Here is a 55,682-nt window from a genome sequence, read left to right as displayed (position 1 = left end):
CGCACCGAGGCCCGGCACACCATAGTGGCCACCATCGCGGACCCGGCGGCCCTCGCGGGGCTGCAGAGCCGGCTGGACCAGGGGTTTTCGGCCGAAACCGCCGCGCGGTTCGGCGTCGACGCCCAGGGCAAGGCCCCCAAGGGGCTGACCTTCGTCAGCCGGACCATTCCCATCGGAACCAAGAGCGACGGCTACAGCGCGGAGAGCGTGAAGGTCCAGGTCTGGTGCAACGGTCTCTTCGGGTTGGCCGGCGAGAGGTCGACCAAACCGGTCTCCCAGGACTGGTTCACCCTCACACTCAATCTGCGCTGGACCGGGAGCGACTGGAAGTTGACGGAGTTCAGCCGCGCCTCGGGCCCGGCGCCCGTTCCCGCGGACCAGCAGGCGGCGACCGCCGAGGAGATCACCGGTGCCGTCCAGCAGTTCGGAGGCTTTCGCTATGCCCGCTGACGGTGCCCGCAGGTCCGCGCGGCTCAGGCTCGGTGCGGTGGTCAGCGCCTTCGCACTTGCTCAGATCTTGGCCATGAGGGTGGCACAGCGGGCATTCGCGGAGCCGTCCCCCTCGCCGACCCCGGGGGCGACGAACACGAGCTGCCCCGGAATCCCGTTGCCGGGTGACAACGTCTACTGCTCGCCCGGCGGCGGCGCCAGCCTCCCCGGCAGCGGCACCGTGGGCAGCGTCACCGACCCACTCGGCTCGCTCGCCAAGGGCTGCGCGCAGGCCGCGGCCTGGGTGGTGCGCAAGCTGTCGAGCGCGATCGACGGGACGACGCAGGTGGACTTCACCAACGCGTCGTTCCTGCAGCAGTACGCGGTGGTCTTCGCCGGCTCGACGATCATCACGCTCGTCCTCTGGCTGCTGGCGGTCACCAAGCGGGCCGTCCGGGGGGCCCCGCTGGCGACGGCGATCGGCGAGGCGATCGGGTTCCTCTGGCTGACGGTGGTGGCCTCCGCGTTCACGCCGCTGATCCTGTTCACCGTGGTCAGCGCGACGGACGGGCTCACCAAGGCGATCGCGGTCGGCACCAAGTCGGACACCGGCACCTATCTCGGCGGCTTCGCGGACACCCTGGAGAAGGGTGACATGGGCGGCGGCCCGCTGATCCTGATCATCGTGTCGCTGGTGGCCGTGCTGGCCGCGGCGGTGCTCTGGATCGAGCTGCTGATCCGCGCGGCGATGCTGTACGTGGGGGCGCTGCTCGGGACGGCGGTGTACGCCGGGCTGGTCGACAAGCAGTTGTGGAAGCACGTCCGCCGCTGGGCCGGCCTGATGGTGGCGGTCGACCTGGCGAAGCCGATCATCGTGATCATCCTGGGCCTGGCCGGGGCGGTGGCCAGCGGGGCGGGGGCGACGGACGACTTCGCGCGGGTGCTGTCGGGGCTGGCGATCCTGTTCCTGTCGATCTTCGCGAGCGCCGCGGTCTACCGCTTCGTGCCGGGCTTCGGCGACGAGATGGTGAACATGCGCAGCGCCCGGGCCGGCGCCGTCTCGGCCGGCTCGGCGATGATCAACGGTCCGGCCAACCTGGTGAAGCAGGGCATCAGCGCCCACGGTTCCCGGGGCGGTCCGCAGGCGTCCAACGGCTCGGCCGCCGCCGGTGGCGGGTCGGTGGCACCGGGCATCGCCGCGCACGGTTCCCGTACCGCGGCGCCGCCGCAGCAGGCGGGGCCGCCGGCTCCGAGTCGCGACAGCAATCCAGCGAAGGGAGGGTGACGGGTAAGTGAGCAGCGACCAGCTCGGCCAGTACGGTGGTCAGTACGGCCAGGCGTACGTGCACCAGCGCCGCACCTATCTGATCGGCAAGGCCCGCCCGAACGCGCCGATCGGCCGCAACCGGGAGTCCGGCGAGATCGTCCTGATCATCTTCGGGGCCTTCCTCGGGATGCTCTGGGGCCTGCTGATGCCGATCCTCCCGTTGCGGATCGCGGGGCTGGTCGGGCTGCCCCTGCTGGCGATCATGGCGGTCTACGTGCCGTACCGGCGCCGGACGTTCTACAAGTGGGTGGAGATCAACCGCACCTACCGGCGGACGGCGCGCAGCGGGCGCGGGCTCTGGCGGTCGGACGTGATCGACGCGGGCACCCGGCTGGACGGCCGGGAGGTCGAGGTCGGCCCGCCGCCGGGGGTGGGGCGCCTGCGCTGGCTGTCGGCGCCGTTCGGGCCGGACGAGGTCGGGGTGCTGATGCACCTGGAGCGGCGGACGGTGACGGCCGCGATCGAGATCGAGGGCCCCGGGGTCGGGCTGCGGGACTCGGAGGACCAGGAGACGCTGGTCGACCGCTTCGGCACGCTGCTGAAGCACGTCGCCAACGGGGACGGCTTCGTGACCCGGCTGCAGATCCTGGCCCGGACCCTGCCGGCCGACCCGGACGCGCACGCCAAGGACGTCGAGCGGCGTGGTGACCACGACGCACCGCGCTGGCTGCAGGACTCGTACGACCAGTTGCAGTCGATGGTGTCGACCTCCTCGGAGCAGCACCGCGCGTACCTGGTGGCCTGCATGCACTACACCCGGGACCTGGCGGCCGAGGCGCACGCGATGGGCCGGACGGCGACCGGCAAGCGGGCCCGGGACGACGAGGGCCTGGCCGCGGTGATGGCGCGCGAGCTGACCGACATCTGCGCCCGGCTGGCGGAGGCCGACATCCGGGTCCGGCAGCCGCTGGGCCAGGCCCGGCTCTCCTCGCTGCTGCACTCGATGTACGACCCGGACCACCCGATCGACCACATCCAGGCGATGTCGCGCCGCAACGCGTGGCCGGCCGAGCTGGACGCCACGCATCCGCAGTACCTGACCGCGAAGACCCGGGAGTCGGTGACCCGGGAGCCGTGGTGCCACGCGACGGCCTGGATCAAGGAGTGGCCGCTGACGCCGGTGGGGGTCAACTTCCTGGCGCCGCTGCTGGTCCACACGCCGGACGTGATCCGTACGGTGGCGGTGACGATGGACCTGGAGCCGACCGACGTGGCGATCGAGCGGATGCTCACCGAGAAGACCAACGACGAGGCGGAGGCGAGCCGCGCCGCCAAGATGAACCGGACGGTCGACCCGCGGGACCTGGCCCACACCGGCCGGGTCGACCAGCGCGGTGACGACCTGGCGTCGGGCGCGGCAGGGGTGAACCTGGTGGGGTACATCACGGTGTCCTCGCGCAGTCCGGAGGCGCTGGCCCGGGACAAGCGGACCATCCGGGCGTCGGCGGGCAAGAGCTACCTCAAGCTGGAGTGGTGCGACCGCGAGCACCACCGGGCGTTCGTCAACACCCTCCCGTTCGCCACGGGCATCCGCCGCTGATCCACGTACCGACCCACCGGAGGCAGGCCCGCCATGGCAATCGGCAATCTCACCGACTCGTTCACCAGTCTGATGTTCGGCAAGGTGGAGACCACCCGGCTGCCCGTGCGGACCTCCACCGGGCAGGCGCAGGCGGTCTACCTGCCGACCGCCGCGCCGGGGCTGGGCGACTCCGGCGTGATCATCGGCCGGGAGGTGTACAGCGGCAAGGGGTACGTCTACGACCCGTTCCAGCTGTACGGGCAGCAACTGCCGGCGCCGCACTGGCTGGTGCTGGGGGAGTCCGGCAACGGCAAGTCGGCGCTGGAGAAGACGTACGTGCTGCGCCAGTTGAGGTTCCGGGACCGCCAGGTCGTGGTGCTCGACGCGCAGGGCGAGGACGGCGTCGGCGAGTGGAACCTGATCGCGAACGCGCTGGGCATAAAGTCGATCCGGCTGGACCCGATGGCGGCCCGCGACGGCGGCGTGAAGCTCAACCCCTTGGATCCGGCGATCACCACGACCGGGCAGTTGTCGCTGCTGCGCACCATCATCGAGGTGGCGATGGGCCGCGGGCTGGACGAGCGGGCCGGCTTCGCGCTGAAGGCCGCGCACGCGCACGTGCTGGCGACGGTGACCGGCCGCCAGCCCGTGCTGGACGACATCATCAACACCCTGCGCAGCCCCGACCTCTCCTCGGTGGAGTCGCTGGGCGTCGCGGTGGACGAGGTGCAGGCCTGGGGCCTGGACGTGGCGCTGGTGCTGGACCGACTGGTCGACGGTGACCTGCGCGGGATGTTCGACGGGTCGACCACGGACGGCATCGACCTGGACGCCCCGCTGATCGTCTTCGACCTGTCGCACATCGACCGGAACTCGATCGCGATGCCGATCCTGATGGCGATCGTCGGCGTCTGGCTGGAGCACACCTGGATCCGCCCGGACCGGAAGAAGCGGATCTTCCTGGTCGAGGAGGCCTGGCATATCATCAACAGCCCGTTCGTGGCCCAGCTGTTCCAGCGGCTGCTGAAGTTCGGCCGGCGGCTCGGGCTGTCCTTCGTGGCGGTGGTGCACCACCTGTCGGACGTGGTGGACGGCGCGGCGGCGAAGGAGGCCTCGGCGATCCTGAAGATGGCCTCGACCCGGACGGTCTACATGCAGAAGGCCGACGAGGCGAGAGCCACCGGCCGGGTGCTGGGCCTGCCGCGCTGGGCGGTGGAGATCATCCCGACGCTGTCGCCGGGCATCGCGGTCTGGGACGTCAACGGCAACGTCCAGGTGGTGAAGCACATCATCACCGAGGCGGAGCGCCCGCTGGTGTACACCGACCGCGCGATGACGGAGGACGCGGTCGCGGAGCGGGTCAGGGCCGAGCGGCAGCTGGCCGCCGAGCCGGGGGTCTGAGGCCCCGCTCCCGGGGCGGGTTCAGCGGGCGGCGGGCGTCCGGCGCGAGGGCCGGGCGGTGGCGGCGGCGATCGCGCCGAGCAGTCCGGCGGCGACCAGGAGGCCCTGGATCCAGCCGTGGTAGGGCCACCAGTTGGTCCAGCCGGCGGCCCCGACGGCGCCGACCACGCTGGCCAGGCCGACGGCGAACACCATGGCTTCGGAGCCGGGCCGGCCGCGCCGCAGCCGGACCCGGGCCACCGCGCACAGCGTGGCGAGGACCAGGGCGGGGACGGCCACCGCCGCGGTGAAGAGCGTGACCAGGATCAGCGAGACCTGGCCCTCGGCGCCGAACTCCCCGTTCCCGTCCGTGCTGCCGAGGAACTGGGCCAGGGTGTGGACGGAGTACCCCAGCAGGCCGAGGCCGGGCAGCCCCCAGAGGACGGCCAGGGCGCCGGGCAGCCACGGGCCGGTGCGGGTGGGCGTGGCGGTCGTTGCCGGGGCCGGTCCGGTGGGGTTCATGGCGGCTGCCCATCTCTCGTCGTCGGTCCGCGCTCTGGGGCACCACGGTAACGCCCCTGTCGAGGGCCGCACCTGAGTGCGTGTACTCAGGTTCCACGGGTGCCGAAGCTGTGAAGGCACCTCCCGGTCGGCAACAGGAAACCCTCTCGTTACGTCCAGGGTCCTGACAGCTACGCGCGTTGACTCTAGGCTGCACAGGTCACGAGCAACATTGCCGCCAGCCCGGCCCCGCCCACCGCGGGGCCCTCCAGGTGCAGGGGAACCCTCATGCCCAATGCCGGTCGCACCGGTAGTGACCTGCCGAACAGCGGGTCCAGGAACGTCAGATACCGCCGCGCGACGCTGGCCGTCGTCGCGGCCGCCGGCCTGTTCGGCACCTTGATGGTGCCGAGCGCCGCCCAGGCGGCGGACCGTCACAAGCTGGCCAACCTCCAGCTGCTGGCCATCAACGACTTCCACGGCAACCTGGAGGCCCCGGCGGGCTCCTCCGGGACGGTCAAGGAGATCGACCCGGCCACCGGCAAGGAGGTCGCCACCCCCGCGGGTGGCATCGAGTACCTGGCCACCGCGCTGCGCCAGGCCCGGATCCCCGCCGACGACTCGATCACGGTCGCGGCCGGTGACATCGTCGGCGCCAGCCCGCTGACCTCGGCCCTGTTCCACGACGAGCCGACCATCGAGGCGATGGACAAGCTCGGCCTGGACGTCACCGCGGTCGGCAACCACGAGTTCGACGAGGGTGCCAAGGAGCTGCTGCGCCTTCAGAACGGCGGCTGCCACCCGGTCGACGGCTGCTACGAGGCGGGGCGCAAGTTCAAGGGCGCCAACTTCAACTACCTCGCGGCCAACGTCACCAACGAGAAGACCGGCAAGCCGCTCCTGGCCCCGTACTGGGTGACCAAGTCCCAGGGCGTCAAGATCGGTTTCATCGGCGCCACCCTGGAGGGCACGCCGAACATCGTCACCGCCGAGGGCGTCAAGGGCCTCAAGTTCGGTGACGAGGTCGAGACGATCAACAAGTACGCCGCCGAGCTCAAGAAGCAGGGCGTCAACTCGATCGTCGCGCTGATCCACGAGGGCGGCTTCCCGGCCAGCTCGGTCTACAACTACGACTGCGGCGCGGCCGGCCAGGGCATCTCCGGGCCGATCGTCGACATCGCCAAGCAGCTCGACCCGGCCATCGGCGCGATCGTCACCGGCCACACCCACAACGCGTACGCCTGCACCATCCCGGACCCGCAGGGCGTGCCGCGTTCGGTGACCAGCGCGGCCTCCTTCGGCCGCCTGTACACCGAGATCGACCTGCAGCTCGACAAGACCACCGGCACCATCGTGCGCCCGTCGGTCAAGGCCGAGAATCACGTGGTGCGGCGCACGCTGGAGAAGGCGCCGGACATGACGGCCCTGATCGCGCACTACTCGGCGCTGGCCGCCCCGATCGCCGGCCGTCCGCTCGGCTACATCGCGGCGGACGTCAACGGCCGTGGCAGCAGCGCGCTGGAGAAGCCGCTCGGTGACGTGATCGCCGACGCCCAGCTGGCCGGCCTCTCGCCCGCCGACAAGGGCGGCGCGCAGATCGCCTTCATGAACCCCGGCGGCATCCGCTCGGACCTGGTCTACAAGGCCTCGGGGACCGAGGGCGACGGGGTGGTGACCTACGGCGAGGCGTTCACCGTCCAGCCGTTCACCAACATGATGCAGGTCAAGACGCTGACCGGGGCGCAGGTCGTCCAGCTGCTCCAGCAGCAGGTGAGCGGGCTCAACGAGGCCGCGCCGAAGATCCTGCAGAGCTCCAAGGGCCTCACCTACACCCTGGACATGCGCAAGGCCGGCGCCGCCCGCCTCGTGGTGGACAGCGTCAAGCTGAACGGCGCCCCGATCGACCAGGCCGCGGCCTACCGCGTCGCGGCGAACGAGTTCCTGGCCGGCGGCGGCGACGGCTTCCCGGCCTTCGCGGCCGGCACGGACAAGCTGGTCGGCGCCTCGGACCTGGACCTCTTCGCGGCGTACCTCGGGGCCAACAGCTCCGCGGCCGCCCCGCTGGCGGTCCCGGCCCAGGACCGGATCACGATCATCGGCCCGGGCACCGACATCGACTGACCCACCGGTGGTACGCGACGGGCGGGGTGCCTCCGGGCGCCCCGCCCGTTCGTCGTTGCCGGCCCGCTGGGTCGCCGGGACCCGCTCGCCGGTCCCGGGTCAGGGGGCCACCGGTTCGCCCGGCAGCCGGACGGTGGCCTGCGCGCCGGGTCCGCCGTCCCTGGCCGGCCCGAGCGAGACCTCGCCGCCGGCGTCCCGGACGGACTGCGCCACGATCGACAGCCCCAGCCCGGATCCCGGCAGCTGCCGGGAGGACGGCGAGCGCCAGAAGCGGTCGAAGACGTACTGGAGCTCGTCCTGCGGGATGCCCGGCCCGTGGTCCCGGACGGTCAGCAGGCCCTCGTGCAGCCGTACCTCGACGACGCCGCCGGGCGGGCTGTACTTCACCGCGTTGTCCAGCAGGTTGATCACCGCGCGCTCCAGCGCCGCGCCGTCCCCGTGGACGTACCAGGGGGCGATGTCCAGCTCGAAGACCAGGCCGGGGCCGCGCAGCCGGGCCCGGTCGACGGCGCGGCCGGCGATCTCGTGCAGGGCGACCACGGCCACGTTCTGGCCCGGCTTGGGGGAGTCCGGGCGGGAGAGCTGGAGCAGGTCGCCGATCAGCAGGGTGAGTTCCTGCATCTGCGCCTTCATGTTCCCGAGCAACTTGGTGCGGGTCGCCTCCGGCAGCGGCCGGCCGGTGTCGTTGCTGCGGATCAGCAGGTCGACGTTGGTCCGCAGCGAGGTGAGCGGCGTGCGCAGTTCGTGCCCGGCGTCGGCGATCAACCGGGTCTGCCGGTCACGGGAGTTGGCCAGCGCGGTGCTCATCGAGTTGAACGAGGTGGACAGCCGGGCGATCTCGTCGTTCCCGCTCACCGGGATGGTGGTGCCGACCTCCTCGGTCCGGGCGATGTGCTCGACCACGTCGGTGAGGTCGTCGACGGGCTTGAGCGCGGAGCGGGCGATCAGGCGGCCGGTGAGGCCGGCGCCGACCACGCCCAGGGCGGCCACCAGGCCGAGGATGAGGGCGAGTTGCTGCAGGGACTCCTCGACCGGCTTCGTGGGGGCGGCGGTCAGTGCGATCCCGCTGGGGCGCCCGTTCCGGTCGTACAGCCAGGAGATCCGGACCAGGGCCGGGTCGCCGTTGGTGTAAGTGCCGGACCGCTCCGCGGTCTTGCCCGGTTGGAGGGTGAGATCGGCCGGGTCGACGACGATCGCCCGGGTCGCGTCGGAGGGTACGCAGACGGTCCGGCCGTCCGCGGAGACCAGTTGGATGTCCTGGAGCTTCCCGCCGCCGAAGGGCTGGCTGGCACCGGTCGCCGACTGCGCCTTGGTGGCGTTGGCGAGGGCCTCCTGGGGCGTGCTCGCGCACCCGTCGCCGTTGATGGCGCCCGGCGGGATGTGCGTGACCCCGTTGCCGAGGTCCTTGCGCACCAGGTCGTACATCCGCTGCTCCACGATGAACCAGCAGGTCAGCGCCGACAGTGCGATCGCCACCGCCACCGCGAGCGCGGTCAGCGCGGCGAGCCTGGTGCGTAGCGGGCGCCCGCGGTACCACTGCGCCAGCCGCCGCCGCAGCGTCCGCCGGGGCGGGTGGACCAGTGGCGGCGGCAGCGCCGGTGCCGGGGGGCTCACGGGCTCGCTCACGCAGCGACGCCGGCGGCCGGCCGCAGGGCGTAGCCGACGCCGCGGACGGTCTGGATGAGCCGCGGCATGCCGCCCTGCTCGGTCTTGCGGCGGAGGTACATCACGTACACGTCGAGCGAGTTGGAGGACGGTTCGAAGTCGAAGCCCCAGACGGCCTTGAGGATCTGCTCGCGGGTGAGGACCTGCCGGGGGTGGGAGAGGAACATCTCCAGCAGCATGAACTCGGTGCGGGTCAGCTCGACCGGCCGCCCGTCGCGGGTGACCTCGCGGGTGGCGGTGTTCATCCGCAGGTCGGCGAAGGCCATCACCTCGCTGTCGTCCTCGGCGACCACGGCGCGGGCGGCGGCCTCGGTGGCGAGGGCGTTGCGCCGGAGCAGGGCGCGGACCCGGGCGAGCAGTTCGTCGAGCTCGAAGGGCTTGGCGAGGTAGTCGTCGGCGCCGACGTCGAGGCCGGTGACGCGGTCGCCGACGGCGTCGCGGGCGGTGAGCATCAGGACGGGGGCGGTGTCGCCGCGGGAGCGCATCCGGCGGACGGCGGTGAGGCCGTCCATCCGCGGCATCATGATGTCCAGCAGGACGAGGTCGGGCTTGTCGCGTTCCACGGCGTCGAGGGCCTCGTAGCCGTCGGTGGCGGTGGAGACCTCGTAGCCCTCGAAGGCGAGGCTGCTCTCCAGCGCGTCTCGCAGGGCCGGCTCGTCGTCGACCACGAGGAGGCGGGCGGGGGAGGACCTGGCCTCGGCGGCGGTGCGGTCGTCGGCGGGGGGAGTCATGGGCGCTGGCCCTTTCTCGTCGTGGTGGGGCTCGTGGGGCTGCGGTGGTTGCTGGCTCGGTGCTGGAGAGGCCGGTGGGCCGTGCCGGGCCCCGTAGGGCCAATTGTCCGTCTAGACGTTCTGCCCTGCCTCCAGCTTGGGCAGCACCTGCTTGATGTCGTTGATCGGGATGGCGAAGCCGAGGCCCACGCTGCCGGCGCTGCTGGAGTCGGCGGTGGAGTTGGAGCCGCCGGCCGAGTACATCGCGGAGTTGATGCCGATCACCTGGCCGCTCGCGTTGATCAGCGGTCCGCCGGAGTTGCCGGGGTTGAGGGCGGCGTCGGTCTGGAAGGCCTTGTACGTGGTGCTGTCCCCGCCGGAGTTGCCGGAGCCGTTCGAGCCCTGGCCGCCGCGGGTGCCGGGCAGGTTGGGGAACCCGAAGCCGCCGTTGCCGCTGGTGGATCCCTCGTCGAGCTGGACGGTGACCTCGCGGTTCTCGGCGCTGATGATGCCGGAGGTGACGGTGCCGGTGAGGCCCTCGGGGTTCCCGATGGCGACGACGGAGTCGCCGACCTCGACCTGGCCGGAGTCGCCGAGGGTGGCGGGGGTGAGGTTCTTGGCGCCGGAGGCGGTGATCACGGCGACGTCGAGGGACTTGTCGGTGCCGGTGACGGTCGCGGTCGCGGTGCTGCCGTCCTTGAAGGTGACGGTGGCAGTGCCGCCCCCGGCGGCGCCCGAGATCACGTGGTAGTTGGTGAGGATCCGGCCGGTGGTGTCGAGGACGACGCCGGTGCCGGTGGCGGTGCCCGCGGAGGTCTTCACGCTGATCTGGACGACGCTCGGCGAGACGGCGGAGGCGATCGCGGCGACGTCGGCGCTGCCGTCGGAGCGGGCCGAGACGGGGCTGGCGACGGTCGCCGCGGCGGAGGAGGAGCTGCCGCGCTCCCCGGCGGCTATCGCGCCGCCGGTGACTCCGCCGAGGACGGCGGCGACGGCCGCCACGGCGGTGACCAGCGCGAGCCGCCCGCGCAGCAGGCCGCGCCGGGCGTGGCCGCCGGAGGGCGGGGGCGTACCGGGTCCGGGGGTGCTGTCCCAGGGGGTGCCGGGCGGCGGCGCCGGCGGCCCGTCGAAGCTGCCGCCGGTGCGGTCCTCGCCGTTGCCGTGGCTGACGACGGTGCCCTCGACGACCTGCGGCCGGCTCTCGGGCCCTCCGCCGCCGGGGTACGTGCCGCCGGAGGGGTACCCGCCGTCCGAGGGATACGTGCCGGCGGCGTACCCGCCGCCGTCCGGGGCGGGCGTGGTCGGCGGGTGGCCGGGCATCGGCGGGTTCCAGCCCGCGTAGCCGTACGAGGGGGTGCCGCCGGTCTCGGTGCTGCGCTGCTGGTCGCTCATGCCACCAACGTCCGCCTGCCGGATGAAGGTTTGATGAGAGGCGGCTCAGAACGGCCAGAGAAGCCCGTTGACTTCTCATAAAGGCTGGTCAGACCACGAAGTTACGCCTGCGGGGGTGTCCCGCAGCCGCACGAGCGGCGGACGACCAGGCGGGACGGGAACTTGCGGACGCGCTCGGTGTCGGAGCCGGGCACCATCAGCGAGTCGTCCAGCACCAGCTCCACGGCGGCCCGGGCCATCGCGTCACGGTCGGAGGCGACGGTGGTCAGCGGCGGGTCCGCGAGGGCGGCCTCCGGGACGTCGTCGAAGCCGGCCACGGCGAGGTCCTCGGGGACGCGCAGGCCGACCTCGCGGGCGGCCCGCAGGACGCCGATCGCCTGGTCGTCGGTGGAGCAGAAGATGGCGGGCGGCCGGCCGGGGGAGCGCAGCAGCTCCACGGCAACCTCGTACGCGCCGTAGCGGTGGAAGGGCGCGTCGATCAGGTACTGCTCGGTGGGCAGGCCGTGCGCGTCCATCGCCCGCTGCCAGCCCTCGACGTGGTCGATGACCGGGTCGCCGGGGGCGGGGGACTCCACCGGGCCGCCGAAGCAGGCCACGTACGGGGCCTTGTGCACCTCCAGCAGGTGGCGGACGGCCAGCTCGGCGCCGCCGACGTCGTCGGTGACCACCGCGACGTCGTCGATCGCCTCGGGGCGGCGGTGCAGCAGGACGACCTTCGCCCCCTCCATGGCGGCGAACTCCTCGGCGGCCCGCTGCGAAGGGCCCTGGCTGACCAGGATCAGGCCGGAGACCCGCATGCCGAGGAAGGCCCGCACGTAGTGGACCTCGCGGTCGTCCACGTAGTCGGAGTTGCCGATCAGCACGAGCTTGCCGCGGTCGGAGGCGGCCCGCTCGACCGCGTGCGCCATCTCGGCGAAGAACGGCTGGCGGGCGTCGGGGACGACCATGCCGATCAGGTTGGTGCGGCGGGAGGCCATCGCCTGGGCGACGCTGTTCGGCCGGTAGCCGAGCTGCTCGATCGCCGCGAGCACCTTCTCCTTGGTCGCGGGCGCGACAGGGCGCGGCCCGTTGTTGATGACGTAGCTGACGACCGCGGTCGAGGTCCCAGCCAGTCGGGCTACATCGTCGCGCGTCACTTTGGCCACGTGCGGAGTCTACGCGGGTGGCGCCCCCCGGGCACGGGGGGTGCGGGCTACCGGCGGGTACCGTCGCGCCGTCCCCGGCGGTATCCGGACAAGCCGGGCGGGGAGGCCCGCCCGGCTCGTGGTCAGGCCTCCAGTACGGCGGTGGAGCGCTGCTCCAGACCGGGGCGTTCGCCCTTGTCCGGCTTCTCCGGCACCACGAAGCGGTAGCCGACGTTGCGGACGGTGCCGATCAGCTGCTCGTGCTCCACGCCGAGCTTGGCGCGCAGGCGCCGGACGTGGACGTCCACCGTCCGGGTGCCGCCGAAGTAGTCGTAGCCCCAGACCTCCTGCAGCAGCTGCGCCCGGGTGAAGACCCGGCCGGGGTGCTGCGCGAGGTACTTGAGGAGCTCGAACTCCTTGAAGGTCAGGTCGAGGACCCGGCCCTTGAGCTTGGCGGAGTAGGTCGCCTCGTCGACCGAGAGGTCGCCGTTGCGGATCTCCATCGGGCTGTCGTCGGACACCACCTGGAGCCGGCCCATGGCGAGCCGCAGCCGCGCCTCGACCTCGGCCGGGCCGGCGGTGTCGAGCAGGACGTCGTCGACGCCCCACTCGGCGGTGACGGCGGCCAGGCCGCCCTCGGTGACGACGAGGATGAGCGGGCTGCCGATGCCGGTGGAGCGCAGCAGCTGGCAGAGGCTGCGGATCTGCGGCAGGTCCCGCCGGCCGTCGACGAGTATGACGTCGGCGCTGGGGGTGTCGACCAGGGCCGATCCCTCGGCCGGTGCCACCCGGACGGTGTGCAGCAGCAGGCCCAGCGCGGGCAGCACCTCAGCGGAGGGCTGCAGCGCGTTGGTGAGAAGAAGAAGAGAACTCATACCCGGTAGTCCCCTTTCCGGGTCGTCGCGGTCGCGTTGCGGCTGCCGCCACAGCCGGATGGCGCATGTGCAGGGAAGGTTCCGTGCGCCGCGCGCCCCGGGTTGGGGGGTGCCGGGCGACGGGTGGGAGAGGGAGCGTCCGCCAGGGTCGATCCGGAGGATTCGCCGGCGCGCACGGCAGTACGGGGCGCGCGCCAGGAGTCCCGCAACCCCTGATGCTCCGTTGCTGCCCTGCTCATCCCGCGAACCTTCCGGTCTGTTCCGGCCCGGGCGGCGGCCCGGAGCCGGTTCCGACGCCCCGTCCGACGACCCGCACTTCGTTGTGCGGCTGCGGAGGGGCGGTTCTGCGAGTCCGGCGGGGGTGGGCCGACGACACTCGCAGACGCGTCCGTACTGGCGTTCTGAAAGCACAAAAGGATCCGGGGGCGACTCTGCCCGGATCCCTTACGCCACGAGAATAGCCGACCACGTCCCGCATCGGGAGGCCCCGGAACAGCCTGTTCCGCCACTTCGGCCAACGGGCGGGTGACTCCGGCCACAACCGGGAGCCCCTCGGGGAGGGGGCGGGCCGGGGCGATTGCCGCTCGGGAGGGCGGACAGGCCATCATGGAAAGGACATCGGCCGCACCGCACGCGGACACCCTTTCGGGTGGGTGACAGGCCGGCCCCGACGGGGACCGGGGCCGGGACGACCGAACCGTTCGAGCACCACGAGGAGGGGTTGCCATGGCTGCGACCACCGAGCCCGCCAGCGGCCCGGTCCCGACCGGGACACCGGTCGGCGGGACGATCCGCTACTGGGCGGCCGCGAAGGCGGCGGCCCAGGTGGCCGAGGAGCCCTACCGGGCCGCGACCCTGGCCGAGGCGCTGGCCGGCGTCCGGCAGCGGCACGCCGACCTGCCCCGCCTGATCCAGGTGCTGGGGCACAGCTCCTTCCTGGTGGACGGCGCTCCGGTGGGCGGCCGCGACCACGCGTCCGTCGCCCTGACCGAGGGCGGCACCGTCGAGGTGCTCCCCCCGTTCGCGGGCGGGTGAGCGGCGTGAGCGAGGCCTACCCCAACGGCGCCCCCCAGCAGCAGCCCGTCCCGCAGGGCCGGCCGGAGCCGCAGCCGGCCGCCGGGCAGGCGTACGGGCAGCCGCCCTACGCGCAGCAGCAACAGCAGCAGCAACAGCAACAGCAGTACGGACAGCAGGACTACGGACAGCCGGCGTACCAGCAGCAGGCGGACCCGTACGCCCAGCAGGCCCCGTACGAGCCGGGCGGGTACGAGCAGCAGTACGCCCCGCCCTACGAGCAGCCCTACGCCCAGCCGCCGCAGGCGCCGTACGCGCAGCAGCCGGCCGCCGGGCAGGCGTACGGGCAGCAGCCGTACCAGCAGCAGTACCCGCAGCACGCGCAGCAGCCCGCCCCGCAGTACCCCGGGCAGCCGCTCCAGCAGCCGCTCCCGCACCCCTTCCCCGCCGCGCCGCCGGCGGCCTCCGTGGTGCCGCCGCAGCCGGGGGCGCCCGCGCCCGCGGCGGCGCCGCGCACCGGCTCCCCGATCATCGAGCCGGGCCTGCAGCCCGCGCTGATCACGGCGGGGGTGGCGGCGCTGCTGGCCGGCGGGGCCGCGCTGGGCAGTGTGCCGCTGGCGCTGACGGTGGTGCTGCTCCAGGTGCTGACCGCGGCCGGCTGGTTCCGGCTGAACGGCATGTGGCCGGCCCGGCAGGGCATCGCGCTGGCCGCGCTGGCCGGCTTCACCGCCGACGCGGCGGTGCTGCTGGCGCACGGGGACGCCAGGGCGGCCGCCGTGGTGGGCACGCTCGGCGGGTTCTTCCTGCTGGTCCTGGTGCTGCAGACGTTCCGCCCGTCCGACCCGGCGGAGCGGTTCTACGCGCTGACGGTGCTCGGGTCGGCGACCGTGGTGACGGTGCTGTGCGCGGCCCTGCTGTTCGCGGGCTGGGTGCCGGCCGCGATGGGCGCCGTGGCGCTGGCGACCGTGCTGGCGGCGCTGCCGCTGCCGGGTCCGAAGGCCGTCGGGCCGGTGCTGGGCCTGCTGGTCGCGGCCGGTTTCGGCCTGCTGGTCGGTGCGCCGGCCGCGCTGGGGGCGCTCGCCGGTGTCGGCGCGCTGGTCGGGCGCCGGGTGGCGGCGTACGACTGGCCGTCCCGGTTCGTGCACATGACGGCGGGGGTGGCGCTGCCGCTGGCGGTGGCCTCGCCGCTGGTGTGGATCGGCAGCCGGCTGCTCGCCGGCTGAGTGCTCCCGGCCCCCGGGCGGGACGTCCCGCCCGGGGGCCGGTGCGGAACCATGGCTGCGGGCCGTACGTCCGTATGGCCGTACGTCCGAGTGGCCGTGGGTCCGTGGCGGGTTGAGGGGGAGCGACGATGCGTGGCTGGCTGAAGCTGACGATCGGGCTGGTCGTGGTGTCGGGCCTGCTGGTGGGCGCCGACCGGATCGCCGTCGGTGTGGCCGAGGACGAGGCCGCCGACCAGCTGGTGCGGAGCGGCCGGCTGACCCAGCGCCCGCAGGTGTCCATCGAGGGCTTCCCCTTCCTCACCCAGGTGCTGTCGATGAAGCTGGACGACGTCCGGCTCTCGGCGGAGGACCTCGTGGTCGGGGACGGCCGGCAGCAGGTCGCGCTGCACTCGTTCAAGGCCAGGCTGTCGGGCGTCGAGGTGAGCGACAGCTTCAACAGCGCCACCGTGGCCCGGGGCAGCGGGGACGGCCTGATCACCTACGCCGACCTCGCCGAACTGCTGCCCGAGGCCTCCAAGCTGGTGCCCGGCGCGGGCAAGGTCATCCCGGGCGGCACCCGGCTCTCGCTCTCCTACGGCGGGCCGGGCAAGGTCAAGGCCTCGCTGGGCCCGGTGGCGGTCGGCGAGGGCGCGGTGCACAGCGACGGCAGCACCGTCACGGCGGACGGGTTCCAGCTCAGCGGGGTCGCCGCGATGCTGAACGGGGTCACCAACCAGGCGATCGGTCCGATGAGCTTCACCCTGGACAACCTGCCGGCGGGTCTGAAGCTGGCCGCCGCGGTGCCGCAGCCGGACGGCCTGCGGCTGACCTTCACCGGGACGGCGCTCAAGCTGATCGGCTGAGCCCGCCGCCTCCCGGGGCCCGCCGCCCGCCCCCGGGCCGGCCCTTCCCGGGGCCCGCCGCCCCCGGTGTTCCGTACCGCTCCGCGAGACGCGCTGTCCAAGGCCGTCACGCGGAGCGGTTTCGCGCGGGCCCGTGGAGAGCTCCGGACGGCCCCCGCGCGGCCCCGTAGGCCATGAATGGCTCAAATCTCAGGATTCGAACCAAATCGTCTCAGCATTCGACACGCTAATGACATCGGGGGCTCCCTGTCCCTAGCATCGTCTGCATGAAGCGACAGACGGACCTCACGAAGCGGCGGGCGGTAGACCTGTGCCGCGTGTCCGCCTGTCTGTGTCGAATGCGCTAACTGGGCGGTCTTGTCGGGCAGTTCTCGCCCGTCGCCCCTCTCCGGTGACCTGGCCCGGCACAATGACGCCGGCCGTCCCCTTCGCACCCCGCAGTCCACGGTCCGGTACGACCTGCCCGCCGTTCTGTCCCACTATTCGGACAAGAATTCGGACCGGTCGGGCCCGGACCGCCCCGAACCACCTTCCGCAAACCGCCCTCGGATGGAGATCATCACCATGAGCCGCAGTGACGTCCTGGTAGACGCCGACTGGGTCCAGGCCCACCTGGACGACCCGAAGGTTGTCATCGTCGAGGTCGACGAGGACACCACCGCGTACGAGAAGAACCACATCCGCAACGCCGTCCGGATCGACTGGACGAAGGACCTGCAGGACCCGGTCCGTCGTGACTTCGTCGACCAGGAAGCCTTCGAGAAGCTCCTCTCGGCCAAGGGCATCGCCAACGACGACACCGTCGTCTTCTACGGCGGCAACAACAACTGGTTCGCCTCGTACGCCTTCTGGTACTTCAAGCTCTACGGCCACGGTGACGCCCGTCTGCTCGACGGTGGCCGCAAGAAGTGGGAGCTCGACTCCCGCGACCTGGTCGCCGAGGTGCCGGTCCGCGCCGCCACCGAGTACAAGGCCAAGGCCCAGGACACCTCGATCCGCGCCTTCCGCGACGACGTCCTCGCCGCGATCGGCACCCTGAACCTGGTCGACGTCCGTTCGCCCGACGAGTTCTCCGGCCGCCTGCTCGCCCCGGCCCACCTCCCGCAGGAGCAGTCGCAGCGTCCGGGCCACGTCCCGACCGCCGCGAACATCCCGTGGGCGAAGAACGCCAACGACGACGGCACCTTCAAGAGCGACGACGAGCTGCGCGCGCTCTACCAGGCCGAGGGCGTGGACCTGGACAAGGACACCATCGCCTACTGCCGCATCGGCGAGCGCTCCGCGCTCACCTGGTTCGTGCTGCACCAGCTGCTCGGCCAGACCAACGTCAAGAACTACGACGGTTCCTGGACCGAGTACGGCAGCCTCGTCGGCGTGCCGATCGAGCTCGGCAACTGAGCACCGGCTCCACCCCAGTAAGTCGTTAGGAGAATCAGACATGTGTGGTGCGAAGGCCGGCGGCCCGGACCTGGCAGGAGTTGACGTGGCAAACGAGACGATCATCCAGGGTTCGGTCACCCGCGACGGCGAGCCCGTGAACGGCTACGTCCGTCTGCTCGACGAGGGTGGCGAGTTCACCGCCGAGGTCCCGACCTCGGCCACCGGGCAGTTCCGCTTCTTCGCCCGCCCGGGCAAGTGGACGCTGCGTGCGCTCGTCCCCGGCGCGACCGTCGACCGCGTGGTGGTCGCCTCCCAGGGCGCCTTCACCGAGGTCGCGATCGCGGTCTGAGACCGCTGAACGCCCCGAGGGCCCTCCCCGCCCGGCCCACCGCCGGCGGGGAGGGCCCTCTTCGTTCCCGGTGCCGTCGGCGGACGTGGCCGGTGCCGCGCCGGGCTGCTGACCGCGGGCGCCGCCCGCCGTACCGTGGAAGCGTGCAGGCACACCGGCGGCATGTCCGCTACTTCGTGATGATGGGCGTCTGCCTGGGGCTGTTCGTCCTGGCCTGGGGAGTGGTGCGCTTCGTGTCCGTCCCGGCGGCCATCGGCATGTGCGTGGTCGCGATGGTGATCCCGCCCGCCGCCGCCGTCCACGCGAACCGGCGCGACCCCGAGGACGACTGGTGGAACGACCCGCGCTGGGACGACCCGAAGTGGGACGACCCGGGGCACGGGCGTGACACGCCCGACCACGAGGAGCGTCCTTAGCGGGCCGGGCCGGGCCGGGCCGGTTCGGTTCGGTGGGCTGGGGTCAGTACACGAGCGACTGCACGCCGTCCGCCATGATCTCGCTGACGAAGACCTGGGCGCCGGCGATCCGCACCCCCTCCACGGTGTCCCTCTGCTCGATGCCGCGCCGCGCCGCGCACTGGGTGCAGAGGGTGACCGAACCCGCCGCCAGGACCGACTCCAGCAGGTCCGGCAGCGGCGCCGCGTGCGGCAGCTCGAACTCCGCGGCGCGTCCCGGCAGCGCGAACCAGGAGGACTCCCCGGTGAGCCAGAGCGACACCTCCACCCCGCTCGCGACGGCGACCGCCGCCACCGTGAACGCCTGCGAGCAGCGCTCGGGCGCGTCCGCCCCCGCCGTGACCTTGATGACCAGCTTCTTCGCCATGCCGACACCCTAGCGGCGACGTGGCGGGCCTCACCGAGACCGCCCCGGGGGCGGCGGATAGACTCGCGGGGTCGTATCCGTGCTGTCGCCACATGTCACCGCAATGGGAGCGCCCCGTGTCCGGTCTGGAAATCTTCTTCGACTCCCTGCTGGCCCTGATGGCCGTGCTGATCACCTGGTTCGCGATCTTCTCGGTGATGAAGCTCTACCAGGGCCAGCGCTGACCTCTCTGCCGTACGGTTGACGAGTCCCCACACCGCCGACAGTGACCAGGAACATGATCGAGATCCCCTCTGACCTCCACAAGGACGTCGTCCCGCTCGCCTTCCTCCTCGGCACCTGGGAGGGCGCGGGAGTCTTCGCCCCACTTCCCGGTGAGGGCGGCCCCGGAGCCGAGAAGTGCAACTTCGGCCAGGAGATCGTCTTCCGGCACGACGGCCGCCCCTTCCTGGAGTTCCGCTCCCGCACCTGGGTGCTGGACAACGAGGGCGAGAAGGTCCGGCCGCTGGAGAACGAGCACTCCTTCTGGCGGATCACCAGCAACCCGCACGGCACCAGCGGTGCCCGCGGGGTCGAGATCTCCTCGGTCCGCGACGACGGCACCGTGGAGATCTGGTACGGCGAGCTGGCCGACGGCAAGCCGCAGGTCGAGGTGAGCACCGACGCGGTCGCCCGCATCGAGGGCTCGGCCCCGTACTCGGGCGGCAAGCGGCTGTACGGCTTCGTCAAGGAGGAGCTGCTCTGGGTCGGCGAGAAGGCCGCCCCCGAGGTGTCGCTGCGCCCGTACATGTCGGCGCAGCTGAAGAAGGTGCTGAGCCCGGCGCAGCTGATCAAGGACATCAACGACCTGCCGGACGACGGCATCGCGTTCTTCCGCTGACCGCCCCGGCCCGGACCGTGCGGGACGGGCGGGACGGACGGGCGCACCGAGGTAGGGACCGATCACCGATCGGTCCCTACACTTGTCTCAGGACCTCTACCTGGCAGGGACAGCACCGTGGCGGACACCGGCACCACCGACTGGCAGCTCTCCGGCGACTGGAAGGCCGACCTGCGTGAGCGCGGGTACCGGCTGACCCCGCAGCGGCAGCTGGTGCTGGAGGCCGTCGACGTGCTCGACCACGCCACCCCGGACGCGATCCTCGCCCATGTCCGGCTGACCGCCAGCGGCGTCAACATCTCCACCGTCTACCGGACGCTGGAGCTGCTGGAGGAGCTCGGCCTGGTCTCCCACGCGCACCTGGGCCACGGCGCGCCGACGTACCACCTGGCGGGCCGCCACCACCACCTGCACCTGGTCTGCCGGGACTGCGACAAGGTCACCGAGACCGACACCGCGATCGCCGCGCCGCTGATCGACAGCCTGCGCGCGAAGCACGGTTTCGACACCGACCTGAAGCATTTCGCCATCTTCGGCCGCTGCGCCGACTGCACCGCCAAGCTGCCCGGGGAGCGGTCGTAAGCTGACCGGTATGAAGAGCCCGCTGCTTTCGCTGCCCGGTGCCGTCCCCGCCGAGGGAACCGACGAGGGCGTCGCCGCCCACTACGGCGACATCTTCCGCGAGCAACGGAACCTGGCGCGGGGCACCGGCTTCGTGGACCTGTCGCACCGGGGCGTGCTCACCGTCACCGGCGACGACCGGCTGAGCTGGCTGCACCTGCTGCTCACCCAGCACGTGAGCGCGCTCGCGCCGCAGCAGGCCACCGAGGCGCTGGTGCTCTCCCCGAACGGGCACGTCGAGCATGCCCTCTACCTGGTCGACGACGGCGCCACCACCTGGGTGCACGTCGAGCCGGGCACCCAGCAGGCGTTGATCGCCTACCTGGAGAGCATGAAGTTCTTCTACCGGGTGGAGGTCGCCGACGCGACCGCCGGCTACGCGGTGGTCCACCTGCCGGCCGGGTCCACGGCGTCCACCGAGGGCGCCGCCGCGGTGCGTGAACTCCCCTGGGGCCGGGACCTGTTCCTGCCGCGGGCGGAGCTGGCGGCGCTGACCGCCGGGTACGGTCCCGCCGCCGGGGTGTGGGCGTACGAGGCGCTCCGGATCGAGGGGCACCGGCCGCGGCTGGGCTTCGAGACGGACCACCGGACCATCCCGCACGAGGTCGACTGGCTGTCCACCGCCGTCCACCTGAACAAGGGCTGCTACCGGGGGCAGGAGACCGTCGCCCGGGTGCACAACCTGGGGCGTCCGCCCCGCCGGCTGGTCTTCCTGCACCTGGACGGCACCGAGGAGGTGCTGCCGCCGCACGGCACCGAGGTGCACCTGGCCTCGGACCCGCAGGGGCGGTCGCTGGGCATCGTGACCTCCTCGGCACGCCACCACGAGCTGGGCCCGATCGCGCTGGCCGTGGTCAAGCGCAACGTGCCGGTGGACGCGCCGCTGCTGGCCGGGACGGTGGCGGCCGGCCAGGAGGTCGTGGTCCCGCAGTAGCGCGGGCCGCGCCCGGGCCCCGCCGGGGGAGCCGCGCTCAGACCTCCACGAGGACGGTGAACGGGCCGTCGTTGACCAGCGCCACCCGCATGTCCGCGCCGAACCGCCCGGTCTCGACCTTGGCGCCGAGCGCCCGCAGCCGGGCGACCACCTCGTCGACCAGCGGCTCGGCGACCGGGCCGGGCGCGGCGGCGTTCCAGGTCGGGCGGCGGCCCTTGCGGGCGTCGCCGTAGAGGGTGAACTGGCTGATCACCAGCAGCGGCGCCGCGAGGTCGGAGCAGGAGGCCTCGACGCCGCCGGAGTCGGGCGGGCCCTCCAGGATCCGCAGTGTCCAGAGCTTGCGGGCCAGCTGGGCGGCCTTCTCCGGGGTGTCCTCGTGGGTGACGCCGACCAGGACGCACAGGCCCGGGCCCTCGATCGATCCGACGGTCTCGCCGGCCACGGTCACCCTGGCCTCGGTCACTCGCTGCACCACTGCTCGCATGGCCCCATTCTGCCGGAGGCGCGCGGACGCTCAGCAGGCGCGTACGGGCCTGGCGCGCGCCGGGTGGTGTGCCTGCGCGCCCCCTTTGCTGTCGATCTCTCAGCTGAATGCGCTGGTCGTATCAGCCACCCCCGTTCGCCAGGGGGCCGTTCGGGTGGCCGGGCGGTGCGCGCGCGCCGGGCGGGGTGGCACGCTGGTGTTCGGTAGGACGGCCCGGGGCGTTACGGCTCGCCGCGACGGGCCGGTTCGGTCGGGCGGTCGGGCCAGTCGGGCAGCCGTTCTGGTGGTGTCGCCCCGGAGAGTGGCACCGGCGCCCGGCGGGAACTCTCGGGGGCGCCCGTGCGTGCGAACAGTCGGCACGCCAGGGACGGGACCGAACACGTGGCACACGAGAAGTGGCGCGAGCGGGCGGGATCAGGACAACGGCAGGTGGTTGGTTGATGGACGCGAGCAGCGCGGTGCACGGTCGGTCCGGGGTGGCGCCGGGTGGCGGACCGGACGACGACCCCTCCGGACCGCCGGACCCCGGACCGCACGACGCCGGACCGGGGGGCCCGGACACCCCGGCGGTACCGGACGGGCCGGCCGCCCCCGGCGCCCCGGTCCTGCTCGGCGGGCTCGGCCTGGAGGAGCTGCGGGTCCTGCGGCGCGACGCCCAGGAGCAGGAGGCGGACCTCTCCTACCTCCGCCGCCTGCTGCACGGCCGGATGGACATCCTGCGGGCCGAGCTGGACGGCCGCCCGGCGGCCGGCCTCCCCGCCGGCGCCCCCGCCGGCGGCGGCGGGGAGGCCCGGGCGCTGCTCGACCGGCTGCCGGCCATCCTCACCGACGCCCCCTCCACGGTGCGCAGCTCGGCCCGGCACGTCACGCTGGGCCCGCCGCGCGGCGAGCAGTACCAGCTGGAGGCGGACGCCCTGATGGGTGACGTCCGGCTCGCGGACCTCGCGGCGCACCCCGCCGAGGACCTGCTCGCCGCACTGGAGCGGCTGCGGGCGCACGAGCGCGAGGTGTCCGGGCGCCGGCAGATCCTGCAGCGTACGGCGGACGACTGCAGCGGCGAGATCGCGCGCAGGTACCGTGAAGGGGAAGCACGGGTCGACGACCTGCTCACGGGTGGTTCCCTGGCCGAGTGACGGGCCCTGGTGGAGTGCGCCCGGGGGCGGCGGCGCCCGGCCACCCTCACCCGGAAGGCACCCACCCTCATGTCGCAGACCGCCCCCCTCGCCGTCCTCGCCGAGGTCATACGCTCCGGCTTCACCGAGGGCCGGCACCACGGTTCGCTGGTGCTGCTCGCCGCGGACGGCTCGGTGGAGTACGCGCTCGGCTCGCCGGACGCCCCGGTGTTCCCGCGGTCCTGCGCCAAGCCGTTCCAGGCCGTCGCCACCCTGCGGGCCGGGCTCGACCTCGACGGTGAACTGCTCGCGCTGGCCGCCTCCAGCCATTCGGCGGAGGCGTTCCACCGCGACGGGGTGCGCCGCATCCTGGCCTCGGCGGGCCTGGACGAGAGCGCCCTGCGGACCCCGGCCGACCTGCCGCTGGACGAGACCGAGGCCGAGCTGCACCTGCGGGCCGGCGGCGAGCGGGCGCCGATCCTGATGGACTGCTCCGGCAAGCACGCCGGCTGGCTGGCCGCCTGCGTGGCCAACGGCTGGGACACCGGGAGCTACCTCGACCCGGCCCACCCGATCCAGCGACTGGCCCTGGAGGCCCTGGAGGAGGGCACCGGCGCCCCCGCCGCGCACGCCGGGGTGGACGGCTGCGGCGCGCCGCTGCTGGCCGTCCCGCTGACCTCGCTGGCTCGCGCCTACCGCTCGCTGGTGCTGGCCGCCCCCGGGACGCCGCAGCGCCGGGTCGCCGACGCGATGCGGGCCCATCCGGAGTACGTCGGCGGCACCCGGCGCGCCGACACCTGGCTGATGCGGGCGGTGCCGGGCGCGCTGTCGAAGATGGGCGCCGAGGCCGTCCAGGTGGTGGCGCTGGCCGACGGCCGGGCGCTGGCCTTCAAGATCGACGACGGCTCGGAGCGGGCCCGCGGCCCGGTCCTGGCGGCGGCTCTGCGCCGACTGGGCGTCACCACCGCGGACGGCACCGTGGAGCGGATCGCCGAGGCCCCGCTGCTGGGCGGCGGCGTCCCGGTGGGGGAGGTCCGCGCGCTGGTCTGACCGGGCGCCGCGGGCGTGCGGACGGCGGCGCCAGGGTGCACGGTGGACGGTGGGTCCGCCGCCCGCCGTTCCGGACCGCACCCAGTCCTGTGCATCCAGCACCGTGCCCTACCCACCGCGCACCTCACGGAGGCCGTCATGAGCGACCACATCTACCGGGTCACCGAGATCGTCGGATCGTCGACCGAGGGGATCGACCAGGCGATCCGCAACGGCGTCGACCGGGCCGGGCGCACCTTGCGCAACCTCGACTGGTTCGAGGTGGTGCAGATCCGCGGGCACATCGAGGACGGGCACGTCGCGCACTACCAGGTCGGCCTCAAGGTCGGGTTCCGGCTGGACGACGAGGGCTGAGCGCGCCCCGGGGCCGCCCGCGTGGGCGGCCCCGGCCGGGAGCGGCCGGCCGAGGGGCCGGCCACCGGTGCTGCGGCCCCGCGTCAGGCCGCCGGCGCCCGCCCCGCCCGCAACCGGGTCATCCCCTCCCGGGCCATCCCCTCCCGGGCCATCCCCACCCGGGCCTTCCCCTCCCGGGTCACCCGCGGACCGGCAGCACCAGCGGGCTGCCGGTCCGCGGGTGCGCCAGCACCTCCACCGGGTGGCCGTACACCTCGCTGAGCAGCGGCCCGCGCAGCACCCCGGCCACCGGGCCGTCCGCCACGGTCGCGCCGTCGGCGAGCAGCACCACCCGGTCCGCGTACGCCGCGGCAAGTGACAGGTCGTGCAGCACCACCACGACGGCGTCCCCGGCGGCGGCCCGCTCCCGGGCCACCCGCAGCACCAGCTCCTGGTGGCGCAGGTCGAGCGCGGCGGTCGGCTCGTCCAGCAGCAGCAGCGGCGTGCGTTGGGCCAGCACCCGGGCCAGCGCGACCCGGGCCCGCTCGCCACCGGACAGCGCGGTGAACGGACGCCCGGCGAAGCGCGCGCAGTCGGTGGCCGCCATCGCCTCGGCCACCGCCGGGCCGTCCTGCGCGGCGGCCGCGGTGCCGGCCCACGGGGCCCGGCCCATCCGCACCACCTCGCCCACCTCGAACGGGAAGGACAGCGCCGAGGACTGCGGCAGCAGCGCCCGGTGCAGGGCCAGTTCGGCCGTCCCGTAGGAGGCCAGGGGGCGTCCGCGCAGCAGCACCGTGCCGGCGGCCGGCGGCAGGTCGCCGGCCAGGACGGACAGCAGGGTGGACTTGCCCGCGCCGTTCGGCCCGAGCAGGGCCAGCACCTCGCCGGACCGGACCGACACGTCCGCCCCGGACAGCAGCTCGCGGCCGCCGAGGGTCAGCCGGACGGCCTTGGCGCTGAGCAACTCCTCCCCGAGGGAGGGGCGTTCGGGGATCTGTCGGGTTCGTGGTCTCATGCCCAGCCACCCTGCTTGGTCCTGGTCCGGCGCAGCAGCCAGAAGAAGAACGGGCTGCCGATCAGCGCGGTCAGCACACCGAGCGGCAGTTCGGCGGGCTGGGCGAGGGTGCGGGCCGCGAGGTCGCCGGCCACCAGCACCAGGGCGCCGCCGAGCGCGCTGCCGGGCAGCAGGAAGCGGTGGCCGGGGCCGGCCGCCATCCGCAGCAGGTGCGGGACGACCAGGCCGACGAAGCCGATGATGCCGCTGACCGCGACGGCCGCCGCGGTGAGCAGCGCGACCACGGTGATCAGCACCAGCCGCATCCGCTCGACGTCCACGCCCAGGTGGCGGGCCGGGCGTTCGCCGAGGGCCAGCAGGTCCAGCTTGCGGGCGTGCAGCGGGGCCACGACCAGCCCGACGAGGGCGAACGGCAGCACGCCCAGCACCTTGCCCCAGGTGGCCTGGGAGAGCGAGCCGAGCTGCCAGAAGGTGACCTGGTTGATCGCGGCGCTGTCGGCGGTGAACAGGAAGACGCCGATCAGCGCTCCGCAGAAGGCGTTCACCGCGACCCCGGTCAGCACCAGGGTGACCACCTCGGTGCGCCCGCCCGAGCGGGACATCGCGTACACCGCGAAGACCGTCAGCAGGCCGGTGGCGAAGGCGAAGACGGTGACCGTCCAGCTGCCGAGCGAGTCGAGGCCGAGCACGATGCAGCCGACCGCGCCGACCGCGCCGCCGGAGGAGACCCCGATCACGCCGGGCTCGGCCAGCGGGTTGCCGAACATGCCCTGCATCAGGGCGCCCGCGCAGCCCAGCGAGGCACCCACCAGCAGGGCCAGCACCACCCGGGGCAGCCGGACGTTCCACAGCACGGACTCCGGCACCCGGCCGAGCGGGTGGCCGCCGAGCCCCAGCCGGTGGCCGGCCGAGGCGAGGATGTCGCCGGTCGGGATCCGGTACGCGCCGACGCCCGCCGCGAGCAGGGCGGACAGCACGAGCGCGACGGCGAGCCCGGTGGTGAGCAGGGCGGCCCGGCTGCGCCGCGGCGGCGCAGCGGACGGTGCGGCGGTGCCCGGCTCCACGGCGGTGGTGGCGGTCACCGGGCGCCCTCGCCGGTGCCCGCGTACAGCTGCGCGGCGATGCTGCGCAGCACCTCCGGGGTGCGGGGGCCGTAGCTGAGCAGCTTGCCGTCCGCGACGGAGACGATCCGGCGGTCCAGGCCGGCCGGGGTCTGCGCGACGCCCGGGAGCTTCAGCAGGCCGTCCACCCCGCCGACCGACTCCAGGCCCTTGCTCATCACCAGGATCGCGTCCGGCGCGGCCTTGACCAGGGCCTCGCTGGTGAGCGGGGTGAAGTCGCCGGTCAGCCCGGCGGCCGTGCCGGCGTCCTCGCCGCCGGCGGCCTCGATCAGCGAGCCGGCGCCGGAGGCGGCGCCGCCGAGCAGGAAGACCGAGGCGCTGCCGCGCAGGTAGAGGAAGGCGACCTTGGGCCGGCCGGCGGCCGGCCCAAGGTCGCCCCTGGCCTGCTGGAGCCGCTCGTCGGTCCGGGCCTTCAACTGCGCGCCGGCGGCGGGGACCCCGAGCGCCGCGGCGACGGTGTCGATCCGGGGGCCGATGTCGGCGAGCTGCTTGGCGTCGTCCAGGACGAGCAGCGGGACGCCGGCTGCGCGGATCTGTTCCACCGCCTCGGCCGGGCCGGTGGAGCGGTCCGCGAGGACCACGGTGGGGTGCAGCGAGAGCACGCCCTCGGCCGAGACCTCGTGCGCCTGGGTGATCACCGGGAGGGCGGCGGCCTGCTGGAAGGTGGTGGAGACGTCCCGGGCGACCACCCGGGGGCCGAGGCCCAGGCTGAAGACCAGTTCGGCCAGGCTGCCGTTCAGCGGGACGATCCGCTCGGCGCTGGCCACGGTGACCTGCCGGCCGTCGGCCGAGGCGGTGGTGGCCGGCAGCTGCGGGACGGGCGGCGGGCTCAGCGGTTCGACGACGTCCGGGGTGCTCGGGGGGCCGGCCGCGGCCGGGGAGCCGGCGGCCTGGCCGCAGCCCACGGTGGTGAGCAGCAGGGCAGCGGCGATCAGCAGGCCGGCGGGTCGCCGCTTCGCCCGGTGTCGGATGGTCCTGCTCAACTGCGGCCCCTTCGATGGCTGTTGGCGCCGGGGGACTGCTGGGGGCAGGGTGACCTGCGGCGCTCTTGACTCATATATTAGGTTAGCCTTACCTAGCTTTCGCAAGGGGGCGGTGTTCACCGGCCCCTTCCCCCCGTCATGCCGAGGAGCGCCCAGCCATGTCCGTGCCGCGACGGCTCCGCCGAATCGCCGCCACCCTGGTGGCCGCTCTCGCCGCCCTGCTGGCGCTGGCGCTGCTGCCCTTCCAGGCGGCCGCGGCCGAGGGCCGGGTCGTCGGCGGGCGGCTGGACTGGGGGATCAAGCAGTCCTTCCTGACGTACGTCACCGGCCCCATCGCCAAGGGGAGCTGGGGTCTCACCGGCGGCGCCGCCACGGTCGGCGGGAGCGGCTTCCGGTTCCACTCCGCGACCGGTACGTACGACCCGGAGACCGGCGCACTGACTGCCGCCTTCTCCGGCGGGGTCCGGTTCACCGGCCATCAGGAGAACGGCGTGAACGCGCTCGACCTGAGCATCGGCCGGCTCACCCTGCGGGCCGGGGCCGGCGGCGACGCCGGGCTCTACGCCGACGTCAGCAGCAGGTCCAAGGACACCGGCAAGGTCACCGCCGTCGGCCAGGCCCGGCTCGCGGACCTCTCGCTCGCCGGGCTCGACCTGCGCGGCGCCGCCGGCACCCTGACGCTCAGCAAGGTGCCCGCCACCCTCACCGGCGCGGGCGCGAGCGCCTTCGGTGGCTTCTACGCCGCCGGCACCGCCCTCGACCCGCTCACCCTTTCGGTCAACCTCCCGGCGGCGGCGCAGGCTTCACCGTCCGCCACCGGGAAGCCCTCCGCCGCCGGGCCGGCCGCCACCGAGCCGGCCGGGACCGCCGGGACCCAGGCCGCCGGCACCGGCGCGCCGGCCGGGGAGAGCCCGGCGCCCGCACCGGCACGCGCCGAGTTCACCGCGGGTGCGCTCGACTGGGGCGTCCGCCGGACCTTCCGCGACTACGTCACCGGCTCGATCGCCCAGGGCGGCTGGGAGGTCACCGGCGGCGCGGCCGACGGCGGGGCGTTCTTCCGCTGGGCCCCGGCCAAGGGCGGCTACGACCCGGCGACCGGCGCCCTCACCGCCTCCTTCGCCGGTGGCGTCCGCTTCACCGGCCTGCGGACCGGTGACGGCTACGGCCTCGACCTCCTCCTCGCCAACACCGCCGTCACCGTCGCCGACGGCCACGGCCGGCTCACCGCCGACGTCTCGGGCCGGACGCCGGGCGGCGCCGTCCAGCAGGCCCCCGGCGTCGAGCTGGCCACCTTCGAGGCGGCCGGCCTCAAGCCCGCGGACGGTCTGCTCAGGGCCGTCGAACTCCCGCTCAGGCTCAGCGAGTCGGGCGCCAAGGCGTTCGGCGGTCTCTACCCCGCCGGCACCGAGATGGACCCGCTGAGCTTCGCCGTCGCGCTCGACCCGGCGGCCGTCCTGCCCCCGCTGCCGGACATCGGCAGCGCGCCCGCCGCGACGCCCGCCCCGGCCGTCGCGAGCCCCGCCCCGGCCGGCGCGCCGGTCGCCGCCGAGGCCGCCGGAGGCGCCGGGTGGCAGGCCGCCGCGGTCGCCGGCGGCCTGCTGGTCCTCGCCCTCGGGATGGCCGGAGGAGTGTTCGCCCGGCGCCGCCGCACGGCCGCCGCCGGCCCCGCAACCACCGACGAGGACGCCCGGCCCACCGCCTGACGCATCGTCACACCACTGTCATCACAAGGAGCGTTCGAAGCCATGCCGCGTACCACCGTCCAGCGCCCCGGTCGGCGCAACCGCACCTCCCTGGCCGCCCTCGGCGCCGCGACGGCCGGGCTCGCCCTGGCCGCCCTCGGCGCCCCGGCGGTGGCCTTCGGCGCGGGCCCCACCGAGGTCACGTACGACACCGGTTCGCTCGACTGGGGCGTGAAGCAGAGCTTCCGCAGCTACGTCACCGGGCCGGCCGGCCAGGGCACGATCGAGCTGACCGGCGGGGCGACCCGCAACGCCGACGGGACCTTCCGCTTCGGCTTCGGCGGCGCCCGCTACGACCTCACCTCGCACACCCTCTCCGCCGCGTTCACCGGCGGCGTGCGCTTCCTCGCCCACGGGGGCCAGCTGGACGTCGGGCTGAGCGACCTGAGGCTCACCACCTCGGGCACCACCGGCACCCTGACGGCCGACACCGCCTCCAAGGAGCAGGTCGGCGCCCCGCAGGCGACCGAGCGCCAGGACGTCCCGCTGGCCACCTTCACCGTCGGCCGCGACACCACCACGGGCGCCGCGACCCCGGCCAGGCTGACCGAGGAGGGCGCCAAGGTCTTCGCCGGCTTCTACCCGGCCGGCTCCGACCTGGACCCGCTGTCGCTGCTGCTGGCCCAGACCCCGGCCCCGTCCCCCTCGCCCACCGCGCCGGGCTCCCCCTCGGCCTCCCCGTCCGCCACCGGCTCCCCGTCCGCCACGGGCTCGCCGACGGCGACCGGCTCGCCGAGCGCCACCGGCTCACCGGCGGCGACCGGGTCCCCGTCCGCGACGGGTTCGCCGAGCGCGACCGGCTCCCCCTCGGCGACCGGCTCGCCGACCGCCACCACCCCCGCCGGCGGTGTGCTCGCCGTCGTCGACGGCCGGCTGGACTGGACGGTCAAGGAGAGCTTCCGCACGTACCTGGCCGGACCGGTGGCCAACGGCAAGGTGGAGTTCGGCGGCGGCGCGGACGGTTACCGCTTCGGCGGGGCCACCGGGTCGTACAACACCGCCACCCACACGGTCTCGGCCGGTTTCGCCGGGTCGGTGCGCTTCCTCGGCCACCCCTCGGGCGGCGGGTACGCGCTGGACACCACCTTCGACCGGTTCGGGCTGCGGATCGACCAGGACGGCGCCTTCCTCACCGCCGACGTCAACGCCAAGTCCCTGGACGGGAGGACGTCCGTGCTGACCGGCGTCCGGATCGCGAAGCTGGACCTCGCCGGGGCGGCCCTCGCACCCGTCGGCGGTGTGGTCACGCTGACCTCCGTGCCCGCCACGCTGACCGCCGAGGGCGTGCCGGCCTTCGGCAACTACCCCGCCGGCGAGGCCCTGGACGCCGTCACCGTCTCGCTGTCCTTCGACCGGAACGCCCAGCTCCCGGCGGGCCCGGGTACCGGCTCGACCGGGACCGGCAGCACCGGGATCGGCGGTGGCAGTGGCAGCGGCACCGGCACGGGCGCCTCGGTGAGCAGCACCGGCCTCGGCGGCGGCGCCGTGCTGGCCTCCACCGGCGCCGGCACCCCGGTGGCGCCGCTGCTCGCGACGGCCGCCGGCCTGCTCCTCGCCGGCGGCGGCGTGACCGTCCTGGTCCGCCGCCGTACCGGGGCGGCCGGGGCCTGACCCCCCTCGTACCCGCCGGGGCCGGTCCGCCCCGGCGGGTCCGGCCCGGCGCCACGGTCCGGCGTCCGGGTCAAGCCGTCGGCCCCGGCGAGCAACCGCTCGCCGGGGCCGACGTGTCGTCCGGTGCCCGGCCCCGTGTCGTCCGGTGTCCGGCACGGGGCCGGGCACCCGGACGTCCTGCGCGGGTGCCGGGCTGGTCAGGCGCTCAGCGGGTAACGGGCGTCCAGGTCACGGAAGATGGCGCCGTTGAGGGTGAAGGCCCGCTTGCACTCCTCGACCACCCGGCGGCGCTCGACCTCGTCCAGGGCGAGCCCGGCGGCGTCCAGCTTCGCCCGGTAGTCCCGCTTGAAGGCGGCGGGGTTGGCGACGTCCTCGAAGACGTAGAAGTGCACGCCGTCGCCCTTGCGCTCGAAACCCCAGGTCTTCTCGGCGATGCCGCGGATGATCTGGCCGCCGGAGAGGTCGCCGAGGTAGCGGGTGTAGTGGTGGGCGAGGTAGCCGGCGGGCCAGCCGGCGGCCAGCTCCTCGACCCGGGCGACGTAGGCGGCGGTCGCGGGCAGCGGCTCCAGGCCGGTGCGCCAGTCGGGGCCGCGCAGGTGCCGCAGGTCGCGCTCGATGGCGGCGGTCCGCAGCAGGGCGGGGTCGATGAAGGGGCCGGCCACCGGGTGGTCCGCCAGTTCGGCGTTGCGGCCCTCCAGCGCGCGGTAGACGAACCAGAGCTGGCCGGTCAGGTCGGCGTAGGCCTCGACGCCGAGCCGCCCGCCGAGCAGGTGGCTCATGAACGAGGACTGCTCGGCCGCCTCGTGCTCCTCGCTGCTTGCGGTGCGGAGCACGGTGGAGAACGGGGCGGGCTGCTCGGGGCTGGGCACGTGGGCCTCCAGTGATCGGGAACAGTCCGATTCTTATGGTTAGGCTTACCTAAGTCAATGTCGTCCCGACAGTCTGTCGGCAAACGTTCCGACGGTCCGTCGGTAAAGACCTGCCCGCACCGGGGCACGGCCAAGCACCGGCCCCGTCGGCCCACCGCCGAGCACCGGCCCACCGCCGAGCACCGGGGCGCCCGCCGGCCCGCCCGGGTACGGCAAAGGCCGGGGTGCACGGATCGCTCCGTCCACCCCGGCCCCAGGGCTCGCGTACGAGACCGGGCGTCCGCGGCTCAGTGGCCGCCGGAGTCCGCCAGGCGCTTGATCGACGCGGTGACCTCGGCCTCGGCCTCGGCGCGGCCGACCCAGTCGGCGCCCTCGACGGACTTGCCGGGCTCCAGGTCCTTGTAGACCTCGAAGAAGTGCTGGATCTCCAGGCGGTCGAACTCCGACACGTGGTGGATGTCCTTGAGGTGCTCCCAGCGCGGGTCGGTCGCGGGGACGCAGAGCAGCTTGTCGTCGCCGCCGGCCTCGTCGGTCATCTTGAACATGCCGATGGCGCGGCACTTGATCAGGCAGCCCGGGAAGGTCGGCTCGTCCAGGATGACCAGGGCGTCCAGCGGGTCGCCGTCGTCCGCGAGGGTGCCCTCGACGTAGCCGTAGTCGGCCGGGTAACGGGTCGAGGTGAAGAGCATCCGGTCGAGGCGAAGGCGACCGGTCTCGTGGTCGACCTCGTACTTGTTCCGCGAGCCCTTCGGGATCTCGATCAGGACGTCGAACTCCACGCGTTCCTCCAAGGTAGGGACTGACAGAATCCAAGTGTCTCCTACGGGAGTGAGTGCTCAGGAAAGGGGCCGGTCGGTGCGAGCAGGTACGGGGGCGGGGCGACGGCGCGGCCTCGCGACGGCGCGGTTGCTGGGGGCGGCGCTGCTGACCGGGGGCGCGGTGCTGGGCGGGGGCGGGGCGTACGCGGCGCCGTCCCCCTCGCCGAGCGGTCACGCCACGGGGCACGACGACGGCCGCGGCGGCAAGGGCGACGGGCACGGGGACCGGCACGGTGACGACCGGACAGCCTCGCCCGGCGCGTCCTCCCCGGCGGCGAAGCCCGCCGCCGGTCCCGGCACCCCCGCCGGCAAGCCGGCCGGCGTGACCGGCTCGGCGGCCCCGGCGACCGCCCGCAAGCCGGGCCCGCCGCCGGCCGGCCTGGTGCTGCAGCCCGCGGACGGCGCCGCGGTGGGCATCCCCACCGCGGCCGGCCTGCGGCAGGCGCTCGCGGCCGCCCTCACGGACAAGTCGCTGGGCACCGTCACCTTCGCCGTGGCGGACGCCACCAGCGGGCAGATCCTCTACGGGGCCGGCGAGAACACCCCCGCGACACCCGCCTCGACCACCAAGCTGGCCACCTCGCTGGCGGCCCTGACCCTGATCCCGGGCGACACCCGGATCACCACCAGGGTGGTCGCGGGCGCGAGCCCCTCCGACATCACCCTGGTGGGCGGCGGCGACCCGACCCTCACCGCGCTCCCCGCCGACCAGGTGCAGATCGACGGCGCCCCGGCCGACGCCGACACCGCGCCCGCCTCGCTGGAGGCGCTCGCCACCCGGACGGCGGCCGCGCTGAAGGCGGCCGGCACCGGCACCGTCCGGCTCGGTTACGACGTCTCGCTGTACACCGGCAGCCCGCAGCACGCGGACTACGACGCGACCAACATCCCGCTGATGACCCCGCTGATGGTGGACGAGGCGAAGGCGGACCCGCGCAGCCGCGAGGAGGCGCCCGCCCGGGTGGCCGATCCCGCGGGCCAGGCCGCCGAGCAGTTCGCCGCACTGCTGAGGACCCACGGCATCACGGTGGACGGCAAGGCCAAGCAGACGGCGGCGGCCGTCCCGGCCGGGTCCGCGGTGCTCGCCGAGGTGACCTCGCCGACCGTCGCCCGGCTGGTGGAGCGGCTGCTCACCACCTCCGACAACACGCTGGCCGAGGCGGTCGCCCGGCAGGTGGCGCTGGCCGCGCACAAGCCCGCCGGCTTCGACGGCGCGGCCGCCGCCGTCACCGAGACGCTGGCCGGGCTGGGCGTCCGGTCGGCCGGGCTGGTCCTGCACGACGGCAGCGGGCTGCACGCGGGCAACACGATCCCGCCCGCGGTGCTGGTCCAGCTCCTCGGCCTGGCCTCCTCGCCGGACCACCCGGAGCTGCGCCCGGTGCTGACCGGCCTGCCGGTCGCGGGGTTCACCGGCACGCTGGGCAAGCGCTACGGCGCGGGCTCGGGGGCGGCCGAGGCGGCCGGCCTGGTCCGGGCCAAGACCGGCACCCGGAGCGGGGTGAACACCCTCGCCGGCACCGTGGTGGACGCCGACGGGCGGCTGCTCTCGTTCGCCGTGATGACCAGGACCACCGCCCCGGCGGACACCGCCCGGGCCGCGATGGACCGGATCGTCGCCCGGTTGGCGGCCTGCGGCTGCCACTGACGCGCCGGTCGGGGCGGCGTCGCGGGCCGGCCGTCCGGCCCGCCGCCACCGCGGGGGCCGCCCGTCGTCCGCCCCCCGCTCTTAGCACGTCGGCGCATGCGACTCCCCCCGGTGCGGTGGAGCACGTACGGTGAGGGCATGACGAGCGCGAGCGGCGGTGCTGACATGGTCGACTGGAATCTCGCGGTCGCGACTGCGACCAGGCTGGTCCGGCCGGGCCCCGAGGTGACCCGGGCACAGGCGGCCGAGGTGGTGGCCGAGTTGCGCCGGCACGCGCTGGAGGCGGAGGAGCACGTCCGGGAGTTCACCGGGATGCGCTCCAGCAGCCTGGCGGCGGCGACCGCGACCCCGGTGCTGATCGTGGACCGGCCGGGCTGGGTGCGGGCGAACGTGGCGGGCTTCCGCACGATCGTCCAGCCGCTGGTGGAGAAGCTGCAGGCGCGCCGGTCGTCCTCGGCCGCCGCGGGCGTCTTCGGCGCGGTGGGGGAGAAGGCCACCGGCATCGAGGTGGGTGCGCTGCTGGCGTTCCTGTCCGCCAAGGTGCTCGGGCAGTACGAGACCTTCGCGCCGGCCGAGTCCTCGGTGGAGACCCCGGACAGCCCGGCGGCGCTCTTCGACAAGCCCCGGCTCGGCCCGGCCGGCCCGGGCCCCGGCCGGCTGCTCCTGGTGGCGCCGAACATCGTCCAGGTGGAGCGCGAGCTGGAGGTGAACCCGGCGGACTTCCGGCTCTGGGTCTGCCTGCACGAGGAGACCCACCGGACCCAGTTCACCGCGGTGCCCTGGCTGCGCGACCACATCCAGTCCGAGGTGCAGTCCTTCCTCGCCGAGACCGACGTCGACCCGGGCGCCCTGCTGGAGCGCGTCCGGGAAGCGGCCGGGTCGGTCGGCGGCGGTCTGACCGGCCTCGGCACCCGCGGTGACGGCTCCCCGTCGGCGGGCCTGCTGGAGGTCGTCCAGTCGCCGGCCCAGCGCGAGATCCTCGGCCGGCTGACGGCCGTGATGTCGCTGCTGGAGGGCCACGCGGACGTGGTGATGGACGGCGTCGGCCCGGCCGTGGTGCCGAGCGTGGCGGAGATCCGCGAGAAGTTCCAGCAGCGCCGGGACCGCGGGGCGAACCGGCTCGACCTGGTGCTGCGCCGGCTGCTGGGGATGGACGCCAAGCTGCGCCAGTACCAGGACGGCGCGGTGTTCGTGCGCGGCGTGGTGGACCGGATCGGGATGGACGGCTTCAACCGGGTCTGGACCTCGCCGAACACGCTCCCCACCAAGGACGAGATCCACAATCCGGCGGCCTGGGTGGCCCGGGTCGGCCGCTGACCCGGCCGGCGGCCCGGCAGCCGGCCCGGCGGCGTCCCGCCGTGGCCGGACGCGCTCGCACGCGTGGTCCAATCGTGCAGACGGCGGGTGGAGATACGTTTCTTCATTCACCCGTACGTGGGACGGTGGTCGTACTGGTGGCGCGGGTGGCGTAGCCGGCGGCTCATTTCTGCCACCATCTGTGAGCGCCCGGTAACAAGGCGCTCACAGTCGCGCGGTTCCCCGCCGCGTCCCGTCGCCGTCTGTCCCCTCCGCCAAGGAGTGCTCCGCCGTGGGCCCACACCCCGCCGTCGCCGCGATACGCCTGGCCGTACGCCGCACGCTCGCCGACCTCGCCGCCGAGGCCGGAACCACCTTCACCGCGCCCGCCCGTGCCCCGCACGGCCGCCCGGGCGGTGCCGCCCTGGTGAACGCCGGCGCCAACGCCGGTGCCGCCACCACGCTGATCGGCAACGCCCACCGTCATCCGTCCGGGCTGCCCCGCACGCCCGCCGCCCCCGGCTCCCCGCTGGTGCTGGTCGCGGTCAGCGGCGGCGCGGACTCCATGGCGCTGGCCACCGCCACCGCCTTCGAGGCCCCCAAGCTCGGCCTGCGGGTCGGCGCCGTCACGGTCGACCACGGCCTCCAGGCCGGCTCGGCCGAGCGGGCCGCCCAGGTCGCCGAGCGGCTCCGCTCGCTCGGCCTGGACCCGGTCGAGGCGGTGCCCGTCCGGGTCGGCCGCCAGGGCGGGCCGGAGGCCGCCGCCCGGGACGCCCGCTACGCGGCGCTGGACGCCGCCGCCGAACGCCACCAGGCGCTCGCCGTCCTGCTCGGCCACACCCGCGACGACCAGGCCGAGACCGTCCTGCTCGGCCTCGCCCGGGGCTCCGGCTCCCGCTCGCTGGCCGGCATGCCCGCCCACAAGGGCCGCTACCGCCGGCCGCTGCTCGAACTCGACCGGGCCGCGACCCGGCAGGCCTGCACCGCCCAGGCCATCCCGGTCTGGGACGACCCGCACAACTGTGACCCTGCCTACACCCGCTCCCGGGTGCGGCACGAGGTGCTCCCGGTGCTGGAGAAGCACCTCGGCGGCGGGGTGGTCGAGGCGCTCGCCCGGACGGCCCGGCTGTTCCGCGACGACGCCGACGCGCTCGACCAGTGGGCGGCCCTCGCCGAACGCGACCTCCGTACGGGCGAAGGGGCGCTGGACGTCCCGAAGCTCGCCGAACTGCCCCCGGCGGTCCGCCGCCGGGTGCTCCGCCGGGCCGCGCTGCGGGCGGGCTGCCCGGCCGGCGACCTGTTCGCCCGGCACCTCGAAACGGTCGACCTGCTGGTCACCGGCTGGCGCGGCCAGGGGCCCCTGCACCTACCCGGGGGCGTCGAGGCCACCCGCAGGTGTGGCACGCTGGTCTTCCGGCGACAGGGCGACTGACGGGCAGGCATGGCCCCGGGGCAGCCTGGCCGCCGCCGACACAGACCCCCGAACGCTTGAGGACGTATCCCCGGTGGACGACAAGGACATGGGCGCCGACCTGGCGAAGGTGCTCATCAGCAAGGACGAGATCGACGCCAAGCTCCTGGAGCTGGCCGAGCGGATCGACCGGGACTACGCCGGACGTGATCTGCTGATCGTCGGCGTCCTCAAGGGTGCGGTGATGGTCATGGCCGACCTCGCCCGCGCGCTGCACTCGCAGGTGACGATGGACTGGATGGCCGTCTCCTCGTACGGGATGGGCACCAAGTCCTCCGGCGTGGTGCGTATCCTCAAGGACCTCGACACCGACATCGCCGGCCGGGACGTCCTGATCGTCGAGGACATCATCGACTCCGGCCTGACGCTGTCCTGGCTGCTCGGCAACCTGGGCTCGCGCCGCCCGGCCTCCCTGGAGGTCTGCACGCTGCTGCGCAAGCCCGACGCGGCCAAGGTCGAGATCGACGTCAAGTACGTCGGCTTCGACATCCCCAACGAGTTCGTGGTCGGTTACGGCCTGGACTACGCGGAGAAGCTGCGCAACCTGCCGTTCATCGGCACCCTGGCCCCGCACGTCTACGGCGGCTGACACCCCGTTCGGACCACGGGCGGGAACAGTACGCCGTTCCCGCCCGTTGGGTCGGGGGACAAGAAAACAGGTCGTACCGCCGTGCTCCCGCCTAGAGGGGGACGGACTGCGGTACGGTCCAATAAAACCGCTCTTCACATGAGCACAGACCCGGATGCGCCGGCGGCCAACGGCCGCACTGCGCCGTTGAGTGGCAGGAGGGACGGGGCGGCAACGCCCCGCATGGATGGACGTCAAGCGATACTTCCGTGCGCCGATCATGTGGATCGTGCTGGCCGTCCTCGCCGTCATTGTGCTGATGCAGGTCGTTTCGGACTCGAACGGCTACAAGACGGTGGACACCGGGCAGGTCGTCGCGGCGATCAATGCCGGCGAGGTCAAATCGGCGCAGATCACCACTGGTGATTCGAATACTGTCAAGATCCAGCTGAAGGACGGCGCGACGCTCCCGACTTCCGGGACGGGCAAGACGCCTTCGGGCAGCAAGTTCCAGGCCTCCTACATCGGGGACCAGGGCAAGGACATCGCGGCGCGGCTGCAGACGCAGATCGACGACAAGGATGCCAACACCCTGCCCGAGGGCTACACCATCAGCCCCGAGAAGCAGAGCACCTTCGTCAGCCTGCTGCTGTCGATGCTGCCGATCGTCATCATCGTGCTGGTCTTCCTCTTCCTGATGAACCAGATGCAGGGTGGCGGCTCGCGGGTCATGCAGTTCGGCAAGTCCAAGGCCAAGCTGCTGACCAAGGACACCCCCAAGACGACCTTCGCGGACGTCGCCGGTGCGGACGAGGCGGTGGAGGAGCTCCACGAGATCAAGGAGTTCCTGCAGGAGCCGGCCAAGTTCCAGGCGGTCGGGGCCAAGATCCCGAAGGGTGTGCTGCTCTACGGCCCGCCCGGGACCGGCAAGACCCTGCTCGCCCGCGCGGTCGCGGGTGAGGCCGGCGTGCCGTTCTACTCGATCTCCGGCTCGGACTTCGTCGAGATGTTCGTGGGTGTCGGCGCGAGCCGGGTCCGCGACCTCTTCGAGCAGGCCAAGGCGAACGCCCCGGCGATCGTCTTCGTCGACGAGATCGACGCCGTCGGCCGGCACCGCGGTGCGGGTCTCGGCGGCGGCCACGACGAGCGCGAGCAGACCCTCAACCAGCTGCTGGTCGAGATGGACGGCTTCGACGTCAAGGGCGGCGTCATCCTGATCGCGGCCACCAACCGCCCGGACATCCTGGACCCGGCGCTGCTGCGCCCGGGCCGCTTCGACCGGCAGATCGCGGTCGAGCGCCCGGACCTGCAGGGCCGCCTGGACATCCTCAAGGTGCACCAGAAGGGCAAGCCGGTCGCGCCGGACGTCGACCTCAGGGCCGTCGCCAAGCGCACCCCCGGCTTCACCGGTGCCGACCTGGCGAACGTGCTCAACGAGGCAGCGCTGCTGACGGCCCGCTCCGACAAGAAGCTGGTCGACAACTTCACCCTCGACGAGGCGATCGACCGGGTCGTGGCCGGTCCGCAGAAGCGGACCCGGATCATGTCCGAGAAGGAGAAGAAGATCACCGCGTACCACGAGGGCGGTCACGCCCTGGTCGCGGCGGCCTCCCCCAATGCGGACCCGGTCCACAAGATCACCATCCTGTCCCGCGGGCGGGCGCTCGGCTACACCATGGTGCTGCCGGACGAGGACAAGTACTCCACCACCCGCAACGAGATGCTCGACCAGCTCGCGTACATGCTGGGCGGGCGCGCGGCGGAGGAACTGGTCTTCCACGACCCGACCACCGGCGCCTCGAACGACATCGAGAAGGCCACGGCCACCGCCCGCGCGATGGTCACGCAGTACGGCATGACCGAGCGGCTGGGTGCGATCAAGTTCGGCTCCAGCGACTCGGAGCCGTTCCTGGGCCGCGAGATGGGCCACCAGCGCGACTACTCGGAAGAGGTCGCCGGGCTGGTCGACGAAGAGGTCAAGAAGCTCATCGAGAACGCGCACAACGAGGCCTGGGAGATCCTGGTCGAGAACCGCGACGTGCTCGACAACCTGGTCCTGGAACTCCTGGAGAAGGAGACCCTCAACAAGGAGCAGATCGCCGAGATCTTCGCGCCGATCGTCAAGCGCCCGGCCCGGCCGGCCTGGACGGGCTCGTCCCGTCGCACGCCGTCCACCCGCCCGCCGGTGCAGTCCCCGAAGGAGCTGGCGCTCACCAACGGCGCCGCCGCCCTGACGGAGGCCGCCCCGGTGGTGGACACCGTGAAGGTTCCGCCGGTTCCCGGCGAGGCCCCCGCGGAGGGCTGAGCCGCACAGCAGGACGGAATGGATGCCGCGTCACCGGGGTTTGTACCCTGGAGGCGCGGCATCCGTCGTACCCGGCCGTACCGCGAGCACCGTTGTACCCATCCGCCATCCACATACGAGCGAGGCCTGCATGATCGACCCGGTCACCTTCGACGGTCCGTCCAGCGTCGGGGTCTTCGACCAGAAGCGGGCCGAGAACGCCATCCGGGAACTCCTGCTGGCCGTGGGGGAGGACCCGGACCGCGAAGGGCTCCTGGAGACCCCGGCCCGGGTGGCCCGCGCCTACAAGGAGATATTCGCCGGCCTCTGGCAGGAGCCGGAGGACGTCCTCACCACCACCTTCGACCTCGGCCACGACGAGATGGTGCTGGTCAAGGACATCGAGCTGACCTCGGTCTGCGAGCACCACCTGGTGCCGTTCCGCGGCGTCGCGCACGTCGGGTACATCCCGTCGGCCAGCGGCAAGATCACCGGGCTCTCCAAGCTGGCCCGGCTGGTGGACGTCTACGCCCGCCGTCCGCAGGTCCAGGAGCGGCTCACCAGCCAGGTCGCCGACGCGCTGATGCGCATCCTGGAGCCGCGCGGGGCGATCGTGGTCGTCGAGTGCGAGCACATGTGCATGTCGATGCGGGGCATCCGCAAGCCCGGCGCCAAGACGATCACGTCCTGCGTCCGCGGCCAGCTGCGCGACCCGGCGACCCGCGCCGAGGCGATGAGCCTGATCATCGGCCGCTGACGGCGGCCACGGCAACCGGCCGGTCACCGGCGTCCCGGCTCGCGCCGGGCCGGTGGCCGGCCGGGGTCGTTCAGTGCGGCAGCCCGGCGTGCGGCGGGGCCGGGGTCCCCAGCGCGTTGCGGCGGGCGGGCATCCGCAGCCGCACCATCCGCCGCCAGCCGACGGTGGCCTCGTAGAGGTACAGCCCGTAGAGGCCGGCGGCCAGCACCACCCGCCGGGGGAGCGGCCAGCCGAGGATCCGGCCCATCGCGGCCATCACGGTGAGGCCGACGTCCCGGTGGGTGCGGATCTCGCCCTTGGCGATGTGCTCCAGGGTGTGCCGGATGTACGGGCCGTGCCCGGCCGCGGCCAGCCGGAGCAGCTCCTCGTGGCAGTACGCGAGGTGGTTGTCCTCGTCCGCGGAGATCATCTGCATCGCCCGGCCCAGGTCGGGGTTGTCCTGGTAGGCCTTCATCAGCTGGCGCATCTGCTCCGAGGCGCGCTGCTCGGTGACCCGGCTGTGCGCCAGGTAGGTGATGATCTCGCGCTCGGCCAGCGGCACGTCGGACTTCAGCCGCTCGTGCGCCAGGCCGATGCCCTGCCGCTCCAGCAGCATGCAGTAGTCGGCCTTCGGCGGCACCGGCACCTTGTCGAGCCCGCGCTTGTGCAGCAGCTGGGTGAAGATCCGCCCGTGCTTGCGCTCGTCGGCGCCGTGCCGGGCGATCTTGGGGGCCAGCACCGGATCCTGGGCGAGCGAGTGGATCCGCTCGTTCTCCCAGCCGCCCTGGTCCTCACCTCCGGCAGCGATGCTGCAGAACAGCTGGTACGCCTCGTCGTTGAGGTAGATCTCGTTGAAGAGAGATCGGGTGGTCAGCACAATGCCTCCTGTACGGGCCCGACGTACGTCCGGCGGACGGTCCTGATGCGTTCCCCCGGCGGGGGTGGCGGCTGCGGCGGGCCGGGCGGGATTCACCCGCTCGCGTGAAGTCCGGCGGCGTGCGGGCCAGGCCCGGTCGCGCCCGGCCGGGCGGGCCGGCGGCGGGGTGCCCGGCCGGCTCACTGGCGGGGCTCTCGGTCCTGCGGGGTCGCCAGGTGGTCGCTCATCCACTCCAGCGAGGCGGGCAGCTCCCGCCGCCAGCTGTCGAAGTTGTGGCCGCCGTCGTCGAGGAAGAGCGAGTCGACCTTCAGCTCGGGGTGGGCGGTCGAGGCCTGCTGCGCGACGCCGAGGAAGGCCTGGGTGGCGGCGTAGTCCTCCTCCTTGCGGGTGCTCACCAGCAGCAGCGAGATGTCCGGGACGGGCAGGTTGTTCAGCCGCCAGGTGAGGTCGCTCTGGTTCACCAGGGCGCGGTCGCCGCCGAACAGGTTGCCCCCGGTGGAGTAGTCCTCGGGCACCGCGAAGTCGGCGTGCAGCCCGGCCGCGCTGCCGAAGACGTCCGGGTAGCGCATGGTCAGCCGCAGCGCGCAGCCGCCGCCGGTCGAGTAGCCGAAGACGCCCCAGGAGGTGGCCTCGCGCCCGAGCCGGTAGGTGGAGCGCAGCGCGGCCGGGACGTCCTTGGCGAACCAGGTCTCGGTCTGCGGCCCGTTCGGCACGTTGACGCACTCGGTGTTGCGGGGCTCCGCGACGGTCGGGCGGGCCATCACGATCACGGTGGGCACCATCTGCCCGGTGCGCTGGAGCTCCCAGGCGGTCTGCGGCAGCCGCAGCTCGGACAGCAGGTGCAGCGCGGTGCCGGGGTAGCCGGCCAGGGCGACCAGGACGGGGAAGCGCATCCGGGAGTACTTCGGGTTGAAGTACTCGGGCGGCAGATAGATGAACATCTGGTCGGACAGGCCGGACTCCTTGCCCGTCACCCGGATCGACTCGACCTTGCCGACCTCCTCCGGCGGCCCCTTCGGGAGGTCGGTGACGGTCTCCAGGCCGCCCTCGGCGGTCGGTGCCACCAGGGCCTCGGTGGCCGGGGCGGCGCTCTTGGGGTGCCCGGAGGAGGTCAGCGAGAGTGCCGCGCCACCCGGGTGGAGCAGGCCGTCCCAGGAGGTGTAGAAGCCGAACGAGTTGTTCACCGACACCGCCATCACCGCCAGCACCGTCACCTGAGTGACGGTCAACAGGGCGATCCGTCCCAGCATCGGGAGCGGGCGCTGGCGGGCCAGCCGTGGCCAGAGCCAGAGGGTCAGGAGCAGCGACAGGGAGCCCGCCGCGAGCAGCGTGTTCACCAGTGCATCGCTGGTCAGTTCCATCCCGTCGCCTTCCGGTGGATCACTGTCGGTTCAGGATTCATCGTGTGACAGGGCGTCAGATCGGGCCATCGGGGCTAGGCTGACCGGGCAGTGGGCCGCGGTGCGAAGCCGGTCGCGGCGGCTGCAACCGACGCCCTGCAACGCGGCGTCCACCGTACGTACCGCGTGCGCGCGCAGCCCTGAGCGCCGCGCGGCGCCAAGGGCAGTCCCCACCCATGGCCCAACCGACGCGCGGGAGCGGAGACGGGTTTTTACCTCCCGTTTTCCGTGATTTGGTGCGCGCATTGTGTGATTGAGGAAATGACATGAAGGTCCATCACAAGTCCCCCTCCTGGGGGATCGGACAGCGCCCCGCAGCCTCTACGCTGAGCACCCATGAGCGTTCCCGTGTCCGTTGAGCCGTCGTCGCCCCCGCCGCCCCGCCGCAGCGGTTTCCAGACGCTTCGTACCCAAGCGGCCTCCGTGCCGCGGGCCTGGCTGCCCGGTGCGGTGGGGTACGCCTGTCTGCTGATCGGGTTGCTCGACGTCGCGAGCGCGGTGTTCCCCAAGCTCCGCCGGACCCGGATGCACTCCTTCGCCGGGCAGCTGCCCGGCGGGACGACCACCCTCGCGGCCGTCGGCACCCTGATGGTCGGCCTGCTGCTGGTGCTGCTCGCGCACGCCCTGCGCCGGCGCAAGCAGCGCGCCTGGCGGGCCGTCTGCGTCCTGCTCCCGATCGGCGCCGCGCTGCACATCCTGCGCTGGCACCAGATCGGCCCCGCCGTCGTCTCGCTGGTGCTGCTCGCGGTGATGCTGGTGCACCGCGGCGAGTTCTACGCCAAGGCCGACCCGCGCACCCGCTGGCGGGCGGTCGCCAACCTGATCGTCATGGGCACCGTCAGCGTGCTGCTCGGCCTGCTGATCGTCAGCGTCCGCTGGAAGGCCGAGATCCACGACCCGAGCATGCTGGACCGCCTCCAGCACGTGGTCTACGGGCTGTTCGGGTTCGAAGGACCGATCGACTACAACTCCGACCGGATCTCCGACCTGGTCGCCTACCTGCTCGGCGCGCTCGGGCTGGTCACCGCCGGCACCACCACGTACCTCGCGCTGCGACCGGAGAGGCCCGAGCCCGAGCTGACCGCCGAGGACGAGGAGAAGGTCCGGGCGCTGCTCGCCCGGCACGGCGAGCGGGACTCGCTCGGCTACTTCGCCCTGCGCCGGGACAAGAGCGTGCTCTTCTCGCCGACCGGCAAGGCCGCGATCTCCTACCGGGTGGTCTCCGGTGTGATGCTCGCCTCCGGCGACCCGGTCGGCGACGTCGAGGCCTGGCCCGGCGCGATCAAGGTCTTCATGGCGGAGGCCCGCGAGCACGCCTGGGTCCCGGCCGTGATGGGCTGCAGCGAGACCGGCGGCGAGGTCTGGACCCGCGAGGCGGGCCTGGACGCGCTGGAGCTCGGCGACGAGGCGATCGTGGACGCCACCACCTTCTCGCTCGCCGGGCGCGCCATGCGCAACGTCCGCCAGATGGTCAAGCGGATCGAGCGCAACGGCTACTCCTGCAAGGTCCGCCGGGTCTCCGAACTGGACCCGGAGGAGAAGTTCCGGATCGCCGAGGCCGCCGCCCGCTGGCGCGGCACCGACACCGAGCGCGGCTTCTCGATGGCCCTCGGCCGCTTCGGCGACCCGGGCGACGACGACTGCGTGGTGGTGACCGCCCACAAGGCGCCCGAGGAGGGCGCCTCCGGGGAGGACGGCGCGGACGGCCCCGAGGACGACCTGAAGGCCGTCCTGCACTTCGTCCCGTGGGGGCCGGACGGCATCTCGCTGGAGCTGATGCGCCGCGACCGGGCCGCCGACCCCGGCCTCAACGAGCTGCTGATCGTGGCCGCGCTGCAGGCCGTCCCCGCCCTGGGGGTGCGCCGGGTCTCGCTGAACTTCGCGATGTTCCGCTCCGCGCTGGCCCGCGGCGAGCGGATCGGGGCCGGACCGGTGCTCCGGGCCTGGCGCGGACTGCTGGTCTTCTCCTCGCGCTGGTTCCAGATCGAGTCGCTGTACAAGTTCAACGCCAAGTTCCAGCCCGCCTGGGAGCCGCGCTTCCTGGTATACCCGCAGACCAGGGACCTGCCCCGGATCGGCTTCGCCGCGATGCAGGCGGAGGCCTTCATCACCCTCGGCATGCCGAAGTTCGGCCGCAAGCGCCAGCGTCAGGGCCTGATGCCGGCCCCGGCCCGGCCGGAGGTCACCGAGGCGGCCTGAGCACCGCCCGCACGAGCCCCGGGCTCCTCCCGACCGGTGGTCGGGAGGAGCCCGGCTCGATAATGGGGACATGAACAACCCGCGCTCCCGCTCCCTGCCGGCCGGCCTCCCGGACCTCGACCGCTGCGCCGTGATGGGCGTGGTCAACGTGACCCCCGACTCCTTCTCGGACGGCGGCCTGTGGCACGACCCGGCGCGCGCCATCGCCCACGGGCTCGCGCTGCGCGCCAGGGGCGCGGACCTGATCGACGTCGGCGGCGAGTCCACCCGGCCGGGCGCCCGCCGGGTGACCGAGAAGGAGGAGCTGGAGCGGGTCCTCCCGGTGGTCCGGGAGCTGGCCGGGGCCGGGGTGCTGGTGAGCATCGACACCATGCGGGCGAGCGTGGCCGAGCAGGCGGTCGCGGCCGGCGCCGCGCTGGTCAACGATGTCTCCGGCGGTCTCGCCGACCCGGCGATGGCCGAGGTGGTCGCCGCCACCGGCGCGCCCTTCGTGGTGATGCACTGGCGCGGCCAGTCCGCCGACATGGAGAGCCTCGCGGTGTACGGGGACGTGGTCACCGACGTCGTCGCCGAGCTGACCGGGCGGATGGAGGCCCTGCTGGCGGCCGGCGTCCAGGAGCGGCAGCTGATCCTCGACCCGGGCCTCGGCTTCGCCAAGACCACCGAGCACAACTGGGCCCTGCTCGGCCGGCTGGACGCGCTCACCGCCCTCGGCAGGCCGGTGCTGGTGGCCGCTTCGCGCAAGCGGTTCCTGGGTACGCTGCTGGCCAACCCGGAAACCGGGGAGCTCCGCCCGGCCCGGGAGCGCGACGACGCGACCGCCGCGGTGTCGGTACTGTCGGCCAGGGCCGGCGCCTGGGCGGTGCGGGTGCACGACGTGGCCGGGACGGCGGACGCCGTCCGGGTGGTCGCGGCCTGGCAGCGCGCGGCCCGGCAGGGGTGAGGGCCGGCATGAATGGGAGGGTCTGTGGCAGGTGACGGCAGGTTGAGCGGCGGAACACCGGACCAGCAGGCGGCGGAGGCCGACCGGGACGCGGTCCTGGCGGCGAACCAGGCGCTCTACGAGGCGCTGGAGAACGGTGACCTGGAGGCGGTCGAGCAGGCCTGGCTCGGGGCCGGGGAGGCCGACGACAAGGGCGGCGTGGTGTGCGTGCACCCCGGCTGGCCGGTCCTGCGCGGACGGGCCCAGGTCACCCGGTCCTACATGCTGATCATGATGAACACCGAGTACATCCAGTTCTTCCTGACCGATGTCGAGGCCGAGGTGCAGGGCGATGTGGCCCTTGTCACCTGCACCGAGAACATCCTCTCCGGCGGCGAGGCCGAGGAGGAGGGCGAGCTGGGCCCGCTGGTCGGGGGCAAGGTCGTCTCCACCAACCTGTTCCGGCGCACCGTCGACGGCTGGAAGCTCTGGTCCCACCACGGTTCACCCGTGCTGACCAGCGGTGACGACGAGGACGAGGACTGACCCCGGGGGCCTCGCGATTGTGCCCCGGGAATCCCGGGACCGGCACCGAACGTTCACGTCAATCGCCACAGTGGCGTGCGTGACGTCGTACCGTGCCGGGTAGGACGGTCTGGCGTTGTCCGTGCTCGCAGGTAGATTCGAAGACCGGCGGGCGACGATGCCCGCCTTCGCCCTGCCCCGGCAGGGCGGCCCGTCCGACTGGGAGCAGTGATTCGTTTGCTGGACCGCGTCACCCTTCGGGGTCTGCGTGCCCGGGGCCACCACGGCGTGTTCGAGCGTGAGCGCGTCGAGGGCCAGACCTTCGTGGTGGACCTCGTGCTGTTCCTGGACACCCGTCCGGCCGCGTCCGGCGACGACCTCACCCGCACGGCCCACTACGGCGTCATCGCCGAGGAGGTCACCGCGGTCATCGCGGGCGAGCCCGTCGACCTGATCGAGACGCTCGCGCAGCGCATCGCCGACCAGTGCCTCAAGCACGGCCCGGTCGAGGAGGTCGAGGTGACGGTGCACAAGCCGGACGCCCCGATCACCGTGCCGTTCGACGACGTCACCGTCACCATCCACCGGGGCCGCGCATGACCTGCGCGCCTAGTCCCGCCGCCCAGCCGCAGAGGGAATCCGATGAGCACCAGTGACCCGACCGCCTCGCCGACCACGTTCGACCTGGAGCGCAGGGTCGACTCGGCGGACACCACCCTGCACAACCCGCGCTACGCCGTGATCGCCCTCGGCAGCAACCTCGGCAACCGGCTGGAGACCCTCCAGGGGGCCGTGGACGCGCTCGCCGACACCCCCGGGCTCCGCATCAAGGCCGTCTCCGCCGTCTACGAGACGGAGGCCCTCGGGGGCCCCGAGGAGCAGCCCAACTACTACAACGCGGTGGTCGTGCTGCGCACCACCCTGCCGCCGCACTCCCTGCTGGAGCGGGGCAACGCGGTCGAGGACGCCTTCGGCCGGGTCCGCACCGTCCGCTGGGGCCCGCGCACGCTGGACGTCGACATCCTCGCGTACGAGGGCGTCACCAGCGAGGACCCGGAGCTGCTGCTGCCGCACCCGCGCTCGCACGAGCGGGCCTTCGTGCTCGCCCCGTGGCTGGACGCCGACCCCAAGGCGGAGCTGCCGGGCCTGGGCCTGGTCGCCGACCTGCTGGACGACCTCGGCGGGGAGGACGCCCAGGGCGTCCGCCGCCGCGACGACATCAACCTGCGGCTGCCCGAGTAGGACCCTCCCGTCCGGCCGGGCGGGCAGGCGTCCGCCCGGCCGGACCGGGACGCCCCGGCGGCGGCCCCGGCCCGGCGGGAGCTCGGGCGGAATCCCGCCGGGAGCCCCGCCGGGAGCCCCGGCAGGAACTAGAGGGGGCTCCCGGCCGTACGAGTAGGTGTCCGCACGGCCGGGCCCGATACGGTGGCCTGGCGCCGCCGCCGCGCCCCCCCCGGTGCGGCAGCCCTCTCTCCGGCATCCGGGAAGGACCTCCTCCGAGTGAAGCTGCTCCGCATCCGTCTGCTGGCCGCCATCACCGCCGTCACGACGGCGCTGTCCTGGGCCGGTGCCAGGCTGTGGGCCTCGTTGGACACCCTGCCCGGCGTGCCCGCGGCGGCGCCCCTCGTCCTGGCGGCGGTCGCGGTGGTGCTGCTGGCCACCGCCTTCTCGCTGCGCTCCCGGCTGAAGGCGGCCCGCGAGCGGCAGCCCGGCGCCAAGGGCGTCGACCCGCTGGGCGCCGCCCGGGCCCTGGTCCTGGGGCAGGCGAGCGCGCTGGTCTCGGCCGTGGTGACGGGGATCTACGCCGGGATGGGCATCGAGCTGCTGACCGAGCTGGACGTCGCGGCCCGCCGGGGCCAGGCCGTCACGGCGGGCTTCGCGGTGCTCGCCGGGGTGGCCGTGATGGCGGCCGCGCTCTGGCTGCAGCACATCTGCAAGCTGCCCGAGGACCACGACGACCCGACCACCCGGGCCGCTCAGCCCCGCTGACGGGGGCCGGTCCCGGCCCCGCCGGCGGCGCCCCGCGGACCGCTCCGCCGCTGTCCCGAGCACGCCCCGCACGCTGCCCCGGCGCTGCCTCGTCCGGTGGCCCGGCGCCGCCCCGCCGGGTGGCCGGCCCGGCGCCCGCGCGGTCCGGTCGGAGACCCGTGCCGCCGTTAACGGCACCCTGGGCTGACACGGCCCCAATTCGCACGCTAGTTTCTTGGCATGTCTCGCGGACGTCATCGTCATTCCTCCGTCCTCGGCCGGGCCGTTCCCCCCACCGCCGCCGCCGTTCTCGTCGTGGCCGCCGTGACCGCACTGGTATTCAGTCAGGACCCGCTCCTGGTCAGGTCGGTGGGCGTGGCCGCCGTGCTCGCCGCCCTGGGGATCGCGCTCCTGCTGCGCCAGCGCGACCGCGCGGCCCGGGCCGCCGCCGACGTGGCCGCCGCCCAGAGAATGCGGGCGGAGGAGCGGTTCGAGGAGCAGCTCGCCGAGACCGAGTACGCGGCCGAGGTCGCCGAGGAGCGGGCCACCCGCTTCGGGCGCCGGCTGACGGCGGAGAAGTCCCGGCTGGCCAAGGCCGAGACCGAGATCGCCCGGCTGCTGCGCGAGCGCGCGGTGGCCGTCGCCGAGCAGGCCCTCAAGGAGGCCGAGGCGACCCAGCGGGCGCTGGCCGCGGCGCGCCCCAAGTACCCGGCCAGCCTGGCCGCCTACGTCCGTGCGGCGTCCGTCCTGCGGCACCTGGAGCGCCGGGCGGCGGCCGCGGAGGCCCAGCGCGAGCGCGCGGAGCGGGCCCGGCCCGTGCTGCGGGCGCGCAGCCTGCCGGCCGCGCCCGCGCCCACGCCGGCCGTGCCCGCCCCCTCGCTGGCCCGTACGGTCGCCGCCGCGGCGGCCGCCGCGGTCCCGGCGCCCGCGCCGGTGGTGCCCGCGCAGCCCGTCCCGGGGGCCGCTGTGCCCGCCGTGCAGCCCGAGCGGGGCCCGGGGGAGGCCCCGGCCGCCCCGGCCGCCGAGCGGCCCGCCACGGGCGCCCGGGCGGTCGGCGCGGCCCCCGTCCGGCCGGTGCTCACCGCCACCGTGGAGCAGTTGGGCGGCGCGCCGGCCACCGCGGTCGTCCGTGCCGAGCGCCAGCGGCCGCGCACCCCGCAGGCCGGGGCCGGCCGCGGCCAGAACTTCAGCTTCTTCGGCCGCGGCGGCGCCGCCGTCCGCGCGGCGGCCCCGGCGCCGGCCGTGGGCAGCGTCTCGGAGCTGGGCGACCGGACCGACCTGGCGGACGTGCTGGGCGACGAGGCGATCGCCGCGGGCGCCGGCTTCGGCCCCCGGCCGGTGGCCGGCGCCGGGGCCGACGGGACGTCCGCCGCCGACGGCACGGCCGCCCCGGCCGCCGAGGAGACGGCGGCCCCGGGGACGGCGGCGCCGGCCGGGACGGGACAGCAGGCCGCGGACGGGCGCCGGCCCGGGGTGGTCGACCTGTCGGCCGAGGACGAGACGGAGTACATCGAGCTGCCCGAGCTGCGCGCCAGTCGCTGAGCGCGGGCACGCGAAGACGCCGGAGGCCCGGCCCCCTCGGGGGGCCGGGCCTCCGGCGTCATGGTCCCGGCTCGGTCAGAGCTGGACGCCGAAGTCCTGGGCGATCCCGGCCAGGCCGGAGGCGTAGCCCTGGCCGACGGCGCGGAACTTCCACTCGGCGCCGTTGCGGTAGAGCTCGCCGAAGATCATGGCGGTCTCGGTGGCCGCGTCCTCGGAGAGGTCGTAGCGGGCGATCTCGGCTCCGCCGGCCGCGTTCAGCACGCGGATGTAGGCGTTGCGGACCTGGCCGAAGCTCTGCGAGCGGGCCACCGCGTCGTAGATCGAGACCGGGAAGGTGATCTTCGCGGCCTCGGCGGGCAGGCCCGCGAGGTTGACGTTGATCGCCTCGTCGTCGCCGGCGCCCTCGCCGGTGCGGTTGTCACCGGTGTGCACCACGGTGCTGTCCGGGGTGCTGGTGTTGTTGAAGAACACGAAGTGGCTGTTGGACAGGACCTTGCCGTCCGCGTTCAGCACGATCGCGCTGGCGTCGAGGTCGAATTCCGCGCCGGTCGTGGTCCGGACGTCCCAGCCGAGGCCGACGGTGACCGCGGACAGGCCGGGGGCCTCCTTGGTCAGCGAGACGTTGCCACCCTTGGAGAGGCTCACTGGCATGGTGATTGCTGTCCCTTCGTTGCTTTGCCGGAGATAACGCGAGAGTAGCGGGGCTTGGTTCCGCAGCCGGGCTTCTCAATTCTTTTGGTCGAATGAAGTTTGAGCAATGGGCAGATCAATCACCGGTGTCCGCGGCCCGTCGGGCCGGCCGGCCGCCGGTTCGTCCGGGTGATTTCCTTCGTGTCCGGGCGGATCTCCTCAGATCCGCGGGAAGCGCCCCTGGACGGTCCAGATGTTCGGATTGTCGGCCAGTTCGGGGTGCATGTCGAAGAGGTCGGCCAGGGTGTCCTGGAGGAAATCCCGGGCCTCGCGGCGGAGCTCGGAGTGCCGGACCACCACCGGCGGCTCGTCGGGCAGCCAGGTCGCGCCGACCTCCACCCAGTTGAAGCGGCGGGCGAACCGCAGCAGCTCGGTGTTCTGGGTGAAGTCCAGGTCGGCGGTCTGCACCCGGGCGGCCCGGTTGCCGTCCGGATCGCGGTCCAGCTCCTCGGCGATGTCGCAGAGCGCCCAGGCGAAGTCGAGCACCGGCACCCATCCCCAGGCTGTGGACAACTCCCCGTCGTCGGCGTCGAGGAAGACGTCGCCGCAGAACAGGTCGTACCGCAGGGTGCGCACGGAGGCGTTGCGGTAGTCCGTCTGCGGGGGGTCGGGGAAGCGGTTGGACAGGGAGTAGCCGAGCTCGATCACGTACGCCATTGTCGGGGCTGCGGACGGCTGTGGATAACCGGTGGCCGGCGGGCCGGGCCCGGGATCGTCCGGCGCCGGGCGGGGCGGTCCGGTCCGGCCGGATAACCGGGTGACCCCGGGCCGCCGGGCGCGGGATGATGGGGCCATGCCTGAGCCCATTCGCGTACGGGGATCGGTGGTCGTCCCCGACGCCGAGCTCGTCTGGCGCTTCTCCCGTTCCTCCGGTCCCGGCGGACAGCACGTCAACACCTCGGACACCCAGGTCGAGCTGCGCTACGACCTGGCGGCCTCGGCGGCCCTGCCCGAGGTCTGGAAGCAGCGCGCCCTGGAGCGGCTCGCCAGCCGGCTGGTGGACGGCCGGGTGCTGGTGGTGAAGGCCTCCGAGCACCGTTCGCAGTGGCGCAACCGCGAGGTCGCGGCCGCCCGGCTGGCCTCGCTGCTGGGGGAGGCCACCGCCCCGCCGCCGAAGACCCGGCGGGCGACGAAGCCCAGCAAGGGCATGGTCGAGCGGCGGCTGTTCAACAAGCGGCACCGCTCCGAGCTGAAGCAGGGCCGGCGGCTGCAGCGCGGCGATTAGGGCCGCGCGGTACCGATCACCGGCCGTACCGACGGCCGTACCGACGGCCGTACCGACGGCCGTACCGACGGCCGGCGCGACGCCGACCTGCGGTCGTGCCCGCGGCGCGGGTCTCAGCCGAGCCGGCGGTAGCCGCCGCGGAAGTACAGCAGCGGGTTGCCGCCGGGGTCGGGCACCCGGGCCTCCAGCACCCGGCCGAGCAGCAGGGTGTGGTCGCCGGCGGCTATCCGCTGCTCGGTGCGGCACTCGACGGTGGCCAGCGCCCGGTCGATCAGCGGCGCGCCGCTGAGCGGGCCGCGCCGGTGCGGGGTGTCCGCGAACAGCAGCCGGTCGCTGAGCCGGCCCTTCATGGCGAAGCGCGAGCCGAGGGCCTTGTGCTCCTCGCCGAGCAGCGAGACGGCCCAGGTGTCGACCCGGGAGAGCACCTCGTCCATCCGGGAGTCCTCGCGGACCGAGATCAGCACGAGCGGCGGTTCCAGGGACACGGAGAGGAACGACGTCGCGGTCATGCCGACGTCCTCGCCGTTCGCCCCTTCCTCGGGGTCGTGGACGGTCACCAGCGTCACGCCGGCGGCGAGCTGGGACAGGGCGGCCCGGAACTCGTCGGGCGTCGCGAGGGGGGCAGCTGCGGGCTGCGGGGACGAGTACACGTACCGCACGGTAGCCGCCGGCCGGCCGGAGCGGCATCGGGCCCTGGTCGTAGGACCATCGGGCCGGGCCGCCCCGGGAGGAGGCGGAGCGGGGACCGGCGGGGCGGCCCGTTCACCCCCAGGGGTGAACAGCAGGGCCTGCCGGACGCGGGGAGGCTTCAGGAGCCGGCCGGGGCGACCGACCATCTGAAAGGTCGCGAAAGGTCGCGATGTAGCGATATGTCCGGTTATTGGACGGATGAACTGAATAAGGGTGCATAACTATCGTGTGATTTGGGTCACAAGTGGGCGCCTATTGCTGATCGAGAGTGCCGATCGTTGTGCTCCCTGTGATTCAGTTCTTCTGGCAATCGGACGATAACCAATCAAGAACTATCCGAAGCAGCCGGGGAGCCCCCGCATGGAAGCCGAGTCGGAGCCGTACGTCCGCCTGGCGACCCTCCGCACCTTGCACCGGGTCGTGGCGGACCTCAATGCTGCCCGCAGCCTGGCGGGCACCTTGCAGGCCGTGGTCGAGGGCGCGGTGCACGGACTCGGCTTCGACGCGGCCGCGGTGAGCCTGGTGCGCCCCGACGGCGACCTGGTGGTGGCGGCCGTCTGGGAGCTGGAGGAGAGCGCCCTGGGCGGTCCGGCCGTGCTGCTCGGCCAGGTCGGCTCCCGGGAGTCCTGGGACCGGCTGCTCGGCGTCAGCGACCACTGGGGCACCCTGCGCTTCCTGCCGCACGACCGGGGCTGGGCGGTCGGCAGCGACATCCCGCGCTGGACCGGCGACGGCCCGCTGCCCGTCTACACCAACGACTGGCACCCCAGCGACGGCCTGCTCGCCCCGATGTACAGCGCCGGCGGCGACCTCCTCGGCGTGCTGTCGGTCGACCGCCCGCGCAGCGGCAAGCGGCCCGGCGCCTGGACCCGCGAGGCGCTGGAGATGTTCTCCCTGCAGGCCTCCATCGCGATCGGCAACGCCCGCCTGCGGGCCGAGATGCAGCGTGCCCTGGCCCGGCTGGAGAAGGAGCAGCAGGCGCTGAGAGCCAGCGAGGAGAGCTTCCGGCAGGCCTTCGAGTACGCGCCCAGCGGCATGGCCATCACCGAACTGCACGGCGCCGGCCGGGGCCAGCTGACCCGGGTCAACGACGCGCTCTGCCGGCTGCTCGGCCGCCCGCGCGCGGTGCTCCGCCAGCAGAGCTTCGCCGACCTGGTGCACCCGGAGGACCGCGGCCTGCTGGAGCGCACCAGCGCCGAGAGCGGCCGCGCCGAGCTGCGGCTGTCCCGGCGGGACGGCGGCTACCAGTGGGTCTGTCTGCGCAACTCGGTGGTCGCCGACGCGGCCGAGGGGCCGAGCTTCCTGCTGACCCACGTCGAGGACATCGAGGAGCGCAAGCGGCACGAGTTCCAGCTGGCCCACCGGGCCAGCCACGACGCGCTGACCGGCCTGCCCAACGGCGCCGAGCTGAAGGCCCGGCTCGGCCGGCGGCTGTGCGCCCAGCCGCAGGCCCCGGTGGGCGCCGCTCAGCACGGGGCGGTGGCCTACAGCGGCGCGGGCGCGATCGAGCCGGGGTACGCCGCGGTGGCCGGGGCCGGCTCGTACAGCGCGCACACCGCCTTCGACGGCCTGGAGGGCCTCGGCGCCGGCCCGGCGCCGGCCCACGGCTACGGGCTGCCCGAGAGCCACGGCCACCACGGCCACGGCGAGCACGCGGCGGGCCGGGCCGGCGGCCGCGGCGTGGCGCCGGACCACGCGCACGCGGTGGTGCCGGCCGACCAGGGGTCCTCCGGCGACCTGTGGAGCGGGGCGCTGCGCCCCGGCGCCGCGGCGGCGGGGGACAAGGGCCTCGCGGTGCTCTTCTGCGACCTGGACGGCTTCAAGTCGATCAACGACCGGTTCGGCCACAACGCCGGCGACGCGGTGCTGGTCGAGGTGGCCCGCCGGCTGCAGCAGGTCGTCCGGGAGGGTGACACGGTGGCCCGGCTGGGCGGCGACGAGTTCGTGGTGCTCGCCGACGGCATCGGGCGGGAGGAGGCCAAGGACCTCTCCAACCGGCTCCGGACGGCGATCATCCCGCCGATGCGGATCGACGGCCGGGCGATGCGGGTCGGGGTCAGCCTCGGGATCGGCTGGGCGGGCTGCGGGATGAGCATCGAAGAGGTCCTGCACACCGCCGACGAGCGGATGTACGACGAGAAGCGGGCCCGAGGCGGCGCCGTCCGCGGGGCCCGCGGGGAGCGCTCGCACCGCAGGGCGGGCTGAGCGCGCCGCCGCCCCCGCCGCCGTCCGCCCCGACGGGGCTTTTCCCCGGGTCACGCGAGGCAGGTAGGGTTCCCGGGTACGAGCGTCCAACTTTGCGCGTACGGCGTGCCTGCCGTGCGGGGCACTGCGATGGGGAGTTGACCACCGTGACGAGCGCCGGCAACAACGGAGTGCCCGAGGGCACCGACAGCGGTGCACCGCAGGACGACGACCCGTTCGGCTACCTCTACCGGCCGGCCGAGGGCGCCCCCGCCCAGCAGGGCCAGCAGGGTCAGCAGCCGGGCGTCCCGCGCACCTCGTACAACCGGCCGGTCGAGGTCGGCCGCACCCAGTACGGCCAGCCCGGTCACCGGCCGCAGCCGCAGCCCCGCCAGCAGCCGGAGCCCGGCCCGCAGGGGCAGTACCAGGGCGGCCCGCCGTCGCACGGCGAGCTCCCGACCCAGCAGAACCGGTACGCCGAGCGCTCCCGCCCGCAGCCGGGCGAGGAGCGGCCGAGCGGCGGGCGCAGCAAGGGTGCGGTGATCGGTGCGGTGGCCGTCGTGGCGGCGATCGCGATCGGCGCCGGCATCGCGCTGTCCTCCGGCGACCCCGGGGACACCAAGGCCAAGGGCGGGCAGAGCAGCGCTCCGGCGTCCCCGACCGCCAGCTCGGCCGGCCCGGCGAGCGCCTCGCCGACCGCCTCCGCCACCGTGGCCGGGCCGACCACCACGGACGCCTCGCAGCTCCAGGGCCAGAACGCCCCGCTGGCCAGCGCCGTGAAGGGCGCGAAGTCCGCGGACGGCAGCTACCTGACCCTGCAGCCGGGCTCCTCGGTGACCTGGAAGGGCGACGTGCCGGCGGCGGGCACCTACAAGTTCCTGGTGCGCTTCAACAACGCGGGCGCCGATCTCAAGGGGACGGTCAACGTCAACGGCAAGGACCGCGACGGCGGGCTGGACTTCAAGAACTACGCGCCGGGCGGCGACGCGACGCAGTCCTGGTACAGCACCTACATCCTGCCGCAGCTGACGGCCGGGCCGAACACGATCACGGTGTCCGCCCCGGCCGGGGGCACTGTCCTGGTCGACCAGATCACGGTCTCCCCGAGCGGCTGAGCCGAGCTCAGCCGGCGGTGACCGTGGCGAAGCGGTCGCCGCCGCTGACCCATGCGCCGCGGCGCATCACGGCGACGACCTGGTAGCTCTCGGAGT

General features: G+C 73.7%; 54 protein-coding genes (1 of these 54 running past the window's edge). 36 read left to right on the top strand and 18 right to left on the bottom strand.

Annotated features, from left to right (window positions below):
* The 4 genes in view from IE329_RS28435 to IE329_RS28420 are tightly spaced (at most 33 nt apart) and all read left to right on the top strand, a layout consistent with a single transcriptional unit that may run on beyond the window.
* Window positions 1-450: the 3' portion of a hypothetical protein gene (locus IE329_RS28435; RefSeq protein WP_229927831.1), read on the top strand. 372 nt of this gene lie to the left of the window's left edge; the window shows 450 of its 822 coding nt (coding positions 373-822); its start codon lies beyond the left edge, outside the window; the stop codon is at window positions 448-450.
* Entirely contained in the window at window positions 440-1,714 is a 1,275-nt protein-coding gene (locus IE329_RS28430; RefSeq protein WP_373311319.1) for a hypothetical protein, read from the top strand. The genes IE329_RS28435 and IE329_RS28430 overlap by 11 nt, the downstream gene beginning before the upstream one ends.
* A 7-nt stretch (window positions 1,715-1,721) precedes the next feature.
* The gene (locus IE329_RS28425) at window positions 1,722-3,296 is read left to right on the top strand and encodes an SCO6880 family protein (RefSeq protein ID WP_190213854.1); all 1,575 of its coding nucleotides are present in this window, start codon (window positions 1,722-1,724) and stop codon (window positions 3,294-3,296) included.
* A 33-nt stretch (window positions 3,297-3,329) separates the two neighbouring features.
* Window positions 3,330-4,679: an ATP-binding protein gene (locus IE329_RS28420; protein ID WP_190213853.1), complete on the top strand. Its 1,350-nt coding sequence runs from the start codon at window positions 3,330-3,332 to the stop codon at window positions 4,677-4,679.
* Window positions 4,680-4,700: 21 nt separating this feature from the next.
* On the opposite strand, the gene IE329_RS28415 is transcribed toward IE329_RS28420, so the two are convergent.
* A complete protein-coding gene (locus tag IE329_RS28415; protein ID WP_190213852.1) occupies window positions 4,701-5,180 on the bottom strand; it encodes a hypothetical protein in 480 nt (159 codons plus the stop codon).
* Window positions 5,181-5,447: 267 nt separating this feature from the next.
* Here IE329_RS28415 and IE329_RS28410 point away from each other — a divergent pair, with 267 nt between their 5' ends.
* The gene (locus tag IE329_RS28410; protein WP_190213851.1) at window positions 5,448-7,280 is read left to right on the top strand and encodes a bifunctional metallophosphatase/5'-nucleotidase; all 1,833 of its coding nucleotides are present in this window, start codon (window positions 5,448-5,450) and stop codon (window positions 7,278-7,280) included.
* A 99-nt stretch (window positions 7,281-7,379) separates the two neighbouring features.
* On the opposite strand, the gene IE329_RS28405 is transcribed toward IE329_RS28410, so the two are convergent.
* The 5 genes from IE329_RS28405 to IE329_RS28385 form a co-directional block, all read right to left on the bottom strand.
* The gene (locus tag IE329_RS28405; protein ID WP_308438408.1) at window positions 7,380-8,906 is read right to left on the bottom strand and encodes a sensor histidine kinase; all 1,527 of its coding nucleotides are present in this window, start codon (window positions 8,904-8,906) and stop codon (window positions 7,380-7,382) included.
* Entirely contained in the window at window positions 8,903-9,676 is a 774-nt protein-coding gene (locus tag IE329_RS28400) for a response regulator transcription factor (RefSeq protein WP_190213850.1), read from the bottom strand. The genes IE329_RS28405 and IE329_RS28400 overlap by 4 nt, the downstream gene beginning before the upstream one ends.
* A gap of 111 nt (window positions 9,677-9,787) precedes the next feature.
* Complete coding sequence (locus IE329_RS28395) at window positions 9,788-11,047, bottom strand: S1C family serine protease (protein ID WP_229927829.1); 1,260 nt, start codon at window positions 11,045-11,047, stop codon at window positions 9,788-9,790.
* A gap of 101 nt (window positions 11,048-11,148) precedes the next feature.
* Complete coding sequence (locus IE329_RS28390) at window positions 11,149-12,192, bottom strand: LacI family DNA-binding transcriptional regulator (protein ID WP_190213849.1); 1,044 nt, start codon at window positions 12,190-12,192, stop codon at window positions 11,149-11,151.
* Between the two features lie 122 nt (window positions 12,193-12,314).
* A complete protein-coding gene (locus IE329_RS28385; protein WP_073926627.1) occupies window positions 12,315-13,046 on the bottom strand; it encodes a response regulator transcription factor in 732 nt (243 codons plus the stop codon).
* 726 nt (window positions 13,047-13,772) lie between these two features.
* Between IE329_RS28385 and IE329_RS28380 the strand changes: the two genes are divergently transcribed.
* From IE329_RS28380 to IE329_RS28355, 7 genes are all read left to right on the top strand, one after another.
* Window positions 13,773-14,081: a MoaD/ThiS family protein gene (locus tag IE329_RS28380; protein ID WP_073926626.1), complete on the top strand. Its 309-nt coding sequence runs from the start codon at window positions 13,773-13,775 to the stop codon at window positions 14,079-14,081.
* Window positions 14,082-14,086: 5 nt separating this feature from the next.
* Entirely contained in the window at window positions 14,087-15,283 is a 1,197-nt protein-coding gene (locus IE329_RS28375; protein WP_190213848.1) for a hypothetical protein, read from the top strand.
* A 128-nt stretch (window positions 15,284-15,411) separates the two neighbouring features.
* On the top strand, window positions 15,412-16,125 hold the full coding sequence (locus IE329_RS28370) for an LmeA family phospholipid-binding protein (RefSeq protein ID WP_190213847.1): 714 nt from the start codon (window positions 15,412-15,414) through the stop codon (window positions 16,123-16,125).
* A gap of 266 nt (window positions 16,126-16,391) precedes the next feature.
* Window positions 16,392-16,472, top strand: a complete 81-nt coding sequence (locus IE329_RS42080; protein WP_353652343.1) for an Ms5788A family Cys-rich leader peptide — start codon at window positions 16,392-16,394, stop codon at window positions 16,470-16,472.
* 217 nt (window positions 16,473-16,689) lie between these two features.
* Window positions 16,690-17,523, top strand: coding sequence for a sulfurtransferase (locus tag IE329_RS28365; RefSeq protein ID WP_073926624.1), 834 nt, complete (start codon window positions 16,690-16,692; stop codon window positions 17,521-17,523).
* 40 nt (window positions 17,524-17,563) lie between these two features.
* Complete coding sequence (locus IE329_RS28360; protein ID WP_073926623.1) at window positions 17,564-17,854, top strand: DUF1416 domain-containing protein; 291 nt, start codon at window positions 17,564-17,566, stop codon at window positions 17,852-17,854.
* Window positions 17,855-17,997: 143 nt separating this feature from the next.
* Window positions 17,998-18,270, top strand: coding sequence for a DUF3099 domain-containing protein (locus IE329_RS28355; protein WP_190213846.1), 273 nt, complete (start codon window positions 17,998-18,000; stop codon window positions 18,268-18,270).
* Window positions 18,271-18,313: 43 nt separating this feature from the next.
* Here IE329_RS28355 and IE329_RS28350 read toward each other — a convergent pair whose 3' ends face one another.
* On the bottom strand, window positions 18,314-18,676 hold the full coding sequence (locus tag IE329_RS28350) for a DsrE family protein (protein ID WP_190213845.1): 363 nt from the start codon (window positions 18,674-18,676) through the stop codon (window positions 18,314-18,316).
* A 277-nt stretch (window positions 18,677-18,953) separates the two neighbouring features.
* Here IE329_RS28350 and IE329_RS28345 point away from each other — a divergent pair, with 277 nt between their 5' ends.
* From IE329_RS28345 to ygfZ, 3 genes are all read left to right on the top strand, one after another.
* Window positions 18,954-19,556, top strand: coding sequence for a heme-binding beta-barrel domain-containing protein (locus IE329_RS28345; protein ID WP_190213844.1), 603 nt, complete (start codon window positions 18,954-18,956; stop codon window positions 19,554-19,556).
* Window positions 19,557-19,673: 117 nt separating this feature from the next.
* Window positions 19,674-20,138, top strand: a complete 465-nt coding sequence (locus IE329_RS28340; protein WP_190213843.1) for a Fur family transcriptional regulator — start codon at window positions 19,674-19,676, stop codon at window positions 20,136-20,138.
* A gap of 10 nt (window positions 20,139-20,148) precedes the next feature.
* Complete coding sequence (gene ygfZ / locus IE329_RS28335) at window positions 20,149-21,111, top strand: CAF17-like 4Fe-4S cluster assembly/insertion protein YgfZ (RefSeq protein WP_190213842.1); 963 nt, start codon at window positions 20,149-20,151, stop codon at window positions 21,109-21,111.
* Between the two features lie 37 nt (window positions 21,112-21,148).
* Here ygfZ and dtd read toward each other — a convergent pair whose 3' ends face one another.
* A complete protein-coding gene (dtd, locus tag IE329_RS28330) occupies window positions 21,149-21,595 on the bottom strand; it encodes a D-aminoacyl-tRNA deacylase (protein WP_190213841.1) in 447 nt (148 codons plus the stop codon).
* A gap of 440 nt (window positions 21,596-22,035) precedes the next feature.
* Here dtd and IE329_RS28325 point away from each other — a divergent pair, with 440 nt between their 5' ends.
* The 3 genes from IE329_RS28325 to IE329_RS28315 all read left to right on the top strand — a co-directional run bounded on the left by IE329_RS28325 (window position 22,036) and on the right by IE329_RS28315 (window position 24,111).
* Complete coding sequence (locus IE329_RS28325) at window positions 22,036-22,728, top strand: RsiG family protein (RefSeq protein WP_229927828.1); 693 nt, start codon at window positions 22,036-22,038, stop codon at window positions 22,726-22,728.
* A 69-nt stretch (window positions 22,729-22,797) separates the two neighbouring features.
* Window positions 22,798-23,757, top strand: coding sequence for an asparaginase (locus IE329_RS28320; protein WP_190213840.1), 960 nt, complete (start codon window positions 22,798-22,800; stop codon window positions 23,755-23,757).
* A gap of 138 nt (window positions 23,758-23,895) precedes the next feature.
* Window positions 23,896-24,111 carry a dodecin gene (locus tag IE329_RS28315; RefSeq protein WP_190213839.1) on the top strand — a complete coding sequence of 72 codons (216 nt, stop codon included), beginning with the start codon at window positions 23,896-23,898 and terminating at the stop codon, window positions 24,109-24,111.
* A gap of 178 nt (window positions 24,112-24,289) precedes the next feature.
* On the opposite strand, the gene IE329_RS28310 is transcribed toward IE329_RS28315, so the two are convergent.
* Genes IE329_RS28310 through IE329_RS28300 form a run of 3 tightly spaced genes read right to left on the bottom strand, consistent with a single transcriptional unit; the run spans window position 24,290 to window position 27,209 of the window.
* Window positions 24,290-25,105, bottom strand: coding sequence for a heme ABC transporter ATP-binding protein (locus tag IE329_RS28310; RefSeq protein ID WP_190213838.1), 816 nt, complete (start codon window positions 25,103-25,105; stop codon window positions 24,290-24,292).
* Entirely contained in the window at window positions 25,102-26,187 is a 1,086-nt protein-coding gene (locus IE329_RS28305) for a FecCD family ABC transporter permease (protein ID WP_190213837.1), read from the bottom strand. The genes IE329_RS28310 and IE329_RS28305 overlap by 4 nt, the downstream gene beginning before the upstream one ends.
* On the bottom strand, window positions 26,184-27,209 hold the full coding sequence (locus IE329_RS28300) for a heme/hemin ABC transporter substrate-binding protein (RefSeq protein ID WP_190213836.1): 1,026 nt from the start codon (window positions 27,207-27,209) through the stop codon (window positions 26,184-26,186). Before IE329_RS28300 ends, IE329_RS28305 begins: the two co-directional genes overlap by 4 nt.
* Before the next feature lie 158 nt (window positions 27,210-27,367).
* Between IE329_RS28300 and IE329_RS28295 the strand changes: the two genes are divergently transcribed.
* Window positions 27,368-28,912, top strand: a complete 1,545-nt coding sequence (locus tag IE329_RS28295; RefSeq protein WP_190213835.1) for an HtaA domain-containing protein — start codon at window positions 27,368-27,370, stop codon at window positions 28,910-28,912.
* A 42-nt stretch (window positions 28,913-28,954) separates the two neighbouring features.
* Window positions 28,955-30,562, top strand: a complete 1,608-nt coding sequence (locus tag IE329_RS28290; protein WP_190213834.1) for an HtaA domain-containing protein — start codon at window positions 28,955-28,957, stop codon at window positions 30,560-30,562.
* A 197-nt stretch (window positions 30,563-30,759) separates the two neighbouring features.
* Here IE329_RS28290 and IE329_RS28285 read toward each other — a convergent pair whose 3' ends face one another.
* Together IE329_RS28285 and IE329_RS28280 are read right to left on the bottom strand one after the other, a co-directional pair.
* Window positions 30,760-31,431 (bottom strand): biliverdin-producing heme oxygenase, encoded by a 672-nt coding sequence (locus IE329_RS28285; RefSeq protein ID WP_190213833.1) that lies wholly within the window; start codon window positions 31,429-31,431, stop codon window positions 30,760-30,762.
* A 287-nt stretch (window positions 31,432-31,718) separates the two neighbouring features.
* The gene (locus IE329_RS28280) at window positions 31,719-32,210 is read right to left on the bottom strand and encodes an inorganic diphosphatase (protein ID WP_073926608.1); all 492 of its coding nucleotides are present in this window, start codon (window positions 32,208-32,210) and stop codon (window positions 31,719-31,721) included.
* Window positions 32,211-32,286: 76 nt separating this feature from the next.
* On the opposite strand from IE329_RS28280, the gene dacB reads away from it, so the two are divergent.
* The 6 genes from dacB to folE all read left to right on the top strand — a co-directional run bounded on the left by dacB (window position 32,287) and on the right by folE (window position 40,270).
* Complete coding sequence (gene dacB, locus IE329_RS28275) at window positions 32,287-33,894, top strand: D-alanyl-D-alanine carboxypeptidase/D-alanyl-D-alanine endopeptidase (RefSeq protein ID WP_190213832.1); 1,608 nt, start codon at window positions 32,287-32,289, stop codon at window positions 33,892-33,894.
* Between the two features lie 138 nt (window positions 33,895-34,032).
* Window positions 34,033-35,211 (top strand): zinc-dependent metalloprotease, encoded by a 1,179-nt coding sequence (locus IE329_RS28270; RefSeq protein ID WP_190213831.1) that lies wholly within the window; start codon window positions 34,033-34,035, stop codon window positions 35,209-35,211.
* 271 nt (window positions 35,212-35,482) lie between these two features.
* Window positions 35,483-36,622, top strand: coding sequence for a tRNA lysidine(34) synthetase TilS (tilS, locus tag IE329_RS28265; protein ID WP_073926605.1), 1,140 nt, complete (start codon window positions 35,483-35,485; stop codon window positions 36,620-36,622).
* 73 nt (window positions 36,623-36,695) lie between these two features.
* On the top strand, window positions 36,696-37,250 hold the full coding sequence (hpt, locus tag IE329_RS28260; RefSeq protein WP_073926604.1) for a hypoxanthine phosphoribosyltransferase: 555 nt from the start codon (window positions 36,696-36,698) through the stop codon (window positions 37,248-37,250).
* Window positions 37,251-37,476: 226 nt separating this feature from the next.
* Window positions 37,477-39,534: an ATP-dependent zinc metalloprotease FtsH gene (ftsH, locus tag IE329_RS28255; RefSeq protein ID WP_190213830.1), complete on the top strand. Its 2,058-nt coding sequence runs from the start codon at window positions 37,477-37,479 to the stop codon at window positions 39,532-39,534.
* Window positions 39,535-39,664: 130 nt separating this feature from the next.
* A complete protein-coding gene (gene folE / locus IE329_RS28250; protein WP_190213829.1) occupies window positions 39,665-40,270 on the top strand; it encodes a GTP cyclohydrolase I FolE in 606 nt (201 codons plus the stop codon).
* A 70-nt stretch (window positions 40,271-40,340) separates the two neighbouring features.
* Here folE and IE329_RS28245 read toward each other — a convergent pair whose 3' ends face one another.
* Both IE329_RS28245 and IE329_RS28240 read right to left on the bottom strand, forming a co-directional pair.
* On the bottom strand, window positions 40,341-41,126 hold the full coding sequence (locus IE329_RS28245; RefSeq protein WP_190213828.1) for a ferritin-like domain-containing protein: 786 nt from the start codon (window positions 41,124-41,126) through the stop codon (window positions 40,341-40,343).
* Between the two features lie 179 nt (window positions 41,127-41,305).
* Window positions 41,306-42,487: an alpha/beta hydrolase gene (locus IE329_RS28240; protein ID WP_190213827.1), complete on the bottom strand. Its 1,182-nt coding sequence runs from the start codon at window positions 42,485-42,487 to the stop codon at window positions 41,306-41,308.
* A gap of 375 nt (window positions 42,488-42,862) precedes the next feature.
* Here IE329_RS28240 and IE329_RS28235 point away from each other — a divergent pair, with 375 nt between their 5' ends.
* From IE329_RS28235 to IE329_RS28205, 7 genes are all read left to right on the top strand, one after another.
* Window positions 42,863-44,725, top strand: coding sequence for a phosphatidylglycerol lysyltransferase domain-containing protein (locus IE329_RS28235; protein WP_190213826.1), 1,863 nt, complete (start codon window positions 42,863-42,865; stop codon window positions 44,723-44,725).
* 70 nt (window positions 44,726-44,795) lie between these two features.
* Window positions 44,796-45,668, top strand: coding sequence for a dihydropteroate synthase (gene folP / locus IE329_RS28230; RefSeq protein ID WP_190213825.1), 873 nt, complete (start codon window positions 44,796-44,798; stop codon window positions 45,666-45,668).
* Between the two features lie 12 nt (window positions 45,669-45,680).
* A complete protein-coding gene (locus IE329_RS28225) occupies window positions 45,681-46,193 on the top strand; it encodes a nuclear transport factor 2 family protein (protein WP_190213824.1) in 513 nt (170 codons plus the stop codon).
* A gap of 219 nt (window positions 46,194-46,412) precedes the next feature.
* Window positions 46,413-46,772: a dihydroneopterin aldolase gene (folB, locus tag IE329_RS28220; RefSeq protein WP_190213867.1), complete on the top strand. Its 360-nt coding sequence runs from the start codon at window positions 46,413-46,415 to the stop codon at window positions 46,770-46,772.
* A 42-nt stretch (window positions 46,773-46,814) separates the two neighbouring features.
* Entirely contained in the window at window positions 46,815-47,414 is a 600-nt protein-coding gene (folK, locus tag IE329_RS28215) for a 2-amino-4-hydroxy-6-hydroxymethyldihydropteridine diphosphokinase (RefSeq protein WP_073926596.1), read from the top strand.
* 258 nt (window positions 47,415-47,672) lie between these two features.
* The gene (locus IE329_RS28210) at window positions 47,673-48,161 is read left to right on the top strand and encodes a DUF3180 domain-containing protein (protein WP_190213823.1); all 489 of its coding nucleotides are present in this window, start codon (window positions 47,673-47,675) and stop codon (window positions 48,159-48,161) included.
* Window positions 48,162-48,464: 303 nt separating this feature from the next.
* Window positions 48,465-49,682, top strand: a complete 1,218-nt coding sequence (locus tag IE329_RS28205; RefSeq protein WP_190213822.1) for a hypothetical protein — start codon at window positions 48,465-48,467, stop codon at window positions 49,680-49,682.
* 75 nt (window positions 49,683-49,757) lie between these two features.
* Here the strand turns inward: IE329_RS28205 and IE329_RS28200 are convergent, their stop codons facing one another.
* On the bottom strand, window positions 49,758-50,333 hold the full coding sequence (locus IE329_RS28200; RefSeq protein ID WP_073927450.1) for a TerD family protein: 576 nt from the start codon (window positions 50,331-50,333) through the stop codon (window positions 49,758-49,760).
* A 198-nt stretch (window positions 50,334-50,531) separates the two neighbouring features.
* Window positions 50,532-51,029: a hypothetical protein gene (locus IE329_RS28195; protein WP_190213821.1), complete on the bottom strand. Its 498-nt coding sequence runs from the start codon at window positions 51,027-51,029 to the stop codon at window positions 50,532-50,534.
* Window positions 51,030-51,165: 136 nt separating this feature from the next.
* Here IE329_RS28195 and arfB point away from each other — a divergent pair, with 136 nt between their 5' ends.
* Window positions 51,166-51,597 carry an alternative ribosome rescue aminoacyl-tRNA hydrolase ArfB gene (gene arfB / locus IE329_RS28190; RefSeq protein WP_073927451.1) on the top strand — a complete coding sequence of 144 codons (432 nt, stop codon included), beginning with the start codon at window positions 51,166-51,168 and terminating at the stop codon, window positions 51,595-51,597.
* 113 nt (window positions 51,598-51,710) lie between these two features.
* Here arfB and IE329_RS28185 read toward each other — a convergent pair whose 3' ends face one another.
* Window positions 51,711-52,247: a flavin reductase family protein gene (locus tag IE329_RS28185; RefSeq protein ID WP_229912808.1), complete on the bottom strand. Its 537-nt coding sequence runs from the start codon at window positions 52,245-52,247 to the stop codon at window positions 51,711-51,713.
* Window positions 52,248-52,647: 400 nt separating this feature from the next.
* On the opposite strand from IE329_RS28185, the gene IE329_RS28180 reads away from it, so the two are divergent.
* Both IE329_RS28180 and IE329_RS28175 read left to right on the top strand, forming a co-directional pair.
* Window positions 52,648-54,492, top strand: coding sequence for a GGDEF domain-containing protein (locus IE329_RS28180; protein ID WP_190213819.1), 1,845 nt, complete (start codon window positions 52,648-52,650; stop codon window positions 54,490-54,492).
* Window positions 54,493-54,629: 137 nt separating this feature from the next.
* Window positions 54,630-55,586 carry a carbohydrate-binding protein gene (locus tag IE329_RS28175; RefSeq protein WP_190213818.1) on the top strand — a complete coding sequence of 319 codons (957 nt, stop codon included), beginning with the start codon at window positions 54,630-54,632 and terminating at the stop codon, window positions 55,584-55,586.
* Window positions 55,587-55,682: the final 96 nt, after the last annotated feature.

The organism is Kitasatospora indigofera, from assembly GCF_014655955.1.
Classification (GTDB): Bacteria; Actinomycetota; Actinomycetes; order Streptomycetales; family Streptomycetaceae; genus Kitasatospora; species Kitasatospora indigofera.
This window is presented reverse-complemented; position numbering and strand designations above follow the sequence as displayed.

Excerpts from the sequence above, each read along its gene's own strand:
- IE329_RS28430 (WP_373311319.1), top strand. The coding sequence starts at position 440 with ATGCCCGCTGACGGTGCCCGCAGGTCCGCGCGGCTCAGGCTCGGTGCG.
- IE329_RS28420 (WP_190213853.1), top strand. The coding sequence starts at position 3,330 with ATGGCAATCGGCAATCTCACCGACTCGTTCACCAGTCTGATGTTCGGC.
- IE329_RS28415 (WP_190213852.1), bottom strand. The coding sequence starts at position 5,180 with ATGAACCCCACCGGACCGGCCCCGGCAACGACCGCCACGCCCACCCGC.
- IE329_RS28410 (WP_190213851.1), top strand. The coding sequence starts at position 5,448 with ATGCCCAATGCCGGTCGCACCGGTAGTGACCTGCCGAACAGCGGGTCC.
- IE329_RS28400 (WP_190213850.1), bottom strand. The coding sequence starts at position 9,676 with ATGACTCCCCCCGCCGACGACCGCACCGCCGCCGAGGCCAGGTCCTCC.
- IE329_RS28395 (WP_229927829.1), bottom strand. The coding sequence starts at position 11,047 with ATGAGCGACCAGCAGCGCAGCACCGAGACCGGCGGCACCCCCTCGTAC.
- IE329_RS28385 (WP_073926627.1), bottom strand. The coding sequence starts at position 13,046 with ATGAGTTCTCTTCTTCTTCTCACCAACGCGCTGCAGCCCTCCGCTGAG.
- IE329_RS28380 (WP_073926626.1), top strand. The coding sequence starts at position 13,773 with ATGGCTGCGACCACCGAGCCCGCCAGCGGCCCGGTCCCGACCGGGACA.
- IE329_RS28370 (WP_190213847.1), top strand. The coding sequence starts at position 15,412 with ATGCGTGGCTGGCTGAAGCTGACGATCGGGCTGGTCGTGGTGTCGGGC.
- IE329_RS42080 (WP_353652343.1), top strand. The coding sequence starts at position 16,392 with ATGAAGCGACAGACGGACCTCACGAAGCGGCGGGCGGTAGACCTGTGC.
- IE329_RS28365 (WP_073926624.1), top strand. The coding sequence starts at position 16,690 with ATGAGCCGCAGTGACGTCCTGGTAGACGCCGACTGGGTCCAGGCCCAC.
- IE329_RS28360 (WP_073926623.1), top strand. The coding sequence starts at position 17,564 with ATGTGTGGTGCGAAGGCCGGCGGCCCGGACCTGGCAGGAGTTGACGTG.
- IE329_RS28350 (WP_190213845.1), bottom strand. The coding sequence starts at position 18,676 with ATGGCGAAGAAGCTGGTCATCAAGGTCACGGCGGGGGCGGACGCGCCC.
- IE329_RS28345 (WP_190213844.1), top strand. The coding sequence starts at position 18,954 with ATGATCGAGATCCCCTCTGACCTCCACAAGGACGTCGTCCCGCTCGCC.
- ygfZ (WP_190213842.1), top strand. The coding sequence starts at position 20,149 with ATGAAGAGCCCGCTGCTTTCGCTGCCCGGTGCCGTCCCCGCCGAGGGA.
- dtd (WP_190213841.1), bottom strand. The coding sequence starts at position 21,595 with ATGCGAGCAGTGGTGCAGCGAGTGACCGAGGCCAGGGTGACCGTGGCC.
- IE329_RS28325 (WP_229927828.1), top strand. The coding sequence starts at position 22,036 with ATGGACGCGAGCAGCGCGGTGCACGGTCGGTCCGGGGTGGCGCCGGGT.
- IE329_RS28320 (WP_190213840.1), top strand. The coding sequence starts at position 22,798 with ATGTCGCAGACCGCCCCCCTCGCCGTCCTCGCCGAGGTCATACGCTCC.
- IE329_RS28315 (WP_190213839.1), top strand. The coding sequence starts at position 23,896 with ATGAGCGACCACATCTACCGGGTCACCGAGATCGTCGGATCGTCGACC.
- IE329_RS28310 (WP_190213838.1), bottom strand. The coding sequence starts at position 25,105 with ATGAGACCACGAACCCGACAGATCCCCGAACGCCCCTCCCTCGGGGAG.
- IE329_RS28295 (WP_190213835.1), top strand. The coding sequence starts at position 27,368 with ATGTCCGTGCCGCGACGGCTCCGCCGAATCGCCGCCACCCTGGTGGCC.
- IE329_RS28290 (WP_190213834.1), top strand. The coding sequence starts at position 28,955 with ATGCCGCGTACCACCGTCCAGCGCCCCGGTCGGCGCAACCGCACCTCC.
- IE329_RS28270 (WP_190213831.1), top strand. The coding sequence starts at position 34,033 with ATGACGAGCGCGAGCGGCGGTGCTGACATGGTCGACTGGAATCTCGCG.
- ftsH (WP_190213830.1), top strand. The coding sequence starts at position 37,477 with ATGGACGTCAAGCGATACTTCCGTGCGCCGATCATGTGGATCGTGCTG.
- folE (WP_190213829.1), top strand. The coding sequence starts at position 39,665 with ATGATCGACCCGGTCACCTTCGACGGTCCGTCCAGCGTCGGGGTCTTC.
- IE329_RS28240 (WP_190213827.1), bottom strand. The coding sequence starts at position 42,487 with ATGGAACTGACCAGCGATGCACTGGTGAACACGCTGCTCGCGGCGGGC.
- IE329_RS28235 (WP_190213826.1), top strand. The coding sequence starts at position 42,863 with ATGAGCGTTCCCGTGTCCGTTGAGCCGTCGTCGCCCCCGCCGCCCCGC.
- folP (WP_190213825.1), top strand. The coding sequence starts at position 44,796 with ATGAACAACCCGCGCTCCCGCTCCCTGCCGGCCGGCCTCCCGGACCTC.
- IE329_RS28225 (WP_190213824.1), top strand. The coding sequence starts at position 45,681 with ATGGGAGGGTCTGTGGCAGGTGACGGCAGGTTGAGCGGCGGAACACCG.
- folK (WP_073926596.1), top strand. The coding sequence starts at position 46,815 with ATGAGCACCAGTGACCCGACCGCCTCGCCGACCACGTTCGACCTGGAG.
- IE329_RS28200 (WP_073927450.1), bottom strand. The coding sequence starts at position 50,333 with ATGCCAGTGAGCCTCTCCAAGGGTGGCAACGTCTCGCTGACCAAGGAG.
- IE329_RS28195 (WP_190213821.1), bottom strand. The coding sequence starts at position 51,029 with ATGGCGTACGTGATCGAGCTCGGCTACTCCCTGTCCAACCGCTTCCCC.
- arfB (WP_073927451.1), top strand. The coding sequence starts at position 51,166 with ATGCCTGAGCCCATTCGCGTACGGGGATCGGTGGTCGTCCCCGACGCC.
- IE329_RS28180 (WP_190213819.1), top strand. The coding sequence starts at position 52,648 with ATGGAAGCCGAGTCGGAGCCGTACGTCCGCCTGGCGACCCTCCGCACC.